The organism is Pseudomonas sp. Rh2 (assembly GCF_040762985.1).
Classification (GTDB): domain Bacteria; phylum Pseudomonadota; class Gammaproteobacteria; order Pseudomonadales; family Pseudomonadaceae; genus Aquipseudomonas; species Aquipseudomonas taiwanensis.
Window position 1 is genome coordinate 64,980 of the sequence record NZ_CP142890.1, and the last position, 57,671, is coordinate 122,650.

Sequence of the window (57,671 nt, forward strand, 5' to 3'; positions counted from 1 at the left end):
GCGCGCTGCCAGGACACTACCGCTACAACCAGCGCATGTACGCGCATTTCATGCAGCAGGACATGCCGGCCGAACAGCGCGGTATATTCATCGCAGGAGACGACGTGTCATGGACCCCAGCTTGGGTCGAGGGCGCGGTACAGACGTCGCTGAATGCCGTGTGGGGTATCATGAACCACTTCGGTGGCAGCACCCACCCCGACAACCCAGGCCCTGGCGATGTGTTCGCCGAAATCGGCCCCATCGCCCTGCCCGACTGAGACCAGGAGACGCCATGCGCATTGCTCTGTTCCAAGGCATCCCCAAGCCACTGGACGTGCCTGGAAACCTGCAACGATTGCAGCACCAGGCGCAACTGGCCGCCGAGCGCGGGGTGCAACTGCTGGTGTGCCCAGAGATGTTTCTGACCGGCTACAACATTGGGCTGGAGCAGGTGGTGAACCTGGCCGAAGCCAATGACGGGCCGTCGGCCATGCGCGTGGTGGAGATTGCCCAGGCACACCGCATCGCCATCGTGTACGGCTATCCAGAGCGTGACGACGACGGTGCCCTCTACAACAGCGTGCAGTTGATCGATGCCCATGGCAGCAGCCTGGGCAACTACCGCAAGACACACTTGTTCGGCGAGTTGGACCGTTCCATGTTCAGCGCGGGCCACGACCACTTCCCAGTGGTCGAGCTCGATGGCTGGAAGGTCGGTATGCTGATCTGCTACGACATCGAGTTTCCGGAGAATGCGCGGCGCCTGGCCTTGGCAGGCGCCGAGCTGATTCTGGTACCCACGGCGAACATGGAACCCTACGATTTCGTTTGCCAGGTGACCGTGCGAGCGCGGGCGCAGGAGAACCAGTGCTATCTGGTGTATGCAAATTATTGTGGCGCCGAGGGCGAGATCCACTACTGCGGGCAAAGCAGCATTGTCGGGCCGGACGGCAGCCTGCTGGTCATGGCGGGTCACGATGAGTGTCAATTGATGGCCGATCTTGCGCATGAACGAATCAAGCAAGGGCGGGAGGCGTTTCCCTACCTGGCCGACCTGCGCCAAGATCTGCACCGACAAGACGCCGGCCCCCTGTAGGCGCCGGCTTGCCGGCGATTCGGCCCGGCCAGGCAACACAAATGGGTTAGCATGAACACCTGCCCCGGAGTTCCCATGCCTGACGCCATCCGCCACCTGACCCTCACCAATGGCCTGCAGCTCACCCTGCGCCATGCCCCGCGCCTGAAACGCTCGGCAGCCGCGGTACGGGTCCACGCGGGCAGCCATGACGCTTCGCCTCGCTGGCCGGGCCTTGCCCACTTCCTTGAGCATCTGTTCTTTCTCGGCACCGCGCGTTTTCCACTGGACGATGGCCTGATGCGCTATGTTCAGACGCTCGGCGGACAGGTCAACGCCAGCACGCGGGAACGCACCACCGACTTCTTCTTCGAGGTGCCGTCCCCTGCTCTGGCAGGCGGGCTGGAGCGTCTGTGCCAGATGCTTGCCGAGCCTGACCTTGGCATCGAGCGCCAGCGCCGCGAACGTGAAGTCATCCATGCTGAATTCATCGCCTGGTCGCGCGACCCTGAAGCCCAACGGCAATTCACGCTGTTGCAGTCGGTGTCGCCACGCCACCCGCTCAGCGGCTTTCATGCTGGTAACCGCCACACACTCGCGCTGCAATGCCCTGACTTCCAGCACGCGCTGAGCGGATTCCACCAGCGCTTCTACCGGGGCGGTCAGATCGTCCTGAGCCTGTGCGGCCCGCAGACGCTGGATGAGCTTGAGCAATTGGGCACACGATTCGGCAGCCTGTTCGCTTCGGGACAACGCGTGCCGCAAGAGCCACCACCCGCGTTGTCGGGCACCGTGCAGCCCATGACCTTCGCCCACGAAGCCTTGGGCGATGCAGCTGAACACGCACTCGACCTGCTGGTTACCTGCCTGAGCGATACCCGCCCCGGCAGCTGGCTCGGGACCCTGCGTCAGCGCGGCTGGTTACAAGGGTTCAAAGCCCAGACGCTGTACGCCTACGCAGGCCAATTGCTTTGGCATATCGAGTTGCAGCTCGCCGCCTCGGCCTGTGCAGAACAAGCCGAAGCCTTGCTACACGGCTGGTTCGGTTTCATTCGTCAGACCGATCCAGGGCACCTCAACGTCGAGTATGGCCTCCTGCAGAAGATCCGTGAGTCGCTCGCCAGTGCGCTGGACCTGGCGCGTCGGGACAGTGCAGGCAAGCCGTTCAGTGCGTTGGATGAGAATGGCCTGCTGGCGCTACGTGCGCTGCTCGACGACCTCCCCCGATGCCGACGGGGTCACTGGCATCTGCCAGAAACCGACCCGTTGGCGACTGCCGAATTACCGGCTGGCCGAGGACCATTGCCAATAGCACTGGCCGTCAGTCATGAACTACCGGCCGCACGCCAATTCGCCGCCCTTTTCCTACGCTGGCGTATCGAATCGCCACTGCGTCAGCGCTTGTACAGCCTGTTGGCCCACGCCCTTCGGCCCTTGCAAGAACGGGCGCAGCGGGTGGGCGTGCAACTGCAGTTCGATGCCGCAGGCCAGTGCTGGGAACTGCGCGCCAGTGGGCTGCCTGCAGCGGTGATTCGTACCGTCGAACAAGCACTGGCAGAGCTGCGAGTACCCGACAGTTGGCAGGACACGCCGCAACCAGAGCCTGCATTGATTCCAATCCGGGCATTGCTCAAGCAACTGCCCGACGCCCTGCAGCCAGCGAAAGCCGAGCCAATGCCCTCGGGCACGGCCAATCAAGCACAGCTCGATGACGTGTGGCAGCAGGCACGGTGGCACGGCTTGGCGGTGGGCTTCGATGAAGATGGGGTGCACGCCTTGGGCGACACTCTGCAAGCGTGCCCTGGCATCGGCTCGGCACCCGTCGCGCCCACCCTGTGGCCCCGCCGCCGCTGGCATCACGCCGATATAGCAGGCAGTGAACATGCCTTGCTGTTGTTCTGCCCTCTTCACGCTACTGATGAAGCTGCCGGCCGCTTGCTTGCCCAGTCGCTGCAAGGGCCGGTATACCAGCGCCTACGTGTAGAACTGCAACTGGGCTACGCGGTGTTCAGCGCCTTCCGTCAGCTCGAAGGCATCAACGGTCTGCTGTTCGGCGTGCAGTCGCCACACGCGTCCCCTGTCGAGATCCTGCAACACCTGACGCGCGTCCTGGGCGAAGGTGTACAGCTTGACCCCAGCGCCCGCCAAGCGTTGGCCGAGCAGTTCAGCGAACCGCAGAGGGTCAACTCGGAAATCGCCGAATGGGCGTGGCAGGCACATCTGGCTACACATTCAGGGAAACTCTCCGACCTGCGGTGGTCTATCCTCCAAACACAGCAATGCGACCTGGACGATCTCCTGCGAGCATGCTCAAACCCTGGTGCGGCGTGGCTTTGCCTGGCCAATGCGGCTGCCCCGGACGGGACTTGGCAGTGAGCAAAAGGTGGATTGTTACGCAGGCTGCAAGGGCGCTTTTCGAAGAATTAACCTTTCGGTACAAATTTTTCTTGTAAGATAGCGCAATCTCAGTTTATGCAGCCGCCCAGCCAAGCGGCCGCCAACCTGTCAACTGACAACCCCAACCCACCCGGAAGGAGCAACTCTATGTGGACCAAGCCTGCTTACACTGACCTGCGCATCGGCTTCGAAGTCACCATGTACTTCGCCAGCCGCTAAGCCCAGTCGCGGTTCGACGCCTCGGCCCGCCGGGGCGTTTTCGTTTTTCGGATACGGTTTTTCGGACAGAGAGTAGTCATGTACATCCAGATCCTCGGCTCCGCCGCCGGTGGCGGGTTCCCCCAGTGGAACTGCAACTGCGCCAACTGCAAGGGCTACCGCGATGGCAGCCTGCGCGCCACGGCACGCACCCAGTCGTCCATCGCCCTGTCCGATGACGGCGAACACTGGATCCTGTGCAACGCCTCACCGGACATCCGTGCCCAGCTCCAGGCCTTTGCGCCCATGCAGCCGGCCCGCGCCCTGCGCGATACCGGCATCAATGCAATCGTCCTGCTCGACAGCCAGATCGACCACACTACCGGCCTGCTCAGCCTGCGCGAAGGCTGCCCACACCAGGTCTGGTGCACCGACATGGTCCACCAGGACCTCACCACCGGTTTCCCGCTGTTCAACATGCTCAGCCACTGGAACGGCGGACTGGTATGGAACCGCATCGAGCTCGAAGGCAGTTTCGTGATCGAAGCCTGCCCGAACCTGAAGTTCACCCCCTTCCCCCTGCGCAGCGCCGCACCGCCCTACTCGCCGCACCGCTTCGACCCACACCCAGGCGACAATCTCGGCCTGATGGTCGAAGACACCCGCACCGGCGGCAAGCTGTTCTACGCCCCAGGGCTTGGCCAGGTGGACGACAAGCTGCTGGCGATGATGCACGGCGCCGATTGCCTGCTGGTCGACGGTACGCTGTGGGAGGATGATGAAATGCAGCGGCGCGGCGTCGGTACCCGCACCGGCCGCGAGATGGGCCACCTGGCACAGAACGGCCCCGGGGGCATGCTCGAGGTGCTGGACGGCTTCCCCCGTCAGCGTAAGGTGCTCATCCACATCAACAACACCAACCCGATCCTGGATGAAGACTCTGCAGAACGGGCCGAGGTGGAGCGTCGGGGCGTTGAAGTCGCCTACGATGGCATGAGCATCGAACTGTGAGGCAAACGGCCCATGCAGCCGCCGGCTCTCCGGCGGTGCAGGCCCCGCGGGAAAAGCCGGCTCTCAGGAGAGCCCCCGCTGTTACAGGAGTCCGCTGAATGAGCGACACAACCCCGATGTCCCCTGCCGAGTTCGAGCAGGCCCTGCGCGCCAAGGGCGCCTATTACCACATCCACCACCCCTATCACGTGGCGATGTACGAAGGCCGCGCCACCCGCGAACAGATCCAGGGCTGGGTGGCCAACCGTTTCTACTATCAGGTCAACATCCCGATGAAGGATGCCGCGATCCTGGCCAACTGCCCGGACCGCGAAGTACGCCGCGAGTGGATCCAGCGCCTGCTCGACCACGATGGCGCCCCCGGCGAAGACGGCGGCATCGAGGCCTGGCTGCGCCTGGGCCAGGCCGTAGGGCTGGACCCTGACCAACTGCGCTCCAAAGAGCTGGTACTGCCAGGTGTGCGCTTTGCCGTGGACGCGTACGTCAACTTCGCCCGCCGCGCCAGTTGGCAGGAGGCCGCCAGCAGCTCGCTGACCGAGCTGTTCGCCCCGCAGATCCACCAGTCGCGCCTGGACAGCTGGCCGCAGCACTACCCTTGGATAGACCCGGCCGGCTATGAATACTTCCGCACGCGCCTGGGCCAGGCCCGACGTGATGTCGAGCATGGTCTGGCGATCACCCTGCAGCACTACACCACTCGCGCCGGCCAGGAGCGTATGCTGGAGATCCTGCAGTTCAAGCTGGATATCCTCTGGAGCATGCTCGACGCCATGAGCATGGCCTACGAACTGAACCGCCCGCCCTATCATTCCGTCACCCGCGAGCGGGTCTGGCACAAGGGAATCGCCCTATGAGTTTCGATCGCAAGCTAGTGCCGAACTGGCGCCCCGGCTACCGCTTCCAGTACGAGCCCGCACAGAAGGGGCACGTGTTGCTGTACCCCGAAGGCATGATCAAACTTAACGAAAGCGCAGGGCTGATCGGTGGCCTGATCGACGGCCAGCGCGACGTGGCGGCGATCATCGCCGAGCTTGAGCAGCAGTTCCCCGATGTCCCGGAAGTCGCCGACGACATCGAGCAGTTCATGGAGGTGGCCCGTGCCGAACACTGGATCGTCCTCGCCTGAGTTGCCGCCCACGCCCGCGGTCGGCCTGCCGCTGTGGCTGCTGGCCGAACTGACCTACCGCTGCCCGCTGCAATGCCCGTACTGTTCCAACCCGCTGGACTTTGCCGCCCAGGGCCAGGAACTGACCACCGCGCAGTGGTTCAAGGTAATGGCCGAGGCCCGCGAAATGGGGGCCGCGCAGATCGGCTTCTCCGGTGGTGAGCCTTTGGTACGTCAGGACCTTGCCGAACTGATCGGCGAGGCTCGTCGGCTCGGCTACTACACCAACCTGATCACCTCAGGCATCGGCTTGACCGAAGCGCGCATCGCCGACTTCAAGAAAGCCGGGCTGGACCACATCCAGATCAGCTTCCAGGCCAGTGACGAGCAGGTGAACAACCTGCTGGCCGGCTCCAAAAAGGCCTTCGCCCAAAAATTGGAGATGGCCCGGGCGGTCAAGGCCCACGGCTACCCGATGGTGCTCAATTTCGTCACCCACCGGCACAACATCGACAAGATCGACCGCATCATCGAGCTGTGCATCGCGCTGGAGGCCGACTTCGTCGAACTCGCCACCTGCCAGTTCTATGGTTGGGCCCACCTCAACCGCCTGGGCCTGCTACCGACCCGCGCCCAGCTCGAACGTGCCGAGCGCATCACCAACGAATACCGGGAAAAGCTCAAGGCGCAGGGCAGCCCCTGCAAGCTGATCTTCGTCACCCCGGACTACTACGAAGAACGTCCCAAGGCCTGCATGAACGGCTGGGGCAGCCTGTTCCTGACCATCACCCCGGACGGCACCGCGCTGCCGTGCCACGGTGCTCGCCAGTTGCCGGTGGAATTTCCCAACGTGCGTGACCATGACCTGCACCACATCTGGTACGACTCGTTCGGCTTCAACCGCTTCCGTGGCTACGCGTGGATGCCAGAACCCTGCCGCTCCTGCGACGAGAAGGAAAAGGACTTCGGCGGCTGTCGCTGCCAGGCCTTCATGCTGACTGGCGATGCCAGCAATGCCGACCCTGTGTGTGCCAAGTCAGCTGACCACGGCATCATTCTCAAGGCCCGCGAAGAGGCGGAGACCGCCCAGCTGGAAATCGAGCAAATGACCTTCCGCAACGAGCGCAACTCCCGTGTCATCGCCCGTGGATGAATTCAGCGCCGCACAGGCGGTGGCTGCCAGCACCGACTTTGCCGAGCTCAAGGTCGGCGAAGCCGGGCTGTTCTGGAACGAATTCCGCCCGGCCGACGGCGCCTGCCGTATCTGGCACTGGCGCGACCAGCAGGCCCGGTGCCTTACCCCCGATGGCTTCAGCGTGCGCAGCCGAGTCTATGAGTACGGTGGCGGCAGTTTCTGCCTGGGTGGCGACGGGGTGCTGTTCGTCAACGAGCAGGACCAGCAGGTCTATACCCAGGCGCTGAATAGCGTGACACCTCGCCCGCTCACCCACCGCCCGGAATGCCGCTACGGCGACCTGCAATGGCACACCGGCCAGGTCCTCGCCGTCGAGGAGCGCAGTGGCAAGCCCGTCGAGCATCGCCTGGTCATACTTGGCGAAAGCACCCGCGAAGTCCTCGCCGAAGGTGCTGATTTCTATGCGTCCCCCACCCTGTCCAACGATGGTACGCGCCTGGCTTGGGTCGAATGGGACCGCCCAGCGCAACCCTGGACCCGTACCCGCCTGATGCAGCGCCAACGGGACAGTAGCGGCGCCTGGGGCCCGGCGCGTTGCGTCACCGGGACCGATGAATCCCTGCAACAACCGCGCTTCGACGCCCAAGGCCGGCTGTATTGCCTCTCGGACAGAAACGGCTTCTGGCAGCCCTGGGGCGAGGTCGATGGCCAGTGGCAGGCTCTGCCAGCAGAACCCGCCGACCACGCTGGCGCCCCTTGGCAACTGGGGGCCAGCAGTTGGCTTGCAATAGGTCCGCAAAGCTACCTGGCCAGTTGGTTCGAAGACGGCTTTGCCAAGCTGGGGCTGCGTACGCCGGGTAATCCTGTCGAACATTTCGCCAGCGCCTATACGCGTTTTCGTAGCCTGGCGATGGATGCCGAGCATCTCTACGCCATCGCCGCATCGCCGATCAGCCCGCCTGCGGTCGTCGCCATCGACCGCAACAGCCACCAGGTACGGGTAGTGGCCGGTGGCGCCGAAGTGCTGCCAGCCCAACGCATCAGCCTGCCCCAGCCGATCCGCTACAGCAGCGCAGGCGAAACTGCCCATGGTTTCTTCTATAAGGCCGTTGATGGGCAAGGCCCGGCCCCACTGGTGGTGTTCATCCACGGCGGCCCGACTTCGGCCTGCTACCCGGTGCTCGACCCGCGTATCCAGTATTGGACCCAGCGTGGTTTTGCCGTCGCCGACCTCAACTATCGCGGCAGCAGTGGCTACGGCCGGGCCTATCGCCAGGCTCTGCACCTGCGGTGGGGCGAATGCGATGTGCAAGATGCCTGTGCGGCCGTCGAGCACTTGGCCGGAAAAGGGCTGATCGATGCGCGCAAAGCGTTCATTCGCGGCGGCAGCGCAGGCGGGTACACCACGTTGTGCGCCCTCGCCTTCCACGATGTGTTCCGCGCAGGTGCCAGCCTGTATGGCGTCAGTGACCCGGTCGCATTGGGCCGTGCCACGCACAAGTTCGAAGGCGATTACCTGGACTGGCTGATCGGCGACCCGCAACAGGATGCCGAGCGCTACCAACAACGCACGCCGCTGCTGCATGCCTCGGCTATCAAGGTGCCGGTGATTTTCTTCCAGGGCGAGCTGGATGCAGTGGTAGTGCCTGAGCAGACCCGCTCGATGCTGGCGGCCCTGAAAGCCAATGGCATCGAGGCCGAAGGGCATTTCTACCCAGGGGAACGCCATGGGTTGCGCAATGCGCAGAACCTGGCGCATGCGCTCGAGGAAGAATGGAAGTTCTATTGCCGGGTGTTGGGGCTATAAGCCCCAACCACCCTGCAGGCTCTGCTTGCCGGCGAGAGCGCCAAGAACGCCTCAGCGCTTGGCGATGATGTAGACCGCATGCACGATCCCCGGAATGTACCCCAGCAAGGTCAGCAGGATATTCAGCCAGAACGCCCCACCAAACCCCACCTGCAGGAATACACCCAGGGGCGGCAGAATGATCGCGATGATGATGCGGATGAAGTCCATGTGAATCTCTCCTGAAGGGGTTTCAACAGAGACTAGCCGCGCCAGCCAGAGGTTCCACAGTAACGCCAGGCAAAAAAAACGCCCCGAGCCAAATGAAGCTGGCCAAGGGCGATGCGCAGAAACGCGAGACGGTTCGTTGAAAATCTGTGGCTCGCCGCTACCGGTCAGGCCGGTACCTCGCGGCGGCTTTGCTGTTGCGCGTGCAGCCTGGCAAAGGCCCGGGCAAGGCGTAGGAGCATCTCGTCGATGTTGCCCTTGCTGACCGTCAGCGCGGGCGAAAAACGCACCACGTCGGCCTGGGGCGCATTGAGCAGCAGGCCCTCCTGCAAGGCTGCCTGCACCAGGTCTTGGGCCAGGTCTTCGTGCAGTTGCAATGCCCACAAGAGGCCCTGGCCACGCACCTCGCCCTGGCCGTAGCGACCGGCCAGGCGGCTCAGGCCATCGCGCAAGTGGCGACCACTGTCCTGAACGTGCTCGAAGAAGCCCGGCTCCAGCACGGTATCCAGCACGGCAAGGCCTGCCGCGCTCATCAGCGCGTTGCCGTGGTGGCTGCCTTCGAGCTCACCGGGTTCAGCGCAGCAAGCGGTCCCCCGCGCCAACAGTGCCGCCAACGGCACACCGCCGCCCAAGCCTTTGCCGAGGGTGACGATATCGGCACGTACGCCATAGGTCTCCTCGGCCAGCAACGCGCCACAACGGCCAATGCCCGTCTGCACCTCATCGAGAATCAGCAGGATGCCGAGCTCGCGGCAGAGTTTTTCCACACCCTGCAGGTATTGGCGCGTTGCCGGGATCACACCCGCCTCGCCCTGGATGGGCTCGAGCATGATCGCCACGGTGCGCGAGTCCACCTCGGCATGCAGCGCATCGAGGTCGTTGAACGGCACCTTGCTGAAACCTGGCAAGCCCGGCTCGCAACGGTTGCACGGCAGCGGGTCGGACGCCGACAGCGCCCCCAGGCTGCGACCGTGACAGCCTTGCGTGGCCGTGATGATGTGGTAGGCGCCGTTGCGATGCTTCTGACCCCATTTGCGCGCCAGCTTGATCGCCCCTTCGCAAGCTTCGGCGCCGCTGTTGAGCAGGTAGGCCTGATCGCTGCCGGTGCTCTGGCACAGGCGATTGACCAAGGCCAGCAAACCACGGCTGTGGAACCCCGAACCTGGATTGATCAGCGCCTGGGCCTGGTTGCCCAAGGCCTTGACCAGCACGCTGGGGCTGTGGCCGAGGCTGTTGACCGCACCGCCTTGGGTGAAGTCCAGGTAGGCATGCCCTTCGTTGTCCCACAACCAGGAGCCTTGGCCTCGGACGAACACCTGCGTGGCACGTTCGGTGCTGGGCATCAGACGCTCGCGGGACAACTGCGGCGCATCCGGCACGATCACCGGCGCACGCTTGGGCTCGGCGACTGCGGTAGGGGCCGAACGGCGCAGGTTGAACAGGTTCATCAGGGCTCCAACCAATCACGGCAAAGGGCGGCAGGTCCGGTCGGTATGCCGGCGCTCGATATTTTGCCTTTCCTATCAAAAGTGTTTTTCATCCAAGGTAACAATCGACTGAATCAGCGCTGTAACCTACTGGAATACGGCGATAGACTAGGGCTCACGGGCGGCTGAGGCCATTCCGTTTTTCCAGCTTTTTCGATAAGTAATACTTATGGATTTTCGCCAACTGCGTTATTTCGTCGCGGTGTATGAAGAAGGCCACGTCGGCCGGGCCGCCGAGCGCCTGTCCTTGTCACAGCCGGCGTTGTCGCAGCAGATCAGGCAGCTGGAACACAGCCTCGACCTGAGCCTGTTCGAACGTAGTAACAAGCGGCTGTTGCCGACGCTCGCCGCCCATACCCTGTACAACCATGCCCTGCCGCTGCTCGACGGCCTGCAGCGGGCCCATGAGGCCATGCGCAACTTCAAGGGTCAGTCCCTGCGAACACTGGCCATTGGTGTGTTGCAGACGGTTCGCCCAAGCATGGTGCCGCGCCTGCTGGAACGGGTGCGCAGGGCGCAACCCCACCTGGTGGTGCAGATCTACGAACTGTCGGGGCTGGAAATCGAACGGCGCTTACTCAGCGGCAGCCTGGATATTGGCATCAGCTACCTGCCACCGCGCCAGCCGGGGCTTCATGGCTTGCTGTTGTACGAAGATGAACTGCAGCTGGTCATCCCCGCCACCCACCCCTTGAAGGACTTCAAGAAGGTGTCCATCCGCCAGGCCGCTGAGTTGCCAATGCTCATGCTCGGGGAAGAGTTCCAGATCCGCCAGATCTGGAAGGAACAGCTGGCCAGCCAGGGCCGCCGACCGCAGGTTCAGGCCGAGATGAACAACATGGCGGGAATTCTCGACAGCCTGTCGCACACGGCCTTGGCGACCATTCTGCCGGGCCGGGCCAAGGAGGCCGCCGAGGATGACCAAGGCCTGCTGTGGAAGCCGTTGAGCGAACCGCGCGTACCGCTCAAGGTGGGCTTGGTGTTTCGCGACGCACAGCGTCAGCAGGCGTCAGTGGAGATGCTGCGCACATTGCTGGAAGAAGAGACCGATGCGCGCCAGCTGGGGGCCTCGCCCCTGGATGTGCTCGGGTAAAAACACGCGCACAAAGAAAACCCCGCCGAAGCGGGGTTTTCCAGACTGTTTCCCTTTGACATCCCTATCGCCCCACCATCCTGGCAGGCATTCCTTCGTTGTCCCTGTTCTGTCCTTTGCGCTTCCTGCGCAACGTCCATGTGGGAAATATTAGCTATGGATCCAATCTTAGGCCAGTGGCGAAAAGTCACCACGTCATGTAGGAGAAAGCTTACAAGCGGCGCCATTTCCAAACGCTGGTCCTGTGCCAGTCGCCGGCAAGCCGGCGACCAGGCTGACACGCCATGCCTCAGAACTGCTCGGCATCGAGCAGGTACAGCGACTCGCTGCCCGCCTTGACCGAGGCCACCAGCGAATCCAGCCGCGGTAGCAGCCGCGCGAAGTAGAACCGAGCGGTCCCCAGCTTGGCCGAATAGAACGCCTCATCCCCTTCACCCGCCTTGGCGGCACGGGCCATCAATGCCCACATGTAGGCATAGGCCACATAGCCAAAGGCATGCAGGTACTCGACCGACGCCGCACCGATTTCATTCGGGTTGCCCTTGGCCTGTTCCAACACCCACTCCGTCAGCCCGTCGAGCTTGTCGAGGGCGGCAGCGAGCGGCGTGGTGAACTCGCTCAGATCGTCCTTGGCACTGGCGATGAACTGGCGAATCTCGTCGGAGAACAGCCGGTAGTAGGCACCACCACTGGCGACGACCTTACGCCCCATCAGGTCCAGCGCCTGGATGCCATTGGTACCTTCGTAGATCTGTGTGATACGCACATCGCGCACCAGCTGCTCCTGGCCCCACTCGCGGATGTAGCCATGGCCGCCGAACACCTGCTGGCCGTGCACGGTGCACTCCAGGCCCAGATCCGTGAGGAAGGCCTTGGCGACCGGCGTCAGCAGCGCTACCAGCTCCTCGCTGCGCTTGCGGGTAGCCGCATCCTCGCTGTACTTGGCACTGTCCAGTTGCATGGCCACATAGGTGGAGAAGGCGCGGCCACCTTCGATCAGCGCCTTCATGGTCAACAGCATGCGGCGCACATCGGGGTGCACGATGATCGGGTCCGCGGCTTTTTCCTTGGCCTGCGGACCCGTTGGCGCGCGGCTCTGAAGGCGGTCGCGGGCGTACTCAACGGCGTTCTGATAAGAGCGCTCGGCCGATGCCAGGCCCTGGATACCGACGCCGAGGCGCTCGTAGTTCATCATGGTGAACATGGCCGCCAGGCCCTTGTTCGGTTCGCCCACGATGTAGCCGACCGCCTCGTCGAAGTTCATCACGCACGTGGCCGAGGCCTGGATGCCCATCTTGTGCTCGATCGAGCCGCAGGTGGCTGGGTTGCGCGCCCCTAGGCTGCCGTCCTCATTGACCAGGAACTTAGGCACCAGGAACAGCGAGATACCCTTTGGCCCGGCCGGGGCATCAGGCAACTTGGCCAGCACCAGGTGGATGATGTTCTCGGTCAGGTCATGCTCGCCACCGGTGATGAAGATCTTGGTGCCACTGACCTTGTAGCTGCCGTCGGCCTGCGGCTCGGCCTTGGTGCGGATGATGCCCAGGTCGGTACCGGCATGGGGCTCGGTCAGGCACATGGAGCCTGCCCATACACCCGCGTACATGTTGGGCAGGTACTTTTCCTTAAGCGCTTCGCTGGCGTGGGCGTTGATCGACAGGCAGGCGCCGGCGGTCAGCATCGGGTACAGGCCAAAGGCCAGGCTGGATGCGTTGACCATTTCCTCGACCTGGGCCGAAATGGCCTTGGGCATGCCCATTCCGCCGAACAGCGGGTCGCCGCCAACGCCCACCCAGCCGCCTTCGGCGTAGGTGTGGTAGGCATCGATGAAACCGGCTGGTGTGCGCACCGCGCCGTTGTCCCAGTGGCAACCCTCTTCGTCCGCCGCGCGGCTGAGCGGAGCAATGGTCTTGCCGGTAACCTTGCCGGCCTCTTCCAGCACCGCCATGGCAGTGTCCGCGTCCACCGCTTCGGCCAAGGCCGGCAGTTGAGCCCAGAGCTCGGCCACGTTGAAGACTTCATTCAGAACGAAACGCATGTCGCGCAGGGGCGCTTTATATTCAGCCATGACTACCTCTCGCTAACAGGGTCGGGGCGGTCTCAGGGAACCGCGGCACTGGATTGAAGGCAGTGTAACCGAACAACTTTTGCGAGACATAGGGTCATCAAGCGACCGAATAGTCAGCTATGGTCACGCCATCCGAACAGCCCCGCGTCGCGATTGTTGCCCGTAGACCATGACGCAGTTACGCCCCGCGCCTTTGGCGCTGTACAGCGCCTGGTCAGCGGCCTTGAGCACTTCCTCTGGGTTACGGTGCTCCACCAGCCGCTCGGCCACACCGATGCTGATGGTCACCGATACCGTGGTGGCCGCATTGCCTGCGCGCCGCTGCCGACCGGCAGAATCGTCCTGGGGGCGGCTGCTCTGATCACGTAGTTGCATAGCATAGTTGGCGATCATTTCACGCACGGCCTCAAGGTGCGGCTGGCACTCTTCGGCCGTCTTGCCCGCGAACACCAAGGCGAACTCCTCGCCGCCGTAGCGATAGGCTCGTCCCCCGCCGGTCACCTTGGACAAACGGCTGGCGACCAGTCGCAGCACCTGGTCGCCGACGTCGTGGCCGTGGGTGTCGTTGAATTTCTTGAAGTGGTCCACGTCGGTCATGGCGATCACGTAGTTGCGACCCAGCCGCTGCATGCGTTCGTTCAACGCACGGCGCCCCGGCAACCCGGTCAGCTCATCCCGGAAGGCCATCTGATAGGCCTCATGGGACACTGCCGCGGCAATCATCAGCATCACCTGACTGCACATGATGTTCAGGGTGAACGGCAGGATGAAGGTCTTGGGCAGCATCCAGAAGATGCCGATCAGGCCGATGATCTGCGCGGCATGCAACGGCCTGGGTTCACGCAGGTACTGCACGACCAACAGGACGAATACCCCTACGAACAGTGGGTAGACCATCTGGATCAGGCTCATCCACTGGCCATGCAGCGCCGGCCAGCGAATTTCGGCGAGCCAGGCGAGCAGCGCCTTGGGGAAGCTCTGCTCAAGCGCCACCGCGACGCTGCCGACGGCGAACAGCACGGCAAACCGGGCGAGCAGGTCCTGGGCCAGGTGCGTGCGCTCCTGCCAGGCGCCAAACAAGCCGAACAACGCAGGCAACAACAGGCATACCAGGTGGAATATCACCGCCGCGTCTTCGCGCACCCGGCCGTTGTCACGGTAAAAATCAGTCTGGGTGTCGAGCAGGAAATAGGCGATGTATACCGTCACCATCAGGAACAGCTCGCGCTGGCGGCGGTATACCGCGCAGTAGGCGCCCCCCAACAGCAGCACCAACGTGGGTAGAACATTGAACAGCGAAGTGAAGAAGACGCTGAGGTCTCTCACATACGCCGCCGCGAGCCCCGACAACAAGAGAAACAGCGAAGGCAGGAAATGGCTCGCGCGTACAGCGTTTAGACGAAACAAGGGTAATCTCCGACCCGGCAGATCAATAATGGCATTGTGCCCTTACTTCATCGGCAGCGCACATGAATAGATGAATACACGGCGTGTTTAACGGCCGCAGGGGTGGAGGGCTTGAGCTTTTGTTGTTACTGAATCTTTAGGAGCCGGAAACAAAAAAAACGCCTGCCGGTGAGGCAGGCGTTTTTTTATACCGATGAACAGGCTTAGATGGACAGGCCGAAATCTTCTTCCTTCATCGCCATCAGGTTGTCGGCACCGGACAGCATCGCGGCCACATGGGCACGGGTGCGGGGCAGGATGCGCTGGAAGTAGAAGCGCGCGGTCTGCAGCTTGGCGGTGTAGAACGCCTCTTCGCTGGTACCTGCCGCCAGTTTCTCGGCCGCCAGGCGGGCGATGTCGGCCCAGAAGTAAGCCAGGCAGGCATAGCCGGAGTACATCAGGTAATCCACCGAAGCGGCACCCACTTCTTCACGGTCTTTCATGGCGGCCATACCGACCTTCATGGTCAGTTCGCCCCACTCCTTGTTCAGTGCAGCCAGCGGCTCGACGAACTCCTTGACGCGCTCGTTGCCTTCCTGTGCCTGGCAGAACTTGTGCACGATCTTGGTGAAGCCCTTGAGCGCTTCGCCCTGGGTCATCAGCACCTTGCGGCCCAGCAGGTCGAGAGCCTGGATACCGGTGGTGCCTTCGTACAGCATGGAGATACGGCTGTCGCGCACGTTCTGCTCCATGCCCCACTCGGCAATGAAGCCATGGCCACCGTAGATCTGCACGCCGTGGTTGGCCGCTTCGAAGCCGACTTCGGTCATGAATGCCTTGGCGATCGGAGTGAGGAAGGCCAGCAGGGCATCGGCCTTCTTGCGCTCTTCCTCGTCCTGGCTGTACTTGACGATGTCGACTTGCTTGGCGGTGAAGTACACCATCGCACGGTTGCCTTCGGCGAAGGCCTTCATGGTCAGCAGCATACGGCGCACGTCAGGGTGGACGATGATCGGGTCGGCTGCCTTGTCCGGCGCTTTCGGGCCGGTCAGCGAACGCATCTGCAGCCGGTCACGGGCGTACTTCAGGCCTCCCTGGAAGGCCACTTCGGCGTGAGCCAGGCCCTGCAGCGCGGTGCCCAGGCGTGCAGTGTTCATGAAGGTGAACATGCAGTTCAGGCCCTTGTTGGCTGGGCCGATCAGGTAGCCGGTAGCGCCGTCGAAGTTCATCACGCAGGTGGCGTTGCCGTGGATACCCATCTTGTGTTCGATGGAGCCGCAGCTCACGCCATTACGCTCACCGACGCCACCGTCGGCATTAGGCAGGAACTTCGGCACGATGAACAGCGAGATGCCTTTGGTGCCAGCCGGCGCATCCGGCAGGCGGGCCAGGACGATATGGACGATGTTGTCGGCCATGTCGTGCTCACCGGCCGAGATGAAGATCTTGGTGCCGCTGACTTTATAAGTGCCGTCGGCCTGAGGCTCGGCCTTGGTGCGCAGCATGCCCAGGTCGGTGCCGCAGTGCGGCTCGGTCAGGCACATGGTGCCGGTCCACTCGCCACTGACCAGTTTGGTCAGATAGGTGTGCTGCTGCTCAGGCGTGCCGTGCGCGGAGATGGTGTTCATCGCGCCATGGGAAAGGCCTGGGTACATGCCCCACGACCAGTTCGACTCACCGACCATTTCGCTCAGCGCCAGGCCCAGCGACTCAGGCAGGCCTTGGCCGCCGTGTTCAACGTCATGCGCCAGGCTCGGCCAGCCGCCTTCGACGAATTGCTTGTAGGCTTCCTTGAAGCCGGTCGGGGTCTTCACACCCGACTCGCTCCAGGTGCAGCCTTCCAGATCGCCAACGCGGTTGAGCGGGGCCAGTACTTCTTCACAGAATTTCGCGCCTTCTTCCAGGATCGCGTTGACCATGTCAGGGGTGGCGTCCTGGCAACCCGGCAGGCTCTGATAGTGCGCCTCATAGCCGAGCAGCTCGTCGCGAACGAAGCGAATATCACGCAAGGGGGCTTTGTAATCAGGCATTGCGATGAACCTCTGTGATGAGTTCTGGGGAAGACCGCTTATACCGACCAGCTCTTGGCGGCTTTCGATCAAACAGTTGTTTGAAACTTACGTTTAGCACCGCCTAATGTCAAGACGGGACCATGGTGCCATTTATGCCGCGAAAAATGGCATTTACGCCACGCCCTGATAAATAGGGTCGAACCTGGTTGAGTGGGGGTAATTTTCTTCTGGGAACGACCTGTCCTCGGGGCGGCCTCGCAGCCCTTTGGCGACGCAAGGTCACTCCCACATGAGTTCACCGCACGAGTGCAGGCGCCGGCTTGCCGGCGATAAGGCCATGGCGCAACGCCCAGAAGGGGCTGGCCACACCTTGGACGACGCCAGATCAGGCGTAGGTATCGATGAACCGCCCGAGCATTTCGTCGGAAGCTTTTGCCACCTTTACGCCCAGTTCGACTTCCTGTTTGCCGAGGGCCAATTGCACGGCGCTGGTTGCCAGGTCCATCTGCTGACTGCGGTCGACCGCACGCAGGCGCTCGGCCTGATAGTCGCTGGACTGGCTGGTGGCCGCACGCTCGACAGTGCTGCTGGCAATCTGGCTGGCGGCCTGGTCGACGCGGTTCTGCCCGGCCTGAATGCTGCCAAGGCCCGCGTAGAAAGCGGAGCTACCGGTGATTTCCATGTCAGGACTCCATTGACGCTGGATAGGAACAGGGCCAATTAAAGCAGGCCAAGGGCAAAAAGGCTCGTTTAAATCCCTAATGGCTCAGTGCCATTTGATAGGCGATGGGCATCTCAGTCCAGCAAGTCCAACTGCACGTGTTCAGCCACGGCATCGGCAGAGGCCTGCTTCAGTTTCGGCACCCGGCCCAGGCACGGCGCTGGCAAGCGCTCCGCCAGGCTGGCGAGGTTTTCTTCCAGTCGCGATGTGCGCGGATCGATGATGTTGGCCACCCAGCCCGCCAGTTGCAGACCGTCCCGGGAGATGGCCTCGGCACTGAGCAGCGCATGATTGATGCAGCCCAGACGCACACCTACCACCAGGATCACCGGCAGTTTCAAGGCAATTGCCAGGTCCGACAGGTTGTCAAGGTTGGACAGCGGCACGCGCCATCCTCCTGCGCCTTCGATCAGGGTGAAGTCCGCCCCCTGGTCCAGCACATGGCGCATGGCCTTGAGCAACACCGGCACTTGCAGCGCAACGCCGGCCTCGCGCGCCGCTATATGTGGCGCAATGGCAGGTTCGAAGGCAAACGGGTTGACCTCTTCGTACGCCAGCTTGATCGAACTTTCGTCGATCAATGCCTGGGCGTCGGCATTGCGCAGCCCTTTGGGTGTGACGCTGCAACCAGAAGCCACCGGCTTGGCACCGAGGGTGCTCAGCCCTTGGAGACGGGCCGCGTGCAACAACCCGGCAGCAATGGTGGTCTTGCCCACATCGGTATCGGTACCGGCAATGAAATAGGCCTGGCTCATCTGGCTCCCCTTACACCTCTGGCTTGCGCAAAACACCATAGACCACCTCATAGGTGGCTGGCAGCCCCTGCGGCTGACGGAACGCTTCGTATGCCTGCAGCAGACGCTGCATGCGCGCACGACCGGTCAGGCCCGAGGGCCGGCCCGGATTGAGGTTGTGGGCGCCAAGGGCCTTGAGTTCGTGGGTCAGGCTGCGCACATCGGGGTAATGCAGTACATGCGCCCGTTGCTGCAGGCTGACTTGCTCCAGCCCGCTACTGGCACACAGGCGCTGGTAATCGGCAAAGTGGCGGAAGCGATTGACATGCACCAGGCCATCCACCGCCTGCCAGCTGGAACGCAGTTCGCCGAGCGTACCGACGCACAGGCTGCTGAAGGCCATCACCCCACCCGGACGCAGGACACGGCGAACTTCGTCCAGGACACAGGCGAACTGGTCGCACCATTGCACTGCCAGGCTGGAGAACACCAAGTCCATGCTGGTGTCTCGCAGCGGCAGTCGTTCAGCGTCGCCGGCCACGTGGTAGCACGCCCCACCCTGCTCACCACGGGCGTGGTGCAACATGCCTTCGGCGATATCCACAGCCACACCGGTTGCAGCCCGATAACGCTCGGCCAGCACGCGACTGAAATGACCCGTGCCGCTGCCCAGGTCGAGCCAGCGCGATGGGCTCAGGCCATCGGGCATCTGGTCCAGCAAGCTCACCCCCACCGCACGTTGCAGAGCCGCGACGCTGTCGTAGCTGGCCGCTGCGCGGGAGAATGAAGCCGCCACCTGACGCTTGTCGGGCAAGGCTCCTGGCAGGCTTGGATAGGAAAGGTCAGTCATCACCACTCTCATGCAGGAAACTCTTGATACCCGCCGCCAGTTCCTGTGGGTACTCCAGCAGGAATGCGTGGGAACTGTCTTCGACCAGGCCGACTTCCACGTCGGGCAGCAGTTCGCTCAGGGCTTTTGCCGCCTCGACCGGCACCAGGGCATCGCTGCCGGCGTACAGGTGCAACTGCGGGCCACCATAGGCTTCCAGTGCAACGCGGGTATCGAGCTCGGCCAGCACTTCCAGGCCACTGGCCAAGTACAACGGATCGGTATCCGGAACCCCCACGCCCAACTGGCGCAACAGCGTGCGTGGCTGCTGCGCACCTTCGCTGCACAGGCTACGGAAACGCTTTAGGGTCACCTGGGTATGGCTGCGACAGCCATCCAGAAAGGTGCCGAAGGTGTCCTTCGGCATGCCATGGGGCCAATCGGGACGCACCACGAAACTCGGGTTGCTGGCCAAGGTCAGCAACCCGCAACAATGGTCGCCTCGCTTGCATGCCAGCTCGCTGGCCAACATGCCACCGAACGACCAACCGCCCAGCCAGGTATCGGTGGGCAACTTGCGGTCGAGGTAATCGACCCATGCCTCTACGCTGGTGTCGGCCAGCTCTGGTAGCGGCATCAGTTCGACGTGCAGGCGCAGGTCCTGCGCACGCAGGCTGGCGGCCAGCGGCTCCAGGGCAGCGGTACCCAGTCCCCAGCCGGGCAGAAGAATCAGGCGATCACGCATCGGCGGCCTCCAACTGTGGATAACACTCGGCCAATGCATTCAACAATAGCTGGACCTGCGCCTGACTGTGCGCAGCGCTCAAGGTCACGCGCAGCCGGGCGCTGCCGGCCGGCACGGTGGGCGGACGAATCGCCGTCACCAGCAGGCCACGCGCTCGCAGCATGCGCGACAGGCGCAGAGCCTGGGCGCTTTCGCCGATCAGGATCGGCTGGATCGCCGTAGGGCTGTCCATCAGCGTCAGGCCGATCTGCTCGGCACCCTGGCGGAACTGACGAATCAAAGCCGCCAGGTGCTCGCGACGCCAGGTTTCGCGGCGCAGCAGCTGCAGGCTCTTGAGGGTGGCGCAGGCCAATGCGGGGGGTTGGCTGGTGGTGTAGATGTATGGGCGGGCGAACTGCACCAGCGCCTCGATCAGCGCTTCACTGCCTGCGACAAAAGCCCCGGCCGTGCCACAGGCCTTGCCCAGGGTACCGATCAACACCGGCACGTCGTCGACACCCAGCCCGAAGTGTTCGACGATACCGCCGCCTTGCTCGCCCAGCGTACCCAGGCCATGGGCGTCGTCGACCATCAGCCAAGCTCCACGGGCGCGGGCAACGTCGGCCAGCGCCGGAAGGTCGGCAAGGTCGCCATCCATGCTGAACACCCCGTCGGTCACCACCAGGGTGTTGCCGACGGCTTTGTCCAGGCGGCTGGCCAGGCTGACCGGATCGTTGTGCAGGTAGCGGTTGAAGCGGGCGCCGCTGAGCAACCCGCCATCGAGCAGCGAGGCGTGGTTCAGGCGGTCCTGCAACACCGTATCGCCCTGCCCCACCAATGCGGTGATGGTGCCAAGGTTGGCCATGTAGCCGGTGGAGAACAGCAGCGCACGCGGGCGCCCGGTCAGCTCGGCCAGGGCCTCTTCGACTTCGTGATGCGGCGTGCTGTGGCCCACCACCAGGTGCGATGCCCCGCCACCGACGCCCCAACGTTCGGCGCCAGCCTGCCATGCGGCGATCACTTCAGGATGATTGGCAAGGCCCAGGTAGTCGTTACTGCAGAAGGCCAGCAATCGCTGGCCATCGACCACTACCTCCGGCCCTTGCGGGCTTTCCAGCAATGGCCGCTGCCGATATAGGTCTGCGGCGCGCCGTTCGGCAAGGCGCGCCGCCAGATCGAAGGCCATGCTCAGGCCGACGCGGCGTTGTAGAACAGCTCGTTGCTGCGTTGTTCAACCAGCGCCTGCTCGATGGCCGCCTGGTGCACTTCGTCAGCGTGCTCTTCACGCGCTTCTGGCTTGATGCCCAGGCGGGCGAACAGCTGCATGTCCTTGTCGGCCTGCGGGTTGGCGGTGGTCAGCAGCTTCTCGCCATAGAAGATCGAGTTGGCACCGGCCATGAAGGCCAGCGCTTGCATCTGTTCGTTCATCTGCTCGCGGCCGGCGGAAAGGCGTACATGGGATTTGGGCATGAGGATACGCGCGACCGCCAGCATGCGGATGAAGTCGAACGGGTCTACGTCGTCTTCATCGGCCAGCGGGGTACCGGCGACTTTCACCAGCATGTTGATCGGCACCGATTCCGGATGCTCCGGCAGGTTGGCCAGCTGGATCAGCAGACCGGCGCGGTCGTCCAGCGACTCGCCCATGCCAAGAATGCCGCCCGAGCAGATCTTCATGCCTGCATCACGCACATAAGCCAGGGTCTGCAGACGCTCAGCGTAGGTACGGGTGGTGATGATGCTGCCGTAGAACTCCGGCGAGGTGTCGAGGTTGTGGTTGTAGTAGTCAAGGCCTGCCTCGGCCAGGGCCTTGGTCTGCTCTTGGTCGAGCTTGCCGAGGGTCATGCAGGTCTCCAGGCCCATGGCCTTGACGCCTTTGACCATCTCCAGCACGTACGGCATGTCTTTGGCCGACGGGTGCTTCCAGGCCGCGCCCATGCAGAAACGGGTCGAGCCAATGGCCTTGGCCCGAGCAGCTTCCTCCAGGACTTTCTGCACTTCCATCAGCTTCTGTTTTTCCAGCCCGGTGTTGTAGTGGCCGGACTGTGGACAATATTTGCAATCTTCAGGGCAGGCGCCGGTCTTGATCGACAACAGCGTGGAGACTTGCACGCGGTTAGGGTCGAAATGCGCGCGATGCACGGTCTGCGCCTGGAACAACAGGTCGTTGAACGGTTGCTGGAACAGCGCCTTGACCTCGGACAGGGACCAGTCGTGACGTGTTGTTGCAGTTGTGCTGGCGCTCATCGGCGTTTCCTTGTTTAGGCTGTTTCTAGCGCCGGGACAGGAACGGCCCGCCAGCGCATCACGGATAGCTCGCATAGTCACGGAAGGCCCATGTACTGTCAACCACTCATAAAACAACTGGTTTACAAGTGTCTAAATATTAACCACGCCTGTTTGCTGTGTGACGAAGCCAGTGAGCAACCCCACCCCATCTGCGTCGCCTGCGAGCACGAACTGCCTTGGCTGCACGACTGCTGTTCACGCTGCGCCCTGCCTTTGTCCATGCCGGGGCTGACCTGCGCCCAGTGCTGCCGGCGAGCTCCGGCATTCGCTCAGGTGGTTGCCTTGTGGCATTACGGCTTCCCGGTGGATACGTTGATCAGTCGCTTCAAGCACAACCAACAGTGGCCGCTAGGTCGACTGATGGCCGAACTGCTCGTCCATGGCTTGCAGCATCGCTACGACGAAGGGCTGGCAAAACCCGACCTGCTGTTGCCTGTGCCGCTGGCCAAACGTCGACAGCGCGAGCGCGGCTTCAATCAAGCCGGCATGCTGGCGCGCTGGCTGTCCGTGCCACTGGCGATTCCCTGTGACGAACGACTCCTTCAGCGGGTACGCGATACACCTGCGCAACAGCATCTGCACGCCAAGGCGCGTCGACAGAATCTGCGGGGGGCGTTCAATGTGGGGCGAGGTCGAGCGGTCGAGAACCTGCATATCGCGGTGGTCGACGACGTGTTGACCACCGGAGCCACGGCTCAAGCCATCGCGCAGTCGTTGCGCAAGTCGGGCGCGCGGCGGGTCGATGTCTACTGCCTGGCCCGCACGCCAAAGCCCGACCGAGGCTGGCAGGCGGGAACTTGACTGCTGCCGGTCCGGCAGGCAACGTCCCTTCATTGATCATCAAGCGCGTTTCGCCATGCCCCTACCTGCCCTGCTCACCCAGCACATCGCCCGGCGCCCCCAGCGCATCGCCCTGCTGCAACATATCGCCGAACAAGGCTCGATCACCCGCGCCGCCAAGGCTGCCGGTATCAGCTACAAGGCCGCCTGGGACGCCATCGATGAGCTCAACAACCTGGCCAGCCGACCGCTGGTCGAGCGCAGCACGGGTGGGCGCGGCGGCGGCGGCGCCCGCCTGTCGGCAGAAGGCGAGCGGGTGCTGCGCCTTTATCAACGCCTGCAAGCATTGCAGGCGCAGTTCCTGGAGGCAGCCGAGGACTCCGGCGACCTTGACCTGTTGGGCCGACTGATGCTGCGTACCAGTGCACGCAATCAACTGCAAGGCCAGGTCAGCGGCCTGCGCCGTGAAGGCCGGCATGACCGCGTGAGCCTGGCCCTGGGTGGGGGCTTGGAAATCGAGGCGTTGATTACCCATGACAGCACCGACCGCCTGGAGCTGACCTTGGGCACCACGGTCGTGGCGCTGCTCAAGGCTGGGTGGGTACAGTTGCTGGGTGACGAGGACAAGGTAGAAGTGGGCAGCAATTGCCTGACAGCAGTGGTCGAAGATGTGCTGACCGACGAGCAAGGCCCTTGCGAAGTACGCCTGGCACTGGGCAATGGGCAGACCTTGTGCGCCTTTGCCCAAGCGCAGTGGTTAGCGCGCCAGAAGGTGACCACAGGCAACCGGGTGCGCGTGCAATTCAAACCGTCGCATGTTCTGCTGGGCGTTCCGGTATAGCCTGTCGCGCCACAGGAAGTGTGGTGAAGCATGGAGCCGGTACTGCCCAGTGGCAGCACTGGTACTATTGCCTTACGCCGCACTCTCTCGGAGCTTTCATGTCCCACCCTTTCGACACCCTCACGCCCGACCTGGTCCTGGACGCCGTGGAAAGCCTAGGCTTTCTCAGCGATGCCCGGGTGCTGGCCCTGAACAGCTACGAAAACCGCGTCTACCAAGTGGGCATCGAAGAGTCGCAACCCCTGATCGCCAAGTTCTACCGGCCAGGCCGCTGGAGCGACGATGCGATCCTCGAAGAACACCGCTTCACCGCCGAGCTCGCCGAGTGCGAGGTGCCCGTTGTCGCCCCTCTGCAACACGACGGCAAGACCTTGTTCGAACACCAGGGCTTTCGCTTTACCTTGTTCCCCCGCCGCGGCGGCCACGCCCCAGAGCCTGGCGACCTCGACCAGCTCTATCGCCTGGGCCAGTTGCTCGGCCGCCTGCACGCAGTAGGCGCAGCGCGTCCGTTCGAGCACCGCGAAGCGCTGACTGTGGACAACTTTGGCCATGCCTCGCTGAAGACGCTGCTGGACGGCAACTTCGTGCCCCGTGAGCTATTGCCCGCGTTCGAGTCCGTGGCCCGCGACCTGCTCAAGCGGGTCGAAGACATCTACGCTCGCACCCCGCACGCGTTGATTCGCCTGCACGGCGACCTGCACCCCGGCAACCTGATGCACCGCGACGATGTCTATCACGTGGTCGACCTCGACGACTGCCGCATGGGCCCGGCGGTTCAGGACCTGTGGATGATGCTCGCCGGCAGTCGCGAGGAGCGCCTGGGGCAGTTGGCCGAACTGATCGACGGCTACAACGAATTCCATGACTTCGATCCTCGCGAACTGGCGTTGATCGAGCCTTTGCGCGCCTTGCGCCAGCTGCACTACAGCGCCTGGCTGGCCCGCCGCTGGGACGATCCGGCGTTCCCGCCGAGCTTCCCCTGGTTCGGCCAACCACGTTACTGGGGCGACCAGATCCTCGCGCTGCGCGAACAGATAGCAGCGCTGGATGAACCCGTGCTGAAATTGTTCTAGATGCACAGCGGCGTCTGTCTACAATAGCCGCTGCGCTATTTAGCTACCTAAGCAAGGATTCTGCATGCACGCTGCAAACCCGCGTCGCGGGTATTTACTGGGCCTTGGTGCCTACATCATCTGGGGCCTGTTTCCACTCTACTTCAAGGCAATCCAGAGCGTTCCCGCCGTCGAGATCATCGTCCACCGGGTACTCTGGTCGGCGCTGTTCGGCTCGCTGTTGCTGCTGGTCTGGAAGCATCCAGGCTGGTGGCGCGAGCTGCGCGACAATCCGCAACGCCTGGGTATTCTCGCCGTCAGCGGGGCATTGATCGCCGCCAACTGGTTGACCTACGTGTGGTCGGTGAACAACGGGCGCATGCTCGAAGCCAGCCTGGGCTACTACATCAACCCGCTGATCAACGTGCTGCTGGGCATGCTGTTGCTGGGGGAACGCCTGAGGCGCCTGCAATGGCTGGCGGTGGGCATGGCGGCGCTGGGTGTGGCGCAACAGGTGTGGCAGGTCGGCAGCCTGCCCTGGGTGTCGTTGGCGCTGGCCTTGAGTTTCGGTTTCTATGGGCTGATCCGCAAGAAAGCCCCGGTGGCAGCGCTGCCGGGCCTGGTGGTAGAGACCTGGATGCTGGTGCCGTTGGCGCTGGGCTGGTTGCTGTTGAACCCCACGGCGATGAGCGCCCAGGGCTCGTTCTACGCCAGCAGCGAAGCCTTGTGGCTGATGGCGGCAGGCCCGGTCACGCTGGTACCGCTGGTGTGCTTCAACGCCGCTGCACGTCACCTGCCCTACACCACGCTGGGGTTCCTGCAGTACCTGGCGCCCACGCTAGTCCTGTTGCAGGCAGTACTGCTGTTCGATGAGCACCTGTCACCGAGCAACCTGATGGCGTTCGTCTGCATCTGGGCCGGTTTGGCCATCTACAGCGTCGATGCCTGGCTCAGCCTGCGCAAACGCGCCTGATCAAAAAACGATCAAAATCCTGCAGGCCTCGCCGCGCCTGGCCTGCAGAAACATCTCCAAAGGTTATCCACACCCTCGTCCCCGTGCTTTGTGCACAAGCTCCTGATTATTGGGCATTTTTTGATCAAACCTGTGCAAGCCTCGGCCCGCCTGGGCCGGAGAATGATGCGCCCAGGTTATCCACAGGGCCGTCCCCGTGAAAACGGGATAACCCACAAGCCACGTCATTCCTCCGGACGCAGCTTCAACTCCACCATCAGATCGTCGGCCAGGCTTTCCAGGCGCTGCTGCAATTCATCCAGCGACAGCGTCAACGGTAATGCCAGCAAGGCATCGGCGCGGAACAGAGGCTCACTGCTCATCGGCGCCGGATTGACCTCGGTGCTCAAGCGTTCAAGGTTCACGCCCAGCTCGGCCAGCACCTTGGTGATATCCCGCACGATCCCCGGCCGGTCGTTGCCCACAAGCTCCATGGCGATCGGCTTCCAGGTGCACGAGGGTTCGATTCCGCTTTCAGCAATCAACACGCGAATGTCGTGCTTGGCCAGCTTCTGCAGCGCCTCGACCAGCTCATCGTAATTTTCCGCCGGTACAGCCACCCGCAGAATCCCTGCGAACTGGCCCGCCATGCGCGACATGCGACTTTCCAACCAGTTGCCGCTATGGTCGGCGATGCATTTGGCGATACGTTCGACCTGGCCGGCCTTGTCAGGGGCAATCACGGTCAGTACAAGATGGTCCACAGGCCATTCCTCAGCAAAATGCCGCCGCGGGCGGCGAGAATCGGGGGGATCGACTCAGTATAGGCAAGGCGCGGCAACCTGCCGCAGGACAGTCCGACTAACAAATCGTGTACTGTTTCAAGATTTATCTGGAACAATCCACCCGTTTTTTGCGAACATACCCACTCCCAGCGTGACCCTATGCGACCAATTGGTCGCACAACGACGCTTTTAGTCTGATTTTCCCCCGTCTACTGCTTCATGTAGTATGCCGTGGCGCGGACTACAAAATGTGTTGTTTGGATGTCTGCCAAGGCGCCTGTGAAAATACGTACACTGCTTGCCAGGCTATCTGGCAGGCCGCACCCAGCCGCCTTCGGGCATGCACTGGTGCCGTGTTTAGAGAAGCGCTACAGGCTTAATAAAGAAGAGCGAAATAGCTGAGCAGAGGTGAGGCAAGCAATGACTGGATACGTTCAAGTCGGTGGCCTTCAGGTCGCCAAGGCCCTGTACGACTTCGTCAACAACGAAGCCATTCCGGGAACCGGTATCGTCGCCGAGCAGTTCTGGGCCGGTGCCGAGAAGATCATCAATGACCTCGCTCCGAAGAACAAAGCCCTGCTCGCCAAGCGTGACGAGCTGCAAGCCAAGATCGACGCCTGGCACCAGGCACGCAAAGGCCAGGCACACGACGCCGTCGCCTACAAAAGCTTCCTCCAGGAAATCGGCTACCTGCTGCCACAAGCCGACGATTTCCAGGCCACCACGCAAAACGTCGATGAAGAAATCGCCCACATGGCCGGCCCACAGCTGGTCGTGCCGGTGATGAACGCTCGCTTCGCCCTGAATGCCGCCAATGCCCGCTGGGGTTCGCTGTACGACGCGCTCTACGGCACCGATGCCATCAGCGAAGAAGGCGGTGCCGAAAAAGGCCAGGGCTACAACAAGGTCCGTGGTGACAAGGTCATCGCCTTCGCCCGCGCCTTCCTCGACGAAGCCGCGCCACTGGCTGCTGGCTCCCACGTCGACTCCACCGGTTACCGCATCGAAGGCGGCAAGCTGGTCGTTTCGCTCAAGGGCGGCAGCAACACCGGCCTGCGTGACGATGCCCAACTGATCGGCTTCCACGGCGACGCCGCGGCCCCGACCGCCGTGCTGCTCAAGCACAACGGCCTGCACTTCGAAATCCAGGTCGACGCCAGCACTCCTGTTGGCAGCACCGACGCCGCAGGCGTGAAAGACATCCTGATGGAGTCGGCACTGACCACCATCATGGACTGCGAGGACTCGGTCGCCGCCGTCGATGCCGACGACAAGGTCATCGTCTACCGCAATTGGCTGGGCCTGATGAAAGGCGACCTGGCTGAAAGCGTGACCAAGGGCGGCAAGACCTTCACGCGCACCATGAACCCGGATCGCGAGTACGCCGCGCCGAACGGTGGCAGCGTTACCCTGCACGGCCGTTCGCTGCTGTTCGTGCGCAATGTTGGTCACCTGATGACCAACCCGGCAATCCTCGATGCCCAAGGCAACGAGATTCCGGAAGGTATCCAGGACGGTCTGTTCACTAACCTGATCGCCCTGCACAACCTCAAGGGCAACACCACCCGCAAGAACACCCGCACCGGCAGCGTCTACATCGTCAAGCCGAAGATGCACGGCCCCGAAGAAGTCGCCTTCGCCGCCGAGATCTTCAGCCGTGTCGAAGACCTGCTGGGTATGCCGCGCAACACCGTCAAGGTCGGCATCATGGATGAGGAGCGCCGTACCACGGTCAACCTCAAGGCCTGCATCAAGGCGGCCGCTGAGCGTGTGGTGTTCATCAACACTGGCTTCCTCGACCGTACCGGCGACGAGATCCACACCTCCATGGAAGCCGGCGCCGTCGTGCGCAAGGGCGCCATGAAGAATGAGAAGTGGATCGGCGCCTACGAGAACAACAACGTCGACGTTGGCCTGGCTACCGGCCTGCAAGGCCGTGCGCAGATCGGCAAGGGCATGTGGGCCATGCCTGACCTGATGGCGGCCATGCTCGAGCAGAAGATCGCTCACCCGCTGGCTGGCGCCAACACCGCCTGGGTGCCTTCGCCGACCGCGGCCACCCTGCATGCGCTGCACTACCACAAGGTGGACGTTCAGGCGCGCCAACGCGAGCTGGCTTCGCGTACGCCGGCTTCGGTCGACGACATCTTGACCATCCCGCTGGCGGCCAACACCCAGTGGTCGGCCGAAGAGATCCGCAACGAGCTGGACAACAATGCCCAGGGCATCCTTGGCTACGTGGTTCGCTGGATCGACCAGGGTGTAGGCTGCTCCAAGGTGCCCGACATCAATGACGTCGGCCTTATGGAAGACCGCGCCACCCTGCGCATCTCGGCCCAGCTGCTGGCCAACTGGCTGCGCCACGGCGTGGTCAGCCAGGAGCAAGTGCTGGAAAGCCTCAAGCGCATGGCCGCAGTGGTGGACAAGCAGAACGCAGGTGACGCCCAGTACCGTCCGATGGCGCCGAACTTCGATGACAACATCGCGTTCCAGGCGGCTGTCGAGCTGGTGGTTGAAGGTGCCAAGCAGCCCAACGGCTACACCGAGCCAGTGCTGCACCGTCGTCGTCGCGAGTTCAAGGCGCGTAACGGTTTGTAAGCAATAAAAGGGTTGCTTTGCAGCCCTTCGCCGGCGAGCCGGCTTCTACAGGGTCCACCGCGAACTTGTAGGAGCCGGCTCGCCGCGATTGCTTTTCACGGATGCATCATCATTCGATCCGCAGTTCTCTTTTCACCAAGTCGAGCAACTTGCCCAAGTCCACCGGCTTGAGCAGGAAATCCACCACCCCAAGGTGCATCACGTCCACTGCCTCTTTCACATCGGTGTCCCCCGAGACCACGATGATCGACAACGCCGCCCGCTCCGACTGTCGGATTTGTCGAATCAACTCCAGACCGTCCTTAGGCTTCATGCGTAAGTCGGTGATCATCAGCGCGATTCTCGGCTCGTAGTGCAGTTTGAACATCGCCTCCTGCGCACCATCGGCTTTCATGCAGTCAATGCCCCGGCTTTTCAGATAAAGGCATAGCGCCTCGCTGTTCACCGGATCGTCGTCCACGACCAGCACCACCGGCTTGGGCGCGACAGGCGCACTCAACACGGCCAGCGCTTCGCGCTCGGCGTCACTCAGGATGTCGTCATGCTCAACCATGATCATCTCGTCAGAAACATCTCGTCCCTTCGCTAGGACAACGCCTTGTGAGGTTGTTCACAAACGCTCCATAGACTTACGTCCAATGGGCACCACACCGCCGTCGGCCGACCATGGAGGCAGAGAACAACAAGGCCGACACTTATATAGATATATATAGTTCGGCGTAGCGATACGGTCAGTTTCATGAGCAAAAAGGACGCCTATAGCCAGGCGGGCAGGACGGCTGTTCTGCAGAACATTCAGGGCACGTTGCAGTTTCTGCAGCGGTTTCCCCCGTTCAACCAGATGGAACATAGCCACCTGGCCTACCTGGTGGAACAATGCCAACTGCGTTTCTATGCAGAGGGGGAGAGCATCCTCAAACCCGCTGATGGCCCCGTTGAGCATTTCTACATCGTCAAGCAGGGCCGCGTAGTGGGCGAGCGCCAGCACCTGGTCAAGCCAGGTGTGGAAACCACCTTCGAGATCACCAGCGGCGAATGCTTCCCCCTGGCAGCCCTGCTGGGCGAGCGGGCCACCCGCACCGAGCACTTGGCCGGTGAGGACACCTTCTGTCTGCAACTGAACAAAGCAGCGTTCATTCGCCTGTTCTCGCTGTCGGACGTATTCCGTGATTTTGCCCTGCGCGGCGTCAGCAGCCTGCTCGATCAGTTCAACCAGCAGGTACGTCAGCGCGCCGTGGAGACGCTGGGCACGCAGTACTCACTGAACACGCCGCTGGGCGAACTGGCCATGCGTCACCCGGTTGTCTGTCCCCCTGACACGCCCCTGCGCGATGCCGTGCGGCAGATGCACGAGCAGCAGGTCGGCAGCATCGTGGTGGTCGACCCGCAACGCTACCCGGTAGGCATTTTCACCCTGCGCGACCTGCGTCAGGTGGTGGCCGCCGCCGATGCCGACCTGGGTGCGCCGATCGATCGGCACATGACGACCAAACCGTTCTATCTCAGCCCGCAGTCCTCGGCCTTCGATGCGGCCATCGCCATGACCGAACGGCACATCGCCCATGTCTGCCTGGTGGAAAACCGTCGGCTGTGTGGCGTGGTGTCCGAGCGCGACCTGTTCTCGCTGCAACGGGTCGACCTGGTGCACCTGGCCCGGACCATTCGCCACGCACCGCGTCTTGAAACCTTGGTGTCCCTGCGCGGTGAAATCGGCCAATTGGTCGAGCGCATGCTCGCCCATGGCGCGTCGTCGACGCAGATCACCCAGATCATCACCCTGCTCAACGACCATACAGTCTGCCGAGTCATCGAACTGGCCCTGGCCGAACGCGGCGACCCCGGGGTGCCCTTCAGCTGGCTGTGCTTTGGCAGCGAGGGCCGTCGCGAGCAAACCCTGTACACCGACCAGGACAACGGCATCCTGTTCGAGGCCGCCAACAGCGCCGAGGCCGATGCCATTCGCGCCCGGCTGCTACCGTTGGCGCAATACATCAACCAGTGCCTGGCCCAGTGCGGCTTCACCCTGTGCAAAGGCAACATCATGGCCGGCAATCCCGCGCTGTGCCTGTCGCGCAGCGAGTGGGCGCGCCGCTTCGCCGGCTTCGTTCGTGAAGCCAGTCCGGAAAACCTGCTGGGTTCGAGCATCTACTTCGACCTGCGCGTGGTCTGGGGTGACGAGCAGGGCTGCGAACAGTTGCGTCAGGGCCTTCTCGAACAGGTCGCCGACAACCGTATCTTCCAACGCATGATGGCCGAAAACGCCCTTCGCCAGCGCCCGCCAGTGGGCCGTCTGCGCGAGTTCGTGCTGACTCGCCAAGGAACCGACAAAGCCGCCACCCTCGACCTCAAGGTCCAGGGACTCACGCCCTTCGTCGACGGCGCACGGCTGTTGGCGCTGGCCAATGGTATCGGCGCTTGCAATACCCTCGAGCGTCTGCGCCAGCTGGTCGACAAAGGCATCATCGAACCGCTCGATGGCGCCGCGTTCGAAGAGGCTTACCACTTCATCCAGCAAACCCGCATGCAGCAGCACCAGCGCCAGACTCGCGAAAACCTGCCGCATTCCAACCGTCTCGACCCGGACAGCCTCAACCACCTGGACCGACGCATCCTGCGCGAGTCCCTGCGCCAGGCCCAGCGCCTGCAAAGCAGCCTGGCCTTGCGGTACCAGCTATGAGCCTGTTCACCTGGTTGCGCCCCAACGCGCCCCTGCTGGAGGCCTCGCTGCGCCAGCGCCTGTCGCAGTTGCCCAAGCCTGCGCCACTGGGCGTCTGTACCCTGCGTGAGCAGCGCTGGGTGGTGCTGGACCTGGAAACCAGCGGCCTGAACACCAACCGCGATCAGGTGTTGTCGATCGGCGCGGTGGCGATCGAGGATGGCGCCATCGACTTTGCCCAACAGTTCGAGCGCACCTTGCGCCGCCCGGAGCACAAGACCAACGCCAGCGTGCTGATCCACGGCCTCGGCCCTAGCGCCCTGGCTGCCGGATGCGACCCGGCCGAAGCATTGCTCGACCTTCTCGAGTTCATTGGCGACAGCCCGGTGCTGGCTTTCCATGCGCCTTTCGATCAACGCATGTTGGCCCGCTCGCTGAAGGAAAGTCTTGGATATCGCCTGCAGCATCCCTTCATCGACATTGCCGAACTGGCCCCCCTGCTCAACCCCGACACCGTGCTGCGCGAAGCCAGCCTGGACGACTGGTTGGCGTGCTTCGGCCTGCAAGTGGACGAACGTCATCATGCCAGTGCCGATGCCCAGGCGACGGCCGAGCTGGCCCTGATCCTGTTCAGCCAGGCCCGCCGCCAGAAATTGGATAGCCCGTTGCAATTGGAGCAGCGCTTGCGCGTGATGCGTCGGCGCAAGGCTCATCATTACGGTCTTTAGTGAGATAGCCATCGAGCCTGCACGTGCAACGCACAACACACCCGTAGGCGCGAGCCTCGCTCGCGATGCGCCGCGCAGGCGGCGCCCGACCTCACCGGCACATGACGCCCCCATACTGGCATTCCGATAAGCGTCCATTGCACCCCGCCCCTCGGCTCTGCAACAATCGCGAATAATTATCGTTAGTTAATGCATTCGTTCCGGGGGACGCTGCTTGTCGTCTGTACAGAGCCCACACGCCGAGCTGGTTGGAGCACTCTACCGCGACCATCGCGGCTGGCTGCTCGCCTGGCTGCAACGCAGCACGGCATGCCGCCAGCGTGCCGAAGACCTGAGCCAGGACACCTTCGTGCGTCTGCTGGGCCGCGAGCAACTGGACAGCCCTCGTGAACCCCGCGCCTTCCTGGCCGCCATCGCCAAAGGCCTGATGTTCGACCATTTCCGCCGCGCTGCGCTGGAACAGGCCTACCTGGCAGAGCTTGCGCGCGTGCCGGAGGCCGAGCAGCCCGCACCGGAAGTCCAGTTGCTGATCCTGGAAGACCTCAAGGCCATCGACCGCTTGCTTGGCAAACTGTCGAGCAAGGCCCGCGCGGCATTCCTGCACAATCGCCTGGACGGCATGGGCCACGCCGAGATCGCCGCGCACCTGGGGGTCTCGGTGTCGCGGGTACGGCAGTACATCGCCCAAGGCATGCGCCAGTGCTATGTGGCGCTGTACGGGGAGCCGACGTGAATAACTCACCGGTTTCGGCCCGTGTTCTCGACGCCGCCATCACCTGGAAACTGAGCCTGGACAGCGGCAGCAGCACACCCGATGAACGCAATGACTTCATGCGCTGGCATGCAGCCAGCGAAGAACATGCCCGCGCCTGGCAACAGCTGGGGGCCTTGGACCAACGCGTCAGCGCCGCCGCTGGCCCCGCGCGCCAGGCCCTGGTGCAGTCGCGGGTAGGCCTCAGGCGACGTATCGGCAAGGTCGGCGGCGGCCTGGCCAGCATGTTCCTGCTCGGCTCCCTGCTGGCCTGGGCGACCGCGCCGTCGCTATCGCCACATTACTGGTTGGCCGACCAACGTACCGCCACCGGCGAGCTGCGCACCTTGCGCCTGGAAGATGGCACGCTGCTAAGCCTGAACACACATACCGCTGTGGATATCGACTTCGAAGGCGAGCAGCGCGTGCTGGTACTGCATGAAGGCGAAATTTCCGTTGAAACCGGCCACGCCGACCCTCGCCCACTGCTCGTGCGCACCGAGGATGGCCGCCTGCGCCCACTGGGCACGCGCTTTTTGGTACGCCGCGAAGCCCATGGCACACGCCTGGAGGTGCTGCAATCGTCGGTCGCGGCGATGCCACGCAACAGCGGTGACGAACACGTCCTGGCCGCAGGCCAGCAGGTGCTGATGCATGCCGATGGCCTTGGCCAGGTCGCCCCGGTGCCAGCCGGCGCCGACGCCTGGACCCGTGGCATGCTGGTGGTGGACAACGTGCGCCTGGCCGATCTGCTCGCCGAACTGGGCCACTACCGCCACGGCCACCTGGGGATGGACGACGAGGTCGCCGACCTGCGCGTGACCGGTAGCTTCCCGCTGCACGATACCGACCTGGCCCTGGCCTCGCTGATACCGGCACTGCCGGTGAAGATCGAGCGGCATACACCGTGGTGGGTGACCGTCAAAGCCAAGTAACCCTGCGCTCCCCCTGCAGACGCCGGCTTGCCGGCCATGACCCGTGGCGAGCGAAAACGATTTCTAAATAATTCTCACTTTTTTTCAGACGACCCCTGTCACTTTCCAAATCTCGCTCGGCAAGGAAGCAGTTAGCACTTATTCGTCGAGGAGCCACTGCATGTCCCGTGCTGTTGATCGTTTCCTGCGCCCCAGCGTAATGGCCCTGGCCATCGGCCTGGCCGCCCCGTTGGCCAGCCCAGCCCTGTTCGCTGCCGAACAGTCCACCCTGCGTGCCTATGACCTGCCTAGCGCACCGTTGGCCACCACCCTCAACCTGATCGCCAGCCAGTCGGGCATTGCCCTGGCCATCGACCCGGCCTTGGTCAGTGGCCGCAATTCGGCTCCCGTCAGTGGCCAGTACGATGGCCTTGGCGCCCTGCAGGCGGCCCTGCGGGGTACTGGCCTGCAACTGCAGCAGAGCAGCGTCGGCAGCTACAGCCTGGTGGCCACGCCGGACGGCACCCTGGCGCTGCCGGAAACCGCCATCAATGCCAACGCCGCCTATGAAAGCGCGTGGGGCCCGGTCGATGGCTACACCGCCACCCGCACCGCAGCCGGTACCAAGACCGACACAGCCATCGCCGAACTGCCGCGTTCAGTCACGGTGATCACCCGTCAGCAGATGGAAGACCGCCCGGTGCTCAACCTTAACGACGCCCTGCGCTACACCGCCGGTGTGCAAAGCAGCGGCTATGGCTCGGATTCGCGCAGCGACTGGCTGCTGGTGCGCGGCTTCGTGCCTACCCAGTTCCTCGATGGCCTGCCCTTGCCCAAGGGCAACTACGCCACCCCCAAGATCGAACCTTGGAACCTTGAGCGTATCGCCGTACTGCGCGGTCCGGCTTCGTCGGTTTACGGCCAGACGCCACCCGGTGGCCTGCTGGACATGACCACCCGTCGCCCACAGTTCGAGAGCAGCCACGAAGTAGAGCTTCAAGCGGGTAGCAACGAACACAAGCAGATCAACTTCGACAGCACCGGCAAGATCGACGACGAAGGCCAGTTCCTTTATCGCGTCAGCGGCACCGTTCGCGACAGCAACTCGCCGGTCGATAACATTCCAGACAAGCGCTACAACATCGCCCCCAGCCTGACCTGGAACATCAACGACGATACCAAGCTGACTTTCATCACCCAGTACACCCGTGACGACACGGGCATCACCGGCCAGTTCCTGCCCCTGCAAGGCACCAAGCTCGACAGCCCGGCGGGCAAGATCTCGCACCACAAGAACCTGGGTGACCCGGACTGGGAATCCTACGACCGCACCTACTATCACCTGGGCTATGCCTTCGAAACCCGCCTGAACGACACCTGGCAGTTCCGCCAGAACCTGCGCTATGCCCGCAACGAGCTGGACTTCAAGGGCATCACCGCTGGCGGCTCGATCTGGCCAGCCGGCCCGGATGAAGCGGTCAGTGCCGACGGCACGGTGCAACGTACCGCTGGTATCGTCGAGGAAGACATCAGCCAGTTCGCGGTGGACAACAACTTCCAGGCCGACTTCCAGACGGGTGCACTGAGCCACACCGTGTTGCTCGGCCTCGACCACCAGCGTTCCGACAGCAATGCCCGCTGGCGCTGGGGGTCGAACGGCGTACCGCCGAGCAACATCCACAACCCCATCTACGGGCAGGACTTCTCGAACGTCGAGTACTTCGACATGTACGACTACGACCAGAAGACCCAGCAAACCGGCCTGTACATCCAGGACCAGATGGCCCTGGACAACTGGCGCCTGACCCTGGGTGGTCGCCAGGACTGGGTACACACCGGCACGACCTTCCACAACAAAGGCGATGCCACCAACACCCAGCGTGACAAGAAGTTCAGCAGCAACGCAGCCCTGAGCTACGTCTTCGACAACGGCATCACCCCATACTTCTCCTATGCCGAGTCGTTCCAGGCGGCCGCCGGCGCCACGGTCAACGCCACCGATGGCTTCAAGCCAACCGAAGGCAAGCAGTACGAGCTGGGTATCAAGTACCAACCCCCAGGCAGCAAGACCCTGCTCAGCGCAGCGGTGTTCGACCTGACCCAGGAAAACATGTCGGTAACCGAAGGCGGCGTAACCCGACAGGTTGGCGAAGTTCGGGTCAAAGGCCTGGAGCTGGAAGCCACCTCGGATGTCACCCGCAACCTCAAGCTGATTGGCTCCTACACCTACAACGACAGTGAAATCGTCAAAGGCAACGACGGCGAGAAAGGCAAGCGCATGGCCCAGGTTCCACGTAACCAGGCCACGGCCTGGGCTGACTACACCTGGCACGAAGGCCTGCTCGACGGCTTTGGCGTGGGCGTGGGCGTTCGCTATGTGGGCGATACCTACGGCAATACCACCAACACCGACTGGGGCCACGTAGGTTCCTACACCGTCTACGACGCCTCGGTGCACTACGACCTGGGCCGCGTGAACAGCACGCTCAAGGGCGTGACCGTGGCGGTGGATGCCAAGAACCTGTTCAACAAGGACTACCTGTCGACCTGTGACGGTTACTACTGCTACTACGGCGACGAGCGCAACGTGGTGGCAAGCGTCAATTACAAGTTCTGACCGCCCGGGGCCACCGTGCAGCCCCATCGCCCAGTAAGCGCCGGCCTGCCGGCGATTGGGCTGCAGCGCTGACCCAGGGTCCATCAGACCAAAAACCGGAACCCAGATGAAAAGCCAAACCATCCGCCGCTGGTCGGCGATCCACACCTGGAGCAGCCTGGTCTGCACCCTATTCCTGCTGCTGCTCGCGCTCACCGGTTTGCCGCTGATCTTCCATCACGACCTGGAACACCTGCTTGGCGACGCGCCTGAACTGCGCGAAATGCCAGCGGATACCCCGCACCTTGACCTGCAACAACTGGTGCTCAAGGCTGAGCAACACCGTCCCGGCGAAGTCATGCAGTACGTTGGCTACGAAGATGACGAACGCAATGGCGTGGTAGCGATCATGGCCGCCACTGCCGGGACAGAACCCAACGCGTCGCACACCTTCATGCTCGATGCACGCACCGGCGAAGCCGTGGCCATGCCCGCAGCCAATGGCGGCGTGATGATGACCCTGCTGCGCCTGCATGTGGACATGTTCGCCGGGCTTCCCGGCAAGCTGCTGCTGGCTTTCATGGGCGTGCTGTTCGTTGTCGCCATCGTTTCCGGTACCGTGCTCTACGCGCCATTCATGCGTCGCCTGGAATTCGCCACCGTACGCCACGACAAATCACGCCGCCTGCGCTGGCTCGACCTGCACAACCTGATCGGCATCGTCACCCTGGCCTGGGCACTGACGGTGGGCGTCACCGGCGTGATCAGTGCCTTGTCCGACCTGGTAATCGCCGCCTGGCGCAACGACAGCCTGGCCGCCATGGTCGCCCCGTACCGGGATGCTCCACCTCTCACCCAGCGAGCCCCGGCGACGCACCTGCTGACGATCGCCGAACAGGCCGCACCCGGCATGCGCCCGGACTTCATCGCCTTTCCCGGCACCCGCTTCTCCAGCGAACACCACTATGCAGTATTCATGAAAGGCGCGACGCATTTGACCTCGCACCTGCTCACCCCGGTGCTGATCGATGCTCAGACCCTGCAAGTGACTGCCATCGGCGAACGCCCCTGGTACATGGATGCCATGGGCCTGTCCCAACCCCTTCACTTCGGCGACTACGGTGGACGTCCGATGCAACTGCTGTGGGCTGTGCTCGATGTCCTGACCATCATCGTGCTCTGCAGCGGCCTGTACCTGTGGTGGGGCAAGCAACGCAACGGCAAGAAGGAGCGTGCATGAGCCACAAGTCGCAACCGACCCAGCGGATTTTCGCCTGGCCAAGCCTTATCGCCGCGCTGGGCGCAGCCGGGCTGTTCGCGGCGCTGCTCGGGGATGGCGCCTGGGATGCACTGTCCTGGCTGGGCCTGGGCATCCCGGCGTGGCTCGGGGTTCGTGCCCTGTGGAGGTAATCGGCTAACACGCCTGTATCGCCGGCAGGCGCCATGCTCGACGGCTCATTTATCGCGGAGCCAGTTCGATGAGCCTGCACTACTTTCAATCCTTCGACCGACACCTGGCCGCCCTGCTTGCCTCGCCTCCCCAACCTGACCGCTCGCGATCGCTGCTGCAGGCACGTCAGCACTACTTCGCCGACCTCGCTCGGTACTGGCTTGCCAGCGACGCCTCGCTAAGCCGGCGGACGCAGTTGATCGCGTTGCTCCGTCAGCAAATGCTGGCGCAGATTGCACTGCGCTGCGACGACCATACACTCGGCGACCACCATGCTGCTCTGGTCAGGTGTTGCGTGAACATGCCGCTGCCCTCGCAGCGCCAGCATCTGCCTGAGGCTGAGCGCCCGCAGGTCTACCGGCCAGTACTGGATATCGGCACACCCAACTGGCGCAGCTACCTGCCCGGCGCTTTCGTGATCGTCGAAGGCGGCCCCGAAGGCAGTAGGGCGGACCCCAGGCAAACCAGCGATTACGCGCTGCTCTGCAGTCTGTCGCATGGCATAGAGGCGTTCGACAATCTCGGCGACCTGCACACCGAACTGTGCGAGCGACTGGACGATCCTCAGCAAAGCCAGTCGCTGCTGCGGTATCTGGACAGCGACCAGGATCGAGAGCTGGCACGCAACGCCGAACGCCTGCGCTACGACTGGTTCAACGATGACCTGATCCAGACCCAGGCCCAGGCGCTGATCGATGGGCAACAAGCAGCGCTCACCCGCGTATGGCACGACGCGCTGCTGCAATCCCCGGTGGACTGGCCGATGCTCGAGGAACGCTTGCGCAAGGCCGCGGATCTGCTGCCGCTGGCCGACAGCCGATCTGCGCTGACGACACGCTACGGCCTGTTGTTGGAACGAAACGCACCGGCCTGGCTCAGAAATGCCTCGACCCAAGGCCTTACGCACATCATGCAAACCTTGCAGGAGCTGGTGATTGCCATCGACCGCGCGAGCGCCCCCGGCATCCTCAGCCACGAACAGTTCCTCGATCGCAACCATCTCAAGGCCTGGACCCGCGAGCACCTGTGCAGGGCGTTGCAGCTACGGTATCAGTTGGATGTCGATCCGCTCGATCTGTATGTCAGCATCACCAGGGCCAGGCAGGTAGGCCCGGTGTCGCACCCTGGCATCACCAGCGTCTGGATTCCTGCGGCCAGCCGTGCGCAGGCAGGCAATACCGTCGAACTGGTGCGCCAGACCTACCGCCTGGATGAGCTGGCGTTTCTCAACATCGGCGTGCTCGACATCGACTACTGGCTGACTGCACGGGTGCATGACAAGGATGAACGAACAGCCGCGGGCATCACCCCAAGCCAGGTCAAGCAGTTGGTACGCGAACTGGACGTCGGCGAACGCTACAGCCAGTACCTGCGTACCCATTTGCTGACGTCGCAGCAGGCTCAGTGGCGCCGGGAGCGCTATGTCGACATCAGCCGTGCGCGCATGCGTGCCGAGGCGGCCAAGGCACGGTACGCCGGCCATTACCTGGAGGACCCGTTCGAACGAGGCTTCGCTTGGACCACCCTGGTACTCGACCACCCAGACAGCCAGTTGCGCAAACAAGCGAACCGGGAGCGCCTGAGCGTGCGCCAACTGCTGATCGGCGGACATAGCCTACAAGGCGTCATGTTGGTGACGCCGGACAAAGCTGGGACCACGCGGTTTCTCGCCTACACCCCAGACGCGCCCGACCGCCGTGCATGGCGGGAGTATCGCAATACCCGCCACCTGCTCAGAGCGCTGCGTGAACAGCCTGCCCTGCGCGAATACGTAAAAGACCGACTGCCGCTGGTAGCGCGTAGGCAAGTCGAACGATGGCTGACCAAGGGCGGCCTTGGCGCAAACACCCAACGCCCAGAGATCACCGGTAACTTCCAACAGGCCCGCTATTTGGCCGAGGTGAACGCCACGCTCGCCGCTGTCGATGCCGGCACCAATACCAAGCTCGAACTGCTGGGCGAGTTGAGCCTGCACGCGTTATCGTTGCTGCTGGACCTGATCAGCCTCGTGCTACCCAACCGCGCATTGGTGGCGGTGTCGCTGGGGCGCTCGGTGCTGTCGGTGATCGATGCCGGCAGGGCCTTCAGGCAAGGTGACCAGCTCGGCATTCTGAAACACATGGTCGAGGCGTTCACGCACGCCAACGACGCGGTGAACAACATCGGGGGAACCACCGTGGTGCGGCGAGCCATTCGAGCCATTCCACCAGCCCCGCCGCTGAAGTTGCCGCAGTCGTTGGCGGTGGGGGTCGATACCGACAGATTGCACTATCGCGTCGATGGCATTCACAAGGAAGGCATCTATGAACAGCCCTCGTCCTATCCCGGGCTGACCTTCTACTACATCAAGGATGCCGCCGGCACGACCTACCAGGTGTCCTTCGACGGCTACCGCTGGCGTGTCGTCGACCCCCGCATGCCGGATGCCTACACCCAGGTGCCGGTAAAACGACGCCGCGACGGAGAGTGGGTCGTGGACTCCCCGGTCCTGTGGTACGACGGCCTACCCGACCTGGGCGCATTGCTCGAAGACTGCCGACTGGCCGAGCGGCCCGCAGGGGCCGAGGTCGAAGGCGTGGACGGACTGTCTCGCCACGGACAGCGATATTACCTGCTTGCAGGTGGGCACGCCTTGCCGCTGCGCGCGCACTTGCTGGACAACCACTACCACCTGCTGATTCCCGGGCAACCGCTCAGTACCGGGGCGGCATGGGCCATCCTGCGCTGGCAGGACGACCAATGGCGCATCCGCGTGCGCCAGGCTGGACGCAGCAGCGAGTGGCTGGCGCTGCCGCCAGCTTATTCCGTCAGCCGCGGCAGCAGCCTGTCCAGCCGCTGATACAGGGCGCTGCCACTGGGCCAGTTGCGCAACAGCCGTGCACGATCACGGGCATAGGCCGGCGCGAAGCTGAGTTGAGTGGCATGCTGGCACATCGCATCGAGGTCGATCAGCGACCACTGGCCGTTGTGCCAGAACAGGTTGTGACCCTTGAAGTCACCATGGCTGATGCGCTCGCGGATCAGTTGCTGCATCAGGTGCACCAGGGCGTCGACCTGCTCTTCGGGGGCTTCGCCGTTTTCCACGTAGGGCGCGAAACAGGCAGCCAGGTCCGGGCCATCGACGTACTCGGTCACCAGGTAGGCGCGGCTGCGCAGGCCCATGACCCGTTGTTCGAGCACCGCCAGGGGCTTTGGCGTGGCGATGTCGAGGAATTCCAGGCGGTGCCCTTCGATCCAGGAATGCCAGGCCCGGCTCGGGCGCCAGAAGCGCTTGAACCAGTGGGCGGTATTCTTGATGTTGTAACGTTTGACCACCAGCGGGCGGCCATTGACCTCTACGCGAGCGACGCTGGCCGCACCACCGGTCTTGTACAGGTGCCCCTGGTCGATCAGCGCGTCGGCCTGTTCGAGAACCGGCAGCATGGCATCGGTTTCACTGCGCCGAATCGCCCGCAACCCGGAGAGGCTGCGCTCGACGCTGAACAACGAACATTCTCGCCCGGCCTTTTCCAGATAGTCCTTCAAACGCCAGTTGCGCACCTTGTCCACCTGCTTCTGCAACGCTTCCATCGGCAAGGCGTGTTCGGCGTTGGCGAGCAGGTAATGCACCAGCAACTCTTCGATGAACGGCTCCAGGCGCTTGGGCAACTGGGCGAAGAACACACCGAGGTTTTCCAGCACGCGAGGGCGCGAAAGCTGCTGACCGGGCGTTTCGGCCTTGATGCCGGCACCGTCGATCAGGTACAGCTTGCCGCCGTGGCGCAGCAGGTTGTCCAAGTGCAGGTCTTCCTGCCACAAGCCTTTGGCGTGCATCTGAGCAACAGCGGTCAGCGCCTCGCCCAGCACTCGGTGTTGCTCATCGGCCAGCACCGGCAAAGGCTCTACGTCGGCCCAGGCATCGGCCAGGCTTTCAGCGTCGTCGAGAAACTCGAACAACAGCCAGCCGCCCTCGCCTTCCTTGAGGCCATCGGCCAACAGCTTGGGCGTGGTGAGGCCTTGTTCGGCAAGCAGCTTCACCCCTGCCAGCTCACGCTGGAAATGGCGAGCGGCGTTGCCACCGACCAGCAACTTGGCCAATACCGGCGTGCCACGCCAGATACCCGCGCCCACGTAGCGTTGGCCGGGCAAGACACGCAACAGGCTGAGCAACTGCAAGTCAGCGCTACCGGCAGCATCGGCCAGGGTGATGGACAGGGGCAGCGAAGGGCTGCGACCTGCGTTCTTCAATTCGGACAAACGCATCAGCGGGCCTCTTTATGTCGACGGCGTTGCGTCAAGCGTTGTAACCAGGTGTCGACCCGCACGCTGTCTGCCGGCTGGCCAAGGTAGGCCGCCAACAAGGTTCGCACGTCACCCTCGGACCAGGCGCGCGCGCGGCGCAGCAAGGGCTCCAGGTCCTTGAGCCGGTCGCGCATGCCGAACAGCAGCGGCCGGGTCTTTTCCAGGTCGATCAACTGCGCGTCCCAGCCTTCACGGCGTTGGCGCAGGAAAATATGCTTGGGGTAGAAGCAGCCGTGCACCTGGCCGGCCTTGTGCAGGGTGCGCGCCAGCTGGCCACAGGCCTGGAGAATACCCTCGCGCTCATGCTCGCCCAGCTGCGACCAGCGCGCCAACAGGCTGTCCAGGTCGCTCCAGTCATCCAGCGCCCGGGTCATGAGAATGGCCCGGTGCTGACCAGCCTGTTTGCGCTCACCATAGAACACCGCCTGCAAAGCCGGTATGCGCAGTTTCTGGTAACGGCTGATGTTACGGAACTCGCGGGCGAAGGTCGGCTCGCCGAATGGCCGGTGCAAGGTACGCGTCAGGTAGTCGCTCTGGCGCTTGAGGTAGTAGCCCTTGCCTTCGAGTTCCAGGCGGAACACGCGGCTCCAGCCGCCTCGCCCGGTGTTGGGCTCGTCGACGGCGTCGAGCTGCAAGGCCCACAGCGCCTCGAAATCGTTCAGGCCATGACGTTGAAGCAGCGCAAGGTCAGCGCTGGCCAGGTAATCGGTCATTCCCTTCCCTCGAAAAAGCTCAGCACCTGGCGAATGCGCCGCTTGTCGCGCAGGCTCAGGCGTTGGCGCCCACGGTATTGCAGGTAGAAACGCAAGCGCTGGGTGGCTGACAGATGATACTTGGCGACCTTGTCCAGGCACGCCAGGTCCTTGATCAGCCGGTGGCGCCACATGAAGCCGCGCCAGAAGTCGCCGGTCGGGCAGTCGATGAAGAATAGCGTGCCCTGGTCGTCGACCAACAGGTTGCGCCACTTCAGGTCGTTATGGGCGAAGCGGTGCTCATGCATGATCCGCGTGTGTCGCGCCAACTGGCGGCTGACATGCGCCACCCAGGCAGGGTCGGACAGCCGTGGATCATTACGCCTGGCCAGTTCGGACAAGTCTTCGGTACGCGGCAGCTCGCGGGTGACCATGGCCCCGCGACCAAAAGCCAGGCCCTTGCGCTCAAGCCCCCAGGCGACCACTTCGGCGGTGGGAATGCCCCACTTGGCGAACTGCTTGAGGTTCTGCCATTCGGCCTTGATGCGTGGACGGCCCAGGTAGCGACGCATGTGCTTGCCAGCGCCGGTATAGCGTTTGACGTAGTAATTGACCCCATCGCGCTCGACGCGGATCACTTCGCTGAGCGGGTCACGCGTCAGGCGCTCGCCTTGCAGGGCGAACACCGCATCGAGGCTGCCAAAATCCGCCACCAGGTGTTCATAGCCCGGCGCCAGTGTCCAACCCGCCATCAGAGTGCATCCCCATAGCGTTGCTTGCGATCGTAGAGTTTTTGCGCCTTGCGTTCGAGCCACGCCAGCAACGCGGCTTCGTCGGCCAGGACCTGGCGCAGTGGGCGCTGGAAGTAGCCACGCAGAAAGCGCAGTTTGTCGCGCCGGGTCAGGCCGATGTCCAGCGCCGAGAAGTACAACGCAGCCAGGTCCTTGTTGCGCCAGCGCCGGCTGATTGTCGCCCGGGTCTGGGCACGATGCAGGTCGATGACCGACAGTTTGAAGTCATCGGGCGTCACCGGACGGTCGGTGTGCAGCAGGAAATGACAGATGTAGCAGTCGCGGTGATTGACCCCGGCGCGGTGCATGCCGCCGGTCATCTTCGCCACCTCGGCGATCAGCGCGCGCTTGAGGCGGGGCGCAGGTGGCTGCTTGACCCAGTCGATGCTGAAGTCTTCGAGACTGATGGTCGGTGCCAGCTCTTCGGTGACGATGAACGAATGCTGCGCAGCCGGGTTGCTGCCGCGCTCGCCATAGGCGACCGCCGTCATGGTCGGCACACCGGCCTCATGCAGTCGCTGGATCGCCTGCCATTCCTGGCCAGCGCCCAGCACAGGCAGCTTGGCGGTCAGCAGGTTCTTGAAGATCTCGCCCCAACCGATGCCACGGTGGATCTTGACGAAGAAGCCCTCGCCATCGACCTCGGTACGCAGCGTGCGGCGGCCTTCGAGCTCGCGGTATACCTCGCCTTGCAGCGCTTCCACGGCCTCGAAGGCGTCACGCCCGGCCCACAGGTGCTTGAACGGTTCGGCCAGAATCAGCTTCATGCGGTCTCCTGCCCCAGGATCACGTCAGCGGCATGTTGCGGCATGCTGTAAAGGTCGGCGGTTTCCGCGAACGCCAGGCCGTTGCGCGACCAGTCGGCGCGGGCCTGCGGCTCTTCGAGCATGCGTTGCAGGTAGCGGTTGAGCTGCTCCTGCTCGAAAGGCTCGTCCAGCACCAGGCCGCTGTCGGCCTCGGCGATGTAATGGGCGTAGCCGCACACCTGCGAGACCAGCACCGGCAACCCCGCCACCAGGGCTTCGAGCAGCACGGTACCCGTATTCTCGTTGTATGCCGGGTGGATCAGCAGGTCGGCGCCCAGCAGGAAGCGCGGGATATCACTGCGTCCCTTGAGGAACTGTACCTGCTCGCCAAGGCCCAGCGCGGCACTTTGCAACTGGAACACCTTGGGGTCGTCCTGGCCGATGACCATCAACCGGGTACGCTTGCGCAACGCCGACGGCAGCGCGGCCAGGGCCTTGAGGCTGCGGTCCACGCCCTTGGTCTTGAAGCCGGAGCCGATCTGCACCAGCAGCAGGTCGTCGTCACCCAGGTCGAACTCCTTGCGGAAGTCGGCGCGGATCTCGGCGGCATTGGCCGGAGCCCGGCGATCCTGGGAAATCCCCGGTGGCAGCAAGTGAAAGCGCTCCACCGGCGTGCCGTAATGCTTGATGAACAGCGGTTGCTGCACCTCGGAAATCATCAGCACCTCGGTATGGGCGTCCTTGGCGAACACCGCCCGCTCGTACTCGGCAAAATGCCGGTAGCGCCCCCAACGGCGGTACAAGCCACCGCGCAGGGTCTGCGCCTTGTCTTCGAAGCAGCCGTCGGCAGCGTAATACACATCCAGACCCGGCATCTTGTTGAAGCCGATCAGACGATCGACCGGGCGCTTGGCCAGGTCGGCGGCCATCCAGGCACTGAGCTTCTCGTTGCGACGGTGGTTGAACAGCGCCTTGACCGGCGCCACCAGCACCTCGAAACCCGGTGGAATATCACCCTCCCAGATCAACGTGTAGACACGGATCTGGTGGCCCCGCTTCTGGCATTCCAGGGCAATGCGCATGAAATCACGCTGCAGCCCGCCGAAGGGGAAATACTTGTAAAGCACAAAAGCCAGTTGCATCAACGGACATCCTCAGCCAGCAGCAACGCGCTCAAGCGGCTCGCCACATGCTCGGGATTCAGGCGAGTGAAGCACAGCGGCCACTCGCGTTTGAGATCGAACCGGCGCAGGTCCTCGGCGCTCGGCTTATAGGTGCACTTCTTCTGCAGGCAGGGCGCGCAGGGGAAATTGCTGGCCTGATGAACCTGAGCCCGACCATAGGCCCCGGTGAGGCCCGGATTGGTCGGGCCGAACAGCGAAATGGTCGGCACATCCAGTGCCGCGGCGAGGTGGCCCAGGCCAGTATCCACCGCCACGCACGCCTTGGCGGCCGCCAGTACACGGGCGACGCCGGCAAGGTTCAACTTGGGCAGCACCTGACAGTTTTTCAAGCCTTGGGCGATACGCTCGGCGCGAGCCTTCTCCTGCGGGTTGCCCCATGGCAGGCGCACCTGCAGGTTGCGCTGGCCCATGCGCTCTGCCAGCTCCCGCCAGTAGGCCTCGGGCCAATGCTTGGTGGCCCAGGTGGTACCGTGCAGGAACACCACGTAGGGCGCGGCTGGGGGCAGCTGCAGGCGGTCCAGGTCCAGGCCATAGTTGCCGATGCCTTCGGGCAAGTCGTAGGCCAGGGCCATGGCGAACAACTGACGCACACGCTCCACCGCATGCTGGCCAACGGCGACCGACAGGCGTCGGTCATAGAAGCGACTGGCCCAGCCCTCACGCGCCGAATAGCGGTCCAGGCCGGCCACCGGCGCCTTGACGTAGCGGGTCAGCCAGGCCGATTTGACCAGGCCCTGGGCATCGATCACCAGGTCGTACTTGCGCTCGCGAACGCGTTGCTTGAACGCCTTCCACTCGCCGCTCTTGAAAGTCTGCCAGAGGTTTTTGCGCCAGCGGCGAATCGCCACCGGAATCACCTGGTCGACCGCAGGGTGCCAACTGGGGATCTCGGCGAAACCTTCCTCCACCACCCAGTCGAAGCGAATGCCTGGCATGGCATGGGCGGCATCGGTAAGCGCAGGCAGGGTGTGGATCACATCCCCTAGCGATGAGGTCTTGATGATCAGTACCCGCACTTAGTCGACCTCGGCCACGGTATCGATCAGGTTCGGACCACCCAGGCGGTGCAGGGCGGCGATGACGTTGCCAGGCTCCAGCAGGCGCAGGCAGTTGTAGTGACCGAAGCGGCAGGTGCGGTCGAAGCACGGGCTGCATTCGATGCCGGTGCGCACGATCTCGACGTGCTCGGCCAGTGGCGGGGTGAAGCCCGGCGAGGTCGAACCATAGACGGCGACCAGCGGACGGTTCAGCGCAGCGGCCACATGCATCAAGCCCGAGTCGTTGGACACCACGGCGTCGGCGCAGGACATCAGGTCGATGGCTTCGGCCAAGGAAGTTTCACCGGCCAGGTTGTACGACTCTTCACGCAACCCCGGAATCAGACGGTCGCGGATCTGCTCGCCCACCGGGTGGTCGTTCTTCGAACCGAACAGCCATACCTGCCAGCCCTGGCGGATCATCGCGTCGGCAACCTCGGCGTAGTGCTCGGCGGGCCAGCGCTTGGCCTCGCCAAACTCGGCACCTGGGCACAGCGCCAGCACCGGCCGGTCCAGCTCCAGGCCGAACTTGGCCAGGGCGGCTTCGCGGCTGGCTGCCTCGATCTGCAGGCTGGGCCGTGGGTAAGGCTGCGGCAGCTCGGCACCGGGCGCATAGGCCAGGGCCATGAAGCGTTCGATCATCAGTGGGTAGCGGGCCTTGTCCAGCGTGCGCACATCGTTGAGCAGGCCGAAGCGCATTTCGCCGCGCCAGCCGGTGCGCTTGGGGATACCGGCGAAGAAGGGCACCAGCGCCGACTTCAGCGAGTTCGGCAGCAGGATGGCCTGGTCGTACTGGCCCGCCAAAGACTTGCCAATACGCCGCCGCGTGGCCAGTTCCAGGGCGCCATGGCCGAGCGGAAAGCTCAAGGCCTTGCGCACTTCGGGCATGCGTTCGAGGATCGGCCGGCTCCACTCGGGTGCCAGCACGTCGATCACGCAGTCGGGGTGCTGCTGTTTCAGGCACTGGAACAGGGTCTGCGCCATCACCATGTCGCCGACCCAGCTGGGGCCAATGATCAGTATTCTCATGCTTAGTCCAGAAACGCTCGGGGAGGCTGCAGACTGCGGTACAGCCTGGCCTCCCCTCTTTATATTCAGGCTATTTGGCGGACAGTGTACCACTCAGGCCCATCCGTCGCTGATCGCAGCCCCTGTGGCAGCGGGGCCTTCAGCTCAAACCCAGCTCAGCCCAGATCCGCCGCACCTCGCGTCGTTCATCGGCAAACTGCGCCGCGTCGATCACTCCAGCCTGCTTCTGCAAGGCCTGGCGGTGCGAAGCCGAACGAAACGCCTTGTACACTTCACGCAACAGCACCGCGTCACTGGCCGGCATCAACCCTGCCTGTTCCAGCTCTTCCAGAATGCGGATGTTATCGGTCCATCGCAGTATGGCCGGATGGTCGTGAGACCAAGCCAAAGCGGCGTATTGCACCATAAATTCGATATCGACGATACCGCCTGCATCCTGCTTGATATCGAATGGAACCCCCGCATCGAAAGCGTTGGCCGCCGTGCCCGCGACGGTCGCCTTGGTGCCGAGGTTGTCGCGCATCTTGGCGCGCATCTCGCTGACCTCGGTGCGCAGCTTGTCCAGGTCGCGAGCCTGGCCTAGCACCCTGGCGCGCACGCCTTCGAATGCCGCCGCCACCTGCTTGCATCCCACCAGTACGCGGGCGCGCACCAGGGCCTGGTGCTCCCAGGTCCAAGCCTCGTTCTGCTGGTAGCGCTCGAACGCCCCCAGCGAGCTGACCAGCAGCCCGGAGGCACCGGACGGGCGCAGGCGCATGTCGACGTCATAGAGCTGGCCAGAGTTGGTCTGGGTGGTCAACAGGTGAATGATCCGCTGGCCCAGGCGGGTGAAGAACTGGGCGCTGTCGATGGGCTTGGCGCCGTCGGTCTCGGCCTGAGGGTCGCCATCATGGATGAACACCAGGTCCAGGTCCGAGCCGTGCCCCAGCTCCAGGCCTCCGACCTTGCCGTAGCCAATGATAACGAAGCCCGGATCGCACAAGCTGCCATCGCTGCGCTTGGGCTGGCCGTGGCGCGACACGGTCTGGCGCCAGGCCAGGGCCAGTACCTGGTCGAGAATCGCCTCGGCCAGCCAGGTCAGGTAATCGCTGACTTTCATCAAAGGCAGGTTGCCACTGATTTCAGAGGCGGCCACCCGCAGGCTGTGGGCCAGTTTGAAGTGGCGCAACGCTTCCATCTGCTGCTCAAGGTCATCCTCGGGAATGCGCGTCAACCGCTCGCGCAACTCACTGGCAAGTTCAGGCGCCAGCGGTGGGCTGAACAAGCGCCCTTCGTTGAGCAGCTCGTCGAGCAACAACGGGTAACGGGCGATCTGCTCGGCGATCCAAGGGCTGGCCGCGCACAATGTCAGCAGCCGGCGCAGGGCACCTGGGTTCTCGGTCAACAATACCAGGTAGGCCGAACGCCGGGCCACGGCCTCTACCAAGGGCAAGACGCGTTCGAGCACCAGGTCGGGGTTGTCATGTTCCACCGTCTGCGCCATCAGGCGCGGCACAAAAGCATCGAGGCGCTCACGACCGATACGCTGCATCGACCGCAGCTGGGGGCTTGCGCGCAGGCCAGACAGACGACGCAGCGCCTCGGCAGGTTGCTTGAAGCCTGCTTCTTCCAACTGCCGGCTTGCAGCGTCTTCGTCCAGCGCCTGCTCCCACAGTGGCAACCACTCGCCCCCGACCACCAGCTCGCCCTCGCCTTCTTCATCGTCCGGGTCGGCGATGACCTGGCGGAAGTGCCAGTCGACCCGGCCGCGCCAGTACATCAGCTGGTCGTGGAAGCTCTGCCAGTCGGCAAAGCCAAGGATGTACGCCACCCGCTCACGGTCAGTCTCGCTGTCTGGCAGCATCTGGGTCTGGCGGTCGGCGATGGCCTGCAGGGCATGTTCGGCGTAACGCAGGAATTCGTAGCCTTCGCGTAGCTCTGCAACCACGGCCGGTGGCAGGTAGCCCTGGCCTTCGAGGGTCGCCAGCACCTTTAGCAGCGGCCGCTGTTGCAGGCTCAGGTCACGTCCACCGTGAATCAGCTGGAAGGCCTGGGCGATGAACTCCACCTCGCGGATGCCCCCGGCACCGAGCTTGATGTTGTCGGCCATGCCCTTACGTCGCACTTCCTGCTGGATCAGCTGCTTCATGGTGCGCAGCGCTTCGATCGCCGAAAAATCCAGGTAACGCCGGTAAACGAAGGGACGCAGCATTTCCTGCAACTGGGCACCGGCGTGCTGGTCGCCCGCTACCACGCGGGCCTTGATCATGGCGTAACGCTCCCAATCGCGACCCTGGTCCTGGTAATACTGCTCCAGGGCGTTGAAGCTGAGCACCAGTGCACCTGCCGAACCATAAGGACGCAGGCGCATGTCGACACGGAAGACGAAACCGTCGACGGTCACCGGGTCCAGGGCCTTGATCAGGCGCTGGCCCAGCCGGGTGAAGAACTCCTGGTTGTCCAGCGAGCGCTTGACCCCTTCGGTCTCGCCGCCTTCGGGGAATGCGAAGATCAGGTCGATGTCCGACGACAGGTTCAGCTCCACCGCACCGAGCTTGCCCATGCCCAGCACCACCATATGTTGCGGCTGGCCACTGCGATTGCCGATGGGCGTACCGAACTGCTGGCAATGGCGCGGGTACAGCCATTGATAGGCCTGGTCGATGGCGGCGTCGGCAAGGTCGGACAAGTCTCGGCAGGTTTCGCCCAGTTCGGCTTGGCGGGTGATGTCGCGCCAGATGATGCGCAGTTGCTGGCGGTTGCGTTCACGGCGCAGATTGCGCGCCAGCTCGTCCTCGGTCTGCGCCGCCTGGGCAGCGGCGGCGATATGCGCGCACAGATCGCCCGGGCCATAGCGACGGTCCAGCTCACCGCTGGCGACCAGTTCGAACAGCATGGCCGGTTCGCGCTGGGCCAGGCCCAGGACGAAGTCACTGGCCGCGGCTACCTGATCGAACTGTTGCCGATGGGCCAGGCTCCAAGCGTGCAAGTCCAGCTCAGGGTGACCGGCGATGGCATCGAGCAGGAACTGCTGGTTGCGAGCGACCAGCGGTTGCAGGGTAGCGGGCAGATCGAGCGGCAAAGGCAGGCGCATGGACTATCCTTGATCGGCGAGAAAGTGAGGGGTAGAGGCGGCCAAGGGGAAGCCCGACCACGGTTGGACTGTCATACAAAAGTTGGAAATAGCTGAAAAAAACGAATCACTGGCAAAAAACATCAAGAACCACCTGTTTTCGGCACAACGCCAACCAACATGAACGTTTTTCCTCACAACGCAGGGTGCGACCAAACGTCGCATTTCTGTAGTATTACTACTACCCCGACCGTGTAAAAGCATGAAATGCGAAAGCTTTTGTAGTAAAACTACACGGCGCCGGATGAGACCCCGGTAATCCAAGAATTCACGACGTCTGCCCATAAGGCCAGTCGCAAACTCAGGCCACCGATTCTGGTGGCCTTTCCGCCCTGGAGCAAGCCATGCAAGACCTCGATCCAATCGAAACCCAGGAATGGCTGGATGCCCTGGAGTCGGTCCTCGACAAAGAAGGCGAAGACCGCGCTCATTACCTGATGACCCGTATGGGCGAGCTGGCCACCCGTAGTGGCTCCCAGCTGCCGTATGCGATCACCACGCCATACCGCAACACCATCCCTGTCACCCACGAAGCACGCATGCCTGGCGACCTGTTCATGGAACGCCGCATTCGCTCGATGGTACGTTGGAACGCCCTGGCCATGGTCATGCGTACCAACCTGAAAGACTCGGACCTGGGCGGACACATCTCCAGCTTCGCCTCCAGCGCCACCCTGTACGACATCGGCTTCAACTACTTCTTCCAAGCCCCGACCGAAGAGCACGGCGGCGACCTGATCTTCTTCCAGGGCCACGCCTCGCCAGGCGTCTATGCCCGCGCCTTCATGGAAGGCCGCATCAGCGAAGAACAGATGAACAACTTCCGTCAGGAAGTGGACGGCAACGGCCTGTCTTCGTACCCGCACCCTTGGCTGATGCCTGACTTCTGGCAGTTCCCGACCGTTTCCATGGGTCTGGGCCCGATCCAGGCGATCTACCAGGCGCGCTTCATGAAGTACCTGGAAGCCCGTGGCTTCATCCCGGCCGGCAAGCAGAAGGTCTGGTGCTTCATGGGCGACGGCGAGTGCGACGAGCCGGAATCCCTGGGTGCAATCGCCCTGGCTGGCCGCGAGAAGCTGGACAACCTGATCTTCGTCATCAACTGCAACCTGCAGCGCCTGGACGGCCCGGTTCGCGGCAACGGCAAGATCATCCAGGAACTCGAAGGCGTGTTCCGTGGCGGCGGCTGGAACGTCAACAAGGTCGTCTGGGGCCGTTTCTGGGACCCACTGTTCGCCAAGGACACCAACGGTGCCCTGCAGCGTCGCATGGACGAAGTCATCGACGGCGAGTACCAGAACTACAAGGCCAAGGACGGTGCGTACGTCCGTCAGCACTTCTTCAACACCCCAGAGCTCAAGGCCATGGTCGAAGACCTGTCCGACGAGGAAATCTGGAAGCTCAACCGTGGCGGCCACGACCCGTACAAGGTCTATGCGGCCTACCACCAGGCGGTCAACCACAAGGACCAGCCTACCGTCATCCTGGCCAAGACCATCAAGGGTTACGGTACCGGTGCTGGCGAAGCCAAGAACACCGCGCACAACACCAAGAAGGTCGACGTCGACAGCCTGCGTCACTTCCGTGATCGCTTCGACATCCCGGTCAAGGATGCCGACCTCGAGAACCTGCCGTTCTTCAAGCCCGAAGAAGGCTCCGCCGAAGCCAAGTACCTGGCCGAGCGCCGTGCTGCCCTGGGTGGCTTCGTGCCACAGCGCCGCAGCAAGAGCTTCAGCGTGCCGACCCCGCCACTGGAAACCCTGAAGGCGATCCTGGACGGCTCGGGCGACCGCGAAATTTCCACCACCATGGCCTTCGTGCGTATTCTGGCGCAGCTGGTCAAGGACAAGGAAATCGGCCAGCGTATCGTGCCGATCATCCCGGACGAAGCCCGTACCTTCGGTATGGAAGGCATGTTCCGTCAGTTGGGCATCTACTCGTCGGTCGGCCAGCTCTACGAGCCCGTCGATAAAGACCAGGTGATGTTCTACCGCGAAGACAAGAAGGGCCAGATCCTCGAGGAAGGCATCAACGAAGCCGGCGCCATGTCGTCGTTCATCGCTGCCGGTACCTCGTACAGCTGCCACAACCAGCCGATGCTGCCGTTCTACATCTTCTACTCGATGTTCGGCTTCCAGCGTATCGGCGACCTGGCCTGGGCCGCTGGCGACAGCCGCACCCGTGGTTTCCTGATCGGCGGTACCGCCGGCCGTACCACCCTCAACGGTGAAGGCCTGCAGCACGAAGACGGTCACAGCCACATGATGGCGGGCACCATCCCGAACTGCCGCACCTACGATCCGACCTACGGCTACGAGCTGGCGGTGATCATCCAGGACGGCATGAAGAAGATGACCGAAGAGCAACAGGACATCTTCTACTACATCACCGTGATGAACGAATCCTACCAGCAGCCAGCCATGCCGGCCGGTGTCGAGGAAGGCATCATCAAGGGTATGTACCTGCTCGAAGAAGACACCCGCGAAGCCGCGCACCACGTACAGCTGATGGGCTCCGGCACCATCCTGCGCGAAGTCCGCGAAGCCGCGAAGATCCTGCGTGACGAGTTCAACGTCGGTGCCGACGTATGGAGCGTCACCAGCTTCAACGAACTGCGTCGCGACGGCCTGGCCGTGGAACGCGCCAACCGCCTCAAGCCTGGCCAGAAGCCTCAGAAGACCTACGTCGAAGAGTGCCTGTCCGGTCGCAAGGGCCCGGTCATCGCGTCCACCGACTACATGAAGCTGTTCGCCGAGCAGATTCGCCAGTGGGTACCGAGCAAAGAGTTCAAAGTCCTGGGTACCGATGGCTACGGTCGCAGCGACAGCCGCAAGAAGCTGCGTCACTTCTTCGAAGTCGACCGTCACTTCGTCGTGCTGGCTGCCCTGGAAGCCTTGGCTGACCGTGGCGAGATCGAACCCAAGGTGGTGGCAGACGCTATCGTCAAGTTCGGTATCGACCCGGACAAGCGCAACCCACTGGACTGCTGAGGAGTATTTTTAAGTGAGCGAACTCATTCGCGTACCTGACATCGGCAGCGGTGAAGGTGAAATCATCGAGCTGTTCGTCAAGGTCGGTGACCGCATCGAGGCCGACCAGAGCCTGCTGACCCTGGAGTCCGACAAGGCCTCCATGGAGATTCCAGCGCCCAAGGCCGGTGTCATCAAGGAACTGAAGGTCAAGCTGGGCGATCGCCTGAAAGAAGGCGACGAGCTGCTGGTCCTGGAAGCCGAGGGCGCCGCTGCGGCGCCCGAGGCTCCGGCCGCGGCCGCTCCGGCTCCAGCGGCTGCCGCTCCGGCGCCGGCTGCCGACGCCGCCCCTGCTCCGGCTGCAGCCCCCGCTGCCGCCAGCGTTCAGGACATCCACGTGCCGGACATCGGTTCGTCGGGCAAGGCCAAGATCATCGAAGTGCTGGTCAAGGTCGGCGACACCGTCGAGGCTGACCAGTCGCTGATCACCCTCGAGTCCGACAAGGCCTCGATGGAGATTCCATCGCCTGCCGCTGGCGTGGTCGAAGAAGTGCTGTGCAAGCTGGAAGATGAAGTCGGCACTGGCGACTTGATCTTCAAGCTGAAAGTCGCTGGCGCCACGCCTGCTGCTGCTCCGGCTCCGGCTCCGGCTCCGGCCGCTGCCGCTCCAGCTGCTGCTCCAGCCCCGGCCGCCGCTCCGGCAGCCGCCCCGGCGCCGGTCGCCACCGCACCGGCTGCCGGCAGCAATGCCAAGGTTCACGCAGGCCCGGCCGTTCGCCAGTTGGCGCGTGAGTTCGGTGTCGACCTGGGCGCGGTCGCCGCGACCGGTCCGCACGGCCGCATCCTCAAAGAAGACGTACAGGTCTACGTCAAGGCCATGATGCAGAAGGCCAAGGAAGCCCCGGCAGCCGCCGGTGCGACTGGCGGCGCTGGCATCCCGCCGATTCCTGCCGTGGACTTCAGCAAGTTCGGTGAAGTGGAAGAAGTCGCCCTGACCCGCCTGATGCAGGTCGGTGCCGCCAACCTGCACCGCAGCTGGCTGAATGTGCCGCACGTCACCCAGTTCGACTCCGCCGACATCACCGAGCTGGAAGCCTTCCGCGTTGCACAGAAGGCCGTGGCCGAGAAGGCTGGTGTCAAGCTCACCGTGCTGCCACTGCTGCTCAAGGCCTGTGCCTTCCTGCTCAAGGAACTGCCAGACTTCAACAGCTCGCTGGCCCCCAGCGGCAAGGCCATCATCCGCAAGAAGTACGTGCACATCGGCTTCGCCGTGGACACGCCGGACGGCCTGCTGGTGCCTGTGATCAAGAACGTCGACCAGAAGAGCCTGCTGCAACTGGCTGCCGAAGCCGCTTCGCTGGCCGAAAAAGCCCGCACCAAGAAGCTGTCGGCAGACGAGATGCAGGGCGCCTGCTTCACCATCTCCAGCCTCGGCCACATTGGCGGCACCGGCTTCACGCCGATCGTCAACGCGCCTGAGGTGGCGATCCTGGGTGTCTCCAAGGCAACCATGCAGCCGGTCTGGGATGGCAAGGCCTTCCAGCCGAAGCTGATGCTGCCGCTGTCGCTGTCCTACGATCACCGTGTGATCAACGGCGCTGCCGCCGCGCGCTTCACCAAGCGTCTGGGCGACGTGCTGGGCGATATCCGCACCATGCTGCTGTAACACGCAGCCAGCCTGCCTCCCGTCGCGGAGGCAGGTACCCTTTTCGAGCTGCCACGCTCGTACCTCAACCCCGTCGATTGGCGGGGCTTTTTTTTGTTCGCCGATAGGATTTTGCGATCGAGCGCCGCTTACGCGACGCATCGCGAGCAAGGCTCGCTCCTACGGTTGTTACACGCCAATCAAGGTAGCGAGCCTTGCTCGCGATGCGTCGCGCAGGCGGCGCTCGATTTCACAAACACCAAAAACCTCTCGTCGAACAGCCCCCAAACTCATCAGCCAAACTAAGGATTTCCCCCCCGCAGCCGAAAACATATACATGACAGCCCCCTAGCCGCTTGCCAGCCTCGGGGACATGATGCAACCTTGCCAGATGCGCCGCTCAAGGCAGCGTCATCCTCTTCAAGCGAGTCTTCGATGAAAAGCCAACCCGATGCCACCAGTCGTGTGGTGGCCGAGGTCGTCACGCAGCTTCCCGTGCCTTCGCGGCTCGGCATGCTGCGTTTCGAAAGGCTGAACGAAGCCACCTGGTCGCTGCTTTACCTGGACCCCGCCTGCGAGCGTCAATTCGGCTTGCCCGCATCCGAACTGTGCGCGCTCATCGGCTCGCCCTATGCAAGCCTGATGGCACCCGAGATCCGCTACAAGCTGCATGACGAGATCCAGGCACAGCTGGCCCACCGTGGCTACTACCGAGTGCGCTACACCCTGCATGCGCAACAGGCGCCACTGCGCCTGCTGGAGGTCGGCGAGGCCTACAAACAGCACAACCGCCAGTTGCTGCGCGGCTACCTGACCGTGCTCGACGACCAGGCAGACGACCTCTCGGAGTTGGACGCAAACGATCTCGAATCGCGCAACAACCGCCTGCAACTGGCCCTGCAGTTGAACCAGCGTGCACAACAGGAACAGCTCGAACACCTGGAACGGGTACGTGGCCAGCAAGACCTGATCCTGCGCCTGGCACGCCAACGCTACAGTGCAGAGAACTCGTTGCTCGAGGCCGCCGAGCTGATTACCCGCAGCGCCTGTGAAATCTACAAGGTCGACAACGCCAGCATCTGGCATCTGGAAGAGCAGCGTCTGGTACCGATAAGCGCCTGGTACCGACACGAGCAGCAACACCAACTGCCCGAGCCGATCGATGCCAGCCGCTTCCCGGACTACCTCGAAGCCCTGCATGCCAGCCGCGCCATCGATGCTCATAACGCCAGCCACGACCCACGCACCCGTGAGCTCGCCAACAGTCTTTTACCGGCCAACAACGCCATGCTCGACGCCAGTATTCGCGTCGACGGCCAGGTGGTCGGCGTGCTATGCCTGGAACAGACCGGGCAGCCAAGGGCCTGGCAGTCCGACGAGATTGCCTTTGCCGGCGAGCTGGCCGATCAGTTCGCCCAGGTCATCACCAACCACAACCGGCGTACCGCGGCCAGCGCCCTGCACCTGTTCCAGCGGGCGGTCGAGCAAAGCGCCAACGCCTTCCTGCTGGTCAACCGCGACGGGGTGGTGGAATACGTCAACCCCAGCTTCACCGCCATCACCCAATACAGCACCGAAGAGGTCCAGGGCCACCATCTGGCCGAGTTGCCGGCGCTGGAGAATCTCAGCGAACTGCTGTTCGACTCGCCGTCGAGCCTGGAAATGGGCAACAGCTGGCAAGGCGAATTCAAGAGCCGGCGCAAGAACCTCGAACCCTACTGGGGGCAGCTGTCGATCTCCAAGGTATATGGCGATAACCGAGAGCTGACCCACTACATCGGTATCTACGAGGACGTCACCCAGTCCAAACTGGCCCAGCAGC

The 57,671-nt window shown here is 63.2% G+C and carries 47 protein-coding genes (2 of these 47 cut by a window edge); 26 read left to right on the forward strand and 21 right to left on the reverse strand.

From position 1 onward, the window contains the following. The 9 genes from VXM67_RS00290 to VXM67_RS00330 all read left to right on the forward strand — a co-directional run. Nucleotides 1–260, forward strand: the 3' portion of a protein-coding gene (locus tag VXM67_RS00290; protein ID WP_104881124.1) for an NAD(P)/FAD-dependent oxidoreductase. It extends 1,423 nt beyond the left edge of the window; 260 of the gene's 1,683 nt are visible here — the last part of the coding sequence; its start codon lies off the left edge, out of view; its stop codon occupies nt 258–260. 14 nt (nt 261–274) lie between these two features. Further along, the gene (locus VXM67_RS00295) at nt 275–1,078 is read left to right on the forward strand and encodes a carbon-nitrogen hydrolase family protein (protein WP_186598908.1); all 804 of its coding nucleotides are present in this window, start codon (nt 275–277) and stop codon (nt 1,076–1,078) included. Nucleotides 1,079–1,153: 75 nt separating this feature from the next. Further along, nucleotides 1,154–3,433 (forward strand): pyrroloquinoline quinone biosynthesis protein PqqF, encoded by a 2,280-nt coding sequence (pqqF, locus tag VXM67_RS00300; RefSeq protein WP_023382701.1) that lies wholly within the window; start codon nt 1,154–1,156, stop codon nt 3,431–3,433. A 168-nt stretch (nt 3,434–3,601) separates the two neighbouring features. Then, nucleotides 3,602–3,673 (forward strand): pyrroloquinoline quinone precursor peptide PqqA, encoded by a 72-nt coding sequence (gene pqqA / locus VXM67_RS00305; RefSeq protein WP_008365141.1) that lies wholly within the window; start codon nt 3,602–3,604, stop codon nt 3,671–3,673. 78 nt (nt 3,674–3,751) lie between these two features. After that, nucleotides 3,752–4,663 (forward strand): pyrroloquinoline quinone biosynthesis protein PqqB, encoded by a 912-nt coding sequence (pqqB, locus tag VXM67_RS00310; RefSeq protein ID WP_023382702.1) that lies wholly within the window; start codon nt 3,752–3,754, stop codon nt 4,661–4,663. A gap of 98 nt (nt 4,664–4,761) precedes the next feature. Next, on the forward strand, nt 4,762–5,517 hold the full coding sequence (gene pqqC / locus VXM67_RS00315; protein WP_367237432.1) for a pyrroloquinoline-quinone synthase PqqC: 756 nt from the start codon (nt 4,762–4,764) through the stop codon (nt 5,515–5,517). Beyond that, nucleotides 5,514–5,789: a pyrroloquinoline quinone biosynthesis peptide chaperone PqqD gene (gene pqqD / locus VXM67_RS00320; protein ID WP_023382704.1), complete on the forward strand. Its 276-nt coding sequence runs from the start codon at nt 5,514–5,516 to the stop codon at nt 5,787–5,789. Before pqqC ends, pqqD begins: the two co-directional genes overlap by 4 nt. Continuing rightward, nucleotides 5,761–6,921 (forward strand): pyrroloquinoline quinone biosynthesis protein PqqE, encoded by a 1,161-nt coding sequence (pqqE, locus tag VXM67_RS00325; protein WP_027907309.1) that lies wholly within the window; start codon nt 5,761–5,763, stop codon nt 6,919–6,921. The genes pqqD and pqqE overlap by 29 nt, the downstream gene beginning before the upstream one ends. Next, complete coding sequence (locus VXM67_RS00330; RefSeq protein ID WP_367237433.1) at nt 6,902–8,710, forward strand: prolyl oligopeptidase family serine peptidase; 1,809 nt, start codon at nt 6,902–6,904, stop codon at nt 8,708–8,710. The genes pqqE and VXM67_RS00330 overlap by 20 nt, the downstream gene beginning before the upstream one ends. 51 nt (nt 8,711–8,761) lie before the next feature. On the opposite strand, the gene VXM67_RS00335 is transcribed toward VXM67_RS00330, so the two are convergent. Beyond that, nucleotides 8,762–8,920 carry a YqaE/Pmp3 family membrane protein gene (locus VXM67_RS00335; protein ID WP_009681539.1) on the reverse strand — a complete coding sequence of 53 codons (159 nt, stop codon included), beginning with the start codon at nt 8,918–8,920 and terminating at the stop codon, nt 8,762–8,764. 164 nt (nt 8,921–9,084) lie between these two features. Then, on the reverse strand, nt 9,085–10,365 hold the full coding sequence (locus VXM67_RS00340; RefSeq protein ID WP_023382707.1) for an aminotransferase class III-fold pyridoxal phosphate-dependent enzyme: 1,281 nt from the start codon (nt 10,363–10,365) through the stop codon (nt 9,085–9,087). A 208-nt stretch (nt 10,366–10,573) separates the two neighbouring features. Here VXM67_RS00340 and VXM67_RS00345 point away from each other — a divergent pair, with 208 nt between their 5' ends. Then, nucleotides 10,574–11,497 carry a LysR family transcriptional regulator gene (locus tag VXM67_RS00345; RefSeq protein WP_023382708.1) on the forward strand — a complete coding sequence of 308 codons (924 nt, stop codon included), beginning with the start codon at nt 10,574–10,576 and terminating at the stop codon, nt 11,495–11,497. A 289-nt stretch (nt 11,498–11,786) separates the two neighbouring features. On the opposite strand, the gene VXM67_RS00350 is transcribed toward VXM67_RS00345, so the two are convergent. From VXM67_RS00350 to bioB, 9 genes are all read right to left on the reverse strand, one after another. Further along, complete coding sequence (locus VXM67_RS00350) at nt 11,787–13,565, reverse strand: acyl-CoA dehydrogenase C-terminal domain-containing protein (RefSeq protein ID WP_027907311.1); 1,779 nt, start codon at nt 13,563–13,565, stop codon at nt 11,787–11,789. 123 nt (nt 13,566–13,688) lie between these two features. After that, entirely contained in the window at nt 13,689–14,972 is a 1,284-nt protein-coding gene (locus VXM67_RS00355; RefSeq protein ID WP_027907312.1) for a diguanylate cyclase, read from the reverse strand. 203 nt (nt 14,973–15,175) lie between these two features. Next, nucleotides 15,176–16,981, reverse strand: a complete 1,806-nt coding sequence (locus VXM67_RS00360) for a phenylacyl-CoA dehydrogenase (protein WP_023382711.1) — start codon at nt 16,979–16,981, stop codon at nt 15,176–15,178. A gap of 367 nt (nt 16,982–17,348) precedes the next feature. Then, nucleotides 17,349–17,645, reverse strand: a complete 297-nt coding sequence (locus VXM67_RS00365; RefSeq protein ID WP_367237434.1) for a pyrroloquinoline quinone biosynthesis protein PqqE — start codon at nt 17,643–17,645, stop codon at nt 17,349–17,351. A gap of 113 nt (nt 17,646–17,758) precedes the next feature. Next, nucleotides 17,759–18,439, reverse strand: a complete 681-nt coding sequence (gene bioD / locus VXM67_RS00370) for a dethiobiotin synthase (RefSeq protein ID WP_023382713.1) — start codon at nt 18,437–18,439, stop codon at nt 17,759–17,761. 10 nt (nt 18,440–18,449) lie between these two features. After that, nucleotides 18,450–19,268 (reverse strand): malonyl-ACP O-methyltransferase BioC, encoded by an 819-nt coding sequence (gene bioC, locus VXM67_RS00375; RefSeq protein ID WP_023382714.1) that lies wholly within the window; start codon nt 19,266–19,268, stop codon nt 18,450–18,452. Beyond that, on the reverse strand, nt 19,261–19,992 hold the full coding sequence (locus tag VXM67_RS00380) for an alpha/beta fold hydrolase (protein ID WP_023382715.1): 732 nt from the start codon (nt 19,990–19,992) through the stop codon (nt 19,261–19,263). The genes bioC and VXM67_RS00380 overlap by 8 nt, the downstream gene beginning before the upstream one ends. Then, nucleotides 19,985–21,157, reverse strand: a complete 1,173-nt coding sequence (gene bioF / locus VXM67_RS00385) for an 8-amino-7-oxononanoate synthase (protein ID WP_023382716.1) — start codon at nt 21,155–21,157, stop codon at nt 19,985–19,987. The genes VXM67_RS00380 and bioF overlap by 8 nt, the downstream gene beginning before the upstream one ends. A gap of 2 nt (nt 21,158–21,159) precedes the next feature. After that, nucleotides 21,160–22,218: a biotin synthase BioB gene (bioB, locus tag VXM67_RS00390; RefSeq protein ID WP_027907316.1), complete on the reverse strand. Its 1,059-nt coding sequence runs from the start codon at nt 22,216–22,218 to the stop codon at nt 21,160–21,162. A 90-nt stretch (nt 22,219–22,308) separates the two neighbouring features. On the opposite strand from bioB, the gene VXM67_RS00395 reads away from it, so the two are divergent. From VXM67_RS00395 to rarD, 4 genes are all read left to right on the forward strand, one after another. Next, nucleotides 22,309–23,061 carry a ComF family protein gene (locus VXM67_RS00395; RefSeq protein ID WP_104881118.1) on the forward strand — a complete coding sequence of 251 codons (753 nt, stop codon included), beginning with the start codon at nt 22,309–22,311 and terminating at the stop codon, nt 23,059–23,061. 55 nt (nt 23,062–23,116) lie between these two features. Beyond that, the gene (locus VXM67_RS00400; protein ID WP_023382719.1) at nt 23,117–23,881 is read left to right on the forward strand and encodes a TOBE domain-containing protein; all 765 of its coding nucleotides are present in this window, start codon (nt 23,117–23,119) and stop codon (nt 23,879–23,881) included. Between the two features lie 98 nt (nt 23,882–23,979). Next, nucleotides 23,980–24,954 carry a serine/threonine protein kinase gene (locus VXM67_RS00405; protein ID WP_023382720.1) on the forward strand — a complete coding sequence of 325 codons (975 nt, stop codon included), beginning with the start codon at nt 23,980–23,982 and terminating at the stop codon, nt 24,952–24,954. Between the two features lie 64 nt (nt 24,955–25,018). Further along, entirely contained in the window at nt 25,019–25,906 is an 888-nt protein-coding gene (gene rarD / locus VXM67_RS00410) for an EamA family transporter RarD (RefSeq protein ID WP_027907318.1), read from the forward strand. A 224-nt stretch (nt 25,907–26,130) separates the two neighbouring features. Here rarD and VXM67_RS00415 read toward each other — a convergent pair whose 3' ends face one another. Next, on the reverse strand, nt 26,131–26,649 hold the full coding sequence (locus tag VXM67_RS00415; protein WP_023382722.1) for an ACT domain-containing protein: 519 nt from the start codon (nt 26,647–26,649) through the stop codon (nt 26,131–26,133). A 441-nt stretch (nt 26,650–27,090) separates the two neighbouring features. Here VXM67_RS00415 and VXM67_RS00420 point away from each other — a divergent pair, with 441 nt between their 5' ends. Further along, nucleotides 27,091–29,268, forward strand: coding sequence for a malate synthase G (locus VXM67_RS00420; protein WP_023382723.1), 2,178 nt, complete (start codon nt 27,091–27,093; stop codon nt 29,266–29,268). 109 nt (nt 29,269–29,377) lie between these two features. On the opposite strand, the gene VXM67_RS00425 is transcribed toward VXM67_RS00420, so the two are convergent. Then, a complete protein-coding gene (locus VXM67_RS00425; protein ID WP_027907320.1) occupies nt 29,378–29,821 on the reverse strand; it encodes a response regulator in 444 nt (147 codons plus the stop codon). A 186-nt stretch (nt 29,822–30,007) separates the two neighbouring features. Between VXM67_RS00425 and VXM67_RS00430 the strand changes: the two genes are divergently transcribed. The 8 genes from VXM67_RS00430 (at nt 30,008) to VXM67_RS00465 (ending at nt 41,202) form a co-directional block, all read left to right on the forward strand. Continuing rightward, the gene (locus VXM67_RS00430) at nt 30,008–31,945 is read left to right on the forward strand and encodes a putative nucleotidyltransferase substrate binding domain-containing protein (protein WP_186598912.1); all 1,938 of its coding nucleotides are present in this window, start codon (nt 30,008–30,010) and stop codon (nt 31,943–31,945) included. Beyond that, nucleotides 31,942–32,652: a PolC-type DNA polymerase III gene (locus VXM67_RS00435; RefSeq protein ID WP_023382726.1), complete on the forward strand. Its 711-nt coding sequence runs from the start codon at nt 31,942–31,944 to the stop codon at nt 32,650–32,652. The genes VXM67_RS00430 and VXM67_RS00435 overlap by 4 nt, the downstream gene beginning before the upstream one ends. Nucleotides 32,653–32,866: 214 nt before the next feature. Further along, nucleotides 32,867–33,385: an RNA polymerase sigma factor gene (locus tag VXM67_RS00440; protein ID WP_023382727.1), complete on the forward strand. Its 519-nt coding sequence runs from the start codon at nt 32,867–32,869 to the stop codon at nt 33,383–33,385. Beyond that, complete coding sequence (locus tag VXM67_RS00445) at nt 33,382–34,338, forward strand: FecR domain-containing protein (protein WP_104883176.1); 957 nt, start codon at nt 33,382–33,384, stop codon at nt 34,336–34,338. The genes VXM67_RS00440 and VXM67_RS00445 overlap by 4 nt, the downstream gene beginning before the upstream one ends. 160 nt (nt 34,339–34,498) lie before the next feature. Further along, nucleotides 34,499–36,934, forward strand: coding sequence for a TonB-dependent siderophore receptor (locus VXM67_RS00450; protein ID WP_367237435.1), 2,436 nt, complete (start codon nt 34,499–34,501; stop codon nt 36,932–36,934). Between the two features lie 106 nt (nt 36,935–37,040). Then, nucleotides 37,041–38,153: a PepSY domain-containing protein gene (locus VXM67_RS00455; protein ID WP_023382730.1), complete on the forward strand. Its 1,113-nt coding sequence runs from the start codon at nt 37,041–37,043 to the stop codon at nt 38,151–38,153. Beyond that, nucleotides 38,150–38,323, forward strand: coding sequence for a hypothetical protein (locus tag VXM67_RS00460; RefSeq protein ID WP_023382731.1), 174 nt, complete (start codon nt 38,150–38,152; stop codon nt 38,321–38,323). The genes VXM67_RS00455 and VXM67_RS00460 overlap by 4 nt, the downstream gene beginning before the upstream one ends. Before the next feature lie 68 nt (nt 38,324–38,391). Further along, the gene (locus VXM67_RS00465) at nt 38,392–41,202 is read left to right on the forward strand and encodes a DUF6543 domain-containing protein (RefSeq protein WP_367237436.1); all 2,811 of its coding nucleotides are present in this window, start codon (nt 38,392–38,394) and stop codon (nt 41,200–41,202) included. On the opposite strand, the gene VXM67_RS00470 is transcribed toward VXM67_RS00465, so the two are convergent. From VXM67_RS00470 to glnE, 8 genes are all read right to left on the reverse strand, one after another. Then, on the reverse strand, nt 41,163–42,605 hold the full coding sequence (locus tag VXM67_RS00470) for a lipopolysaccharide kinase InaA family protein (RefSeq protein ID WP_023382733.1): 1,443 nt from the start codon (nt 42,603–42,605) through the stop codon (nt 41,163–41,165). The genes VXM67_RS00465 and VXM67_RS00470 overlap by 40 nt on opposite strands. Beyond that, nucleotides 42,605–43,357, reverse strand: coding sequence for a lipopolysaccharide kinase InaA family protein (locus tag VXM67_RS00475; RefSeq protein WP_023382734.1), 753 nt, complete (start codon nt 43,355–43,357; stop codon nt 42,605–42,607). The genes VXM67_RS00470 and VXM67_RS00475 overlap by 1 nt, the downstream gene beginning before the upstream one ends. Beyond that, nucleotides 43,354–44,088, reverse strand: a complete 735-nt coding sequence (locus tag VXM67_RS00480; protein ID WP_023382735.1) for a lipopolysaccharide kinase InaA family protein — start codon at nt 44,086–44,088, stop codon at nt 43,354–43,356. Before VXM67_RS00480 ends, VXM67_RS00475 begins: the two co-directional genes overlap by 4 nt. Further along, nucleotides 44,088–44,894: a lipopolysaccharide core heptose(I) kinase RfaP gene (gene rfaP, locus VXM67_RS00485; RefSeq protein ID WP_023382736.1), complete on the reverse strand. Its 807-nt coding sequence runs from the start codon at nt 44,892–44,894 to the stop codon at nt 44,088–44,090. Before rfaP ends, VXM67_RS00480 begins: the two co-directional genes overlap by 1 nt. Further along, complete coding sequence (locus VXM67_RS00490; protein WP_027907326.1) at nt 44,891–46,015, reverse strand: glycosyltransferase family 4 protein; 1,125 nt, start codon at nt 46,013–46,015, stop codon at nt 44,891–44,893. Before VXM67_RS00490 ends, rfaP begins: the two co-directional genes overlap by 4 nt. Continuing rightward, complete coding sequence (waaC, locus tag VXM67_RS00495; protein ID WP_027907327.1) at nt 46,015–47,073, reverse strand: lipopolysaccharide heptosyltransferase I; 1,059 nt, start codon at nt 47,071–47,073, stop codon at nt 46,015–46,017. Before waaC ends, VXM67_RS00490 begins: the two co-directional genes overlap by 1 nt. Next, nucleotides 47,074–48,123 (reverse strand): lipopolysaccharide heptosyltransferase II, encoded by a 1,050-nt coding sequence (gene waaF, locus VXM67_RS00500; RefSeq protein ID WP_023382740.1) that lies wholly within the window; start codon nt 48,121–48,123, stop codon nt 47,074–47,076. Nucleotides 48,124–48,262: 139 nt separating this feature from the next. After that, nucleotides 48,263–51,196 carry a bifunctional [glutamate--ammonia ligase]-adenylyl-L-tyrosine phosphorylase/[glutamate--ammonia-ligase] adenylyltransferase gene (glnE, locus tag VXM67_RS00505; RefSeq protein ID WP_023382741.1) on the reverse strand — a complete coding sequence of 978 codons (2,934 nt, stop codon included), beginning with the start codon at nt 51,194–51,196 and terminating at the stop codon, nt 48,263–48,265. A gap of 383 nt (nt 51,197–51,579) precedes the next feature. Between glnE and aceE the strand changes: the two genes are divergently transcribed. The 3 genes from aceE to VXM67_RS00520 all read left to right on the forward strand — a co-directional run. Further along, nucleotides 51,580–54,225 (forward strand): pyruvate dehydrogenase (acetyl-transferring), homodimeric type, encoded by a 2,646-nt coding sequence (gene aceE, locus VXM67_RS00510; RefSeq protein WP_023382742.1) that lies wholly within the window; start codon nt 51,580–51,582, stop codon nt 54,223–54,225. A gap of 13 nt (nt 54,226–54,238) precedes the next feature. Next, complete coding sequence (aceF, locus tag VXM67_RS00515) at nt 54,239–55,870, forward strand: dihydrolipoyllysine-residue acetyltransferase (protein WP_104883173.1); 1,632 nt, start codon at nt 54,239–54,241, stop codon at nt 55,868–55,870. 414 nt (nt 55,871–56,284) lie between these two features. Then, nucleotides 56,285–57,671, forward strand: partial view of a GGDEF and EAL domain-containing protein gene (locus VXM67_RS00520; RefSeq protein ID WP_023382744.1) — the 5' portion only. 1,304 nt of this gene lie beyond the right edge of the window; the window shows 1,387 of its 2,691 coding nt (coding positions 1–1,387); it begins with the start codon at nt 56,285–56,287; its stop codon lies beyond the right edge, outside the window.

What these genes read in the sequence shown, in the direction of transcription:
- VXM67_RS00295 (WP_186598908.1), top strand. Translation starts at nt 275, where the DNA reads ATGCGCATTGCTCTGTTCCAAGGCATCCCCAAGCCACTGGACGTGCCT.
- pqqF (WP_023382701.1), top strand. Translation starts at nt 1,154, where the DNA reads ATGCCTGACGCCATCCGCCACCTGACCCTCACCAATGGCCTGCAGCTC.
- pqqB (WP_023382702.1), top strand. Translation starts at nt 3,752, where the DNA reads ATGTACATCCAGATCCTCGGCTCCGCCGCCGGTGGCGGGTTCCCCCAG.
- pqqC (WP_367237432.1), top strand. Translation starts at nt 4,762, where the DNA reads ATGAGCGACACAACCCCGATGTCCCCTGCCGAGTTCGAGCAGGCCCTG.
- pqqD (WP_023382704.1), top strand. Translation starts at nt 5,514, where the DNA reads ATGAGTTTCGATCGCAAGCTAGTGCCGAACTGGCGCCCCGGCTACCGC.
- VXM67_RS00335 (WP_009681539.1), bottom strand. Translation starts at nt 8,920, where the DNA reads ATGGACTTCATCCGCATCATCATCGCGATCATTCTGCCGCCCCTGGGT.
- VXM67_RS00340 (WP_023382707.1), bottom strand. Translation starts at nt 10,365, where the DNA reads ATGAACCTGTTCAACCTGCGCCGTTCGGCCCCTACCGCAGTCGCCGAG.
- VXM67_RS00345 (WP_023382708.1), top strand. Translation starts at nt 10,574, where the DNA reads ATGGATTTTCGCCAACTGCGTTATTTCGTCGCGGTGTATGAAGAAGGC.
- VXM67_RS00350 (WP_027907311.1), bottom strand. Translation starts at nt 13,565, where the DNA reads ATGGCTGAATATAAAGCGCCCCTGCGCGACATGCGTTTCGTTCTGAAT.
- VXM67_RS00360 (WP_023382711.1), bottom strand. Translation starts at nt 16,981, where the DNA reads ATGCCTGATTACAAAGCCCCCTTGCGTGATATTCGCTTCGTTCGCGAC.
- VXM67_RS00365 (WP_367237434.1), bottom strand. Translation starts at nt 17,645, where the DNA reads ATGGAAATCACCGGTAGCTCCGCTTTCTACGCGGGCCTTGGCAGCATT.
- bioD (WP_023382713.1), bottom strand. Translation starts at nt 18,439, where the DNA reads ATGAGCCAGGCCTATTTCATTGCCGGTACCGATACCGATGTGGGCAAG.
- bioC (WP_023382714.1), bottom strand. Translation starts at nt 19,268, where the DNA reads ATGACTGACCTTTCCTATCCAAGCCTGCCAGGAGCCTTGCCCGACAAG.
- VXM67_RS00380 (WP_023382715.1), bottom strand. Translation starts at nt 19,992, where the DNA reads ATGCGTGATCGCCTGATTCTTCTGCCCGGCTGGGGACTGGGTACCGCT.
- bioF (WP_023382716.1), bottom strand. Translation starts at nt 21,157, where the DNA reads ATGGCCTTCGATCTGGCGGCGCGCCTTGCCGAACGGCGCGCCGCAGAC.
- bioB (WP_027907316.1), bottom strand. Translation starts at nt 22,218, where the DNA reads ATGAGCGCCAGCACAACTGCAACAACACGTCACGACTGGTCCCTGTCC.
- VXM67_RS00395 (WP_104881118.1), top strand. Translation starts at nt 22,309, where the DNA reads ATGTACTGTCAACCACTCATAAAACAACTGGTTTACAAGTGTCTAAAT.
- VXM67_RS00400 (WP_023382719.1), top strand. Translation starts at nt 23,117, where the DNA reads ATGCCCCTACCTGCCCTGCTCACCCAGCACATCGCCCGGCGCCCCCAG.
- VXM67_RS00405 (WP_023382720.1), top strand. Translation starts at nt 23,980, where the DNA reads ATGTCCCACCCTTTCGACACCCTCACGCCCGACCTGGTCCTGGACGCC.
- rarD (WP_027907318.1), top strand. Translation starts at nt 25,019, where the DNA reads ATGCACGCTGCAAACCCGCGTCGCGGGTATTTACTGGGCCTTGGTGCC.
- VXM67_RS00420 (WP_023382723.1), top strand. Translation starts at nt 27,091, where the DNA reads ATGACTGGATACGTTCAAGTCGGTGGCCTTCAGGTCGCCAAGGCCCTG.
- VXM67_RS00425 (WP_027907320.1), bottom strand. Translation starts at nt 29,821, where the DNA reads ATGGTTGAGCATGACGACATCCTGAGTGACGCCGAGCGCGAAGCGCTG.
- VXM67_RS00430 (WP_186598912.1), top strand. Translation starts at nt 30,008, where the DNA reads ATGAGCAAAAAGGACGCCTATAGCCAGGCGGGCAGGACGGCTGTTCTG.
- VXM67_RS00435 (WP_023382726.1), top strand. Translation starts at nt 31,942, where the DNA reads ATGAGCCTGTTCACCTGGTTGCGCCCCAACGCGCCCCTGCTGGAGGCC.
- VXM67_RS00450 (WP_367237435.1), top strand. Translation starts at nt 34,499, where the DNA reads ATGTCCCGTGCTGTTGATCGTTTCCTGCGCCCCAGCGTAATGGCCCTG.
- VXM67_RS00455 (WP_023382730.1), top strand. Translation starts at nt 37,041, where the DNA reads ATGAAAAGCCAAACCATCCGCCGCTGGTCGGCGATCCACACCTGGAGC.
- VXM67_RS00460 (WP_023382731.1), top strand. Translation starts at nt 38,150, where the DNA reads ATGAGCCACAAGTCGCAACCGACCCAGCGGATTTTCGCCTGGCCAAGC.
- VXM67_RS00465 (WP_367237436.1), top strand. Translation starts at nt 38,392, where the DNA reads ATGAGCCTGCACTACTTTCAATCCTTCGACCGACACCTGGCCGCCCTG.
- VXM67_RS00470 (WP_023382733.1), bottom strand. Translation starts at nt 42,605, where the DNA reads ATGCGTTTGTCCGAATTGAAGAACGCAGGTCGCAGCCCTTCGCTGCCC.
- VXM67_RS00475 (WP_023382734.1), bottom strand. Translation starts at nt 43,357, where the DNA reads ATGACCGATTACCTGGCCAGCGCTGACCTTGCGCTGCTTCAACGTCAT.
- VXM67_RS00480 (WP_023382735.1), bottom strand. Translation starts at nt 44,088, where the DNA reads ATGGCGGGTTGGACACTGGCGCCGGGCTATGAACACCTGGTGGCGGAT.
- rfaP (WP_023382736.1), bottom strand. Translation starts at nt 44,894, where the DNA reads ATGAAGCTGATTCTGGCCGAACCGTTCAAGCACCTGTGGGCCGGGCGT.
- VXM67_RS00490 (WP_027907326.1), bottom strand. Translation starts at nt 46,015, where the DNA reads ATGCAACTGGCTTTTGTGCTTTACAAGTATTTCCCCTTCGGCGGGCTG.
- waaF (WP_023382740.1), bottom strand. Translation starts at nt 48,123, where the DNA reads ATGAGAATACTGATCATTGGCCCCAGCTGGGTCGGCGACATGGTGATG.
- glnE (WP_023382741.1), bottom strand. Translation starts at nt 51,196, where the DNA reads ATGCGCCTGCCTTTGCCGCTCGATCTGCCCGCTACCCTGCAACCGCTG.
- aceE (WP_023382742.1), top strand. Translation starts at nt 51,580, where the DNA reads ATGCAAGACCTCGATCCAATCGAAACCCAGGAATGGCTGGATGCCCTG.